The sequence below is a fragment of the Aquimarina sp. U1-2 genome (assembly GCF_017897595.1).
Classification (GTDB): Bacteria; Bacteroidota; Bacteroidia; order Flavobacteriales; family Flavobacteriaceae; genus Aquimarina.
Genome location: NZ_JAGKIK010000005.1, coordinates 115344 through 173014 on the forward strand (window position 1 = coordinate 115344; position 57671 = coordinate 173014).

General features: G+C 34.1%; 53 protein-coding genes (2 of these 53 cut by a window edge). 23 read left to right on the forward strand and 30 right to left on the reverse strand.

The annotated features are described in order from the left end of the window. From J8281_RS08560 to J8281_RS08585, 6 genes are all read left to right on the forward strand, one after another. Positions 1-1099, forward strand: the final stretch of a protein-coding gene (locus J8281_RS08560; protein WP_210197197.1) for a hypothetical protein. It extends 2132 nt beyond the left edge of the window; 1099 of the gene's 3231 nt are visible here — the last part of the coding sequence; the start codon falls outside the window, past its left edge; it ends in the stop codon at positions 1097-1099. Between the two features lie 63 nt (positions 1100-1162). Beyond that, positions 1163-2119, forward strand: coding sequence for a type IX secretion system membrane protein PorP/SprF (locus tag J8281_RS08565; RefSeq protein WP_210197198.1), 957 nt, complete (start codon positions 1163-1165; stop codon positions 2117-2119). A gap of 703 nt (positions 2120-2822) precedes the next feature. Beyond that, positions 2823-3344, forward strand: coding sequence for an isopentenyl-diphosphate Delta-isomerase (idi, locus tag J8281_RS08570; RefSeq protein WP_210197199.1), 522 nt, complete (start codon positions 2823-2825; stop codon positions 3342-3344). Then, positions 3341-3751 (forward strand): 6-carboxytetrahydropterin synthase, encoded by a 411-nt coding sequence (locus J8281_RS08575; RefSeq protein WP_210197200.1) that lies wholly within the window; start codon positions 3341-3343, stop codon positions 3749-3751. The genes idi and J8281_RS08575 overlap by 4 nt, the downstream gene beginning before the upstream one ends. A gap of 2 nt (positions 3752-3753) precedes the next feature. Continuing rightward, the gene (locus tag J8281_RS08580; RefSeq protein ID WP_210197201.1) at positions 3754-4212 is read left to right on the forward strand and encodes a peroxiredoxin; all 459 of its coding nucleotides are present in this window, start codon (positions 3754-3756) and stop codon (positions 4210-4212) included. 34 nt (positions 4213-4246) lie between these two features. Then, on the forward strand, positions 4247-4513 hold the full coding sequence (locus J8281_RS08585; protein ID WP_210197202.1) for a hypothetical protein: 267 nt from the start codon (positions 4247-4249) through the stop codon (positions 4511-4513). Positions 4514-4759: 246 nt separating this feature from the next. On the opposite strand, the gene J8281_RS08590 is transcribed toward J8281_RS08585, so the two are convergent. The 5 genes from J8281_RS08590 to J8281_RS08610 form a co-directional block, all read right to left on the reverse strand. Continuing rightward, complete coding sequence (locus J8281_RS08590) at positions 4760-5521, reverse strand: DUF4369 domain-containing protein (protein WP_210197203.1); 762 nt, start codon at positions 5519-5521, stop codon at positions 4760-4762. 56 nt (positions 5522-5577) lie between these two features. Next, positions 5578-6882, reverse strand: a complete 1305-nt coding sequence (locus J8281_RS08595; RefSeq protein ID WP_210197361.1) for a DUF819 family protein — start codon at positions 6880-6882, stop codon at positions 5578-5580. Positions 6883-7054: 172 nt separating this feature from the next. Next, positions 7055-8953 (reverse strand): peptidase M61, encoded by a 1899-nt coding sequence (locus tag J8281_RS08600; RefSeq protein ID WP_210197204.1) that lies wholly within the window; start codon positions 8951-8953, stop codon positions 7055-7057. Further along, complete coding sequence (locus J8281_RS08605; protein ID WP_210197205.1) at positions 8947-9762, reverse strand: Cof-type HAD-IIB family hydrolase; 816 nt, start codon at positions 9760-9762, stop codon at positions 8947-8949. The genes J8281_RS08600 and J8281_RS08605 overlap by 7 nt, the downstream gene beginning before the upstream one ends. Before the next feature lie 40 nt (positions 9763-9802). Next, entirely contained in the window at positions 9803-10729 is a 927-nt protein-coding gene (locus J8281_RS08610; RefSeq protein ID WP_210197206.1) for an alpha/beta hydrolase, read from the reverse strand. Between the two features lie 437 nt (positions 10730-11166). On the opposite strand from J8281_RS08610, the gene J8281_RS08615 reads away from it, so the two are divergent. Beyond that, complete coding sequence (locus J8281_RS08615; RefSeq protein WP_210197207.1) at positions 11167-11949, forward strand: S1/P1 nuclease; 783 nt, start codon at positions 11167-11169, stop codon at positions 11947-11949. Between the two features lie 12 nt (positions 11950-11961). Here the strand turns inward: J8281_RS08615 and J8281_RS08620 are convergent, their stop codons facing one another. Further along, entirely contained in the window at positions 11962-12819 is an 858-nt protein-coding gene (locus tag J8281_RS08620) for an AraC family transcriptional regulator (RefSeq protein WP_210197208.1), read from the reverse strand. 209 nt (positions 12820-13028) lie between these two features. On the opposite strand from J8281_RS08620, the gene J8281_RS08625 reads away from it, so the two are divergent. Continuing rightward, entirely contained in the window at positions 13029-13424 is a 396-nt protein-coding gene (locus J8281_RS08625; protein ID WP_210197209.1) for a MauE/DoxX family redox-associated membrane protein, read from the forward strand. 33 nt (positions 13425-13457) lie between these two features. Here J8281_RS08625 and J8281_RS08630 read toward each other — a convergent pair whose 3' ends face one another. From J8281_RS08630 to htpG, 7 genes are all read right to left on the reverse strand, one after another. After that, entirely contained in the window at positions 13458-14069 is a 612-nt protein-coding gene (locus J8281_RS08630) for an alpha-ketoglutarate-dependent dioxygenase AlkB (RefSeq protein ID WP_210197210.1), read from the reverse strand. Between the two features lie 17 nt (positions 14070-14086). Next, the gene (locus J8281_RS08635) at positions 14087-14434 is read right to left on the reverse strand and encodes a MauE/DoxX family redox-associated membrane protein (RefSeq protein WP_210197211.1); all 348 of its coding nucleotides are present in this window, start codon (positions 14432-14434) and stop codon (positions 14087-14089) included. After that, a complete protein-coding gene (locus tag J8281_RS08640; protein ID WP_210197212.1) occupies positions 14431-14895 on the reverse strand; it encodes a hypothetical protein in 465 nt (154 codons plus the stop codon). The genes J8281_RS08635 and J8281_RS08640 overlap by 4 nt, the downstream gene beginning before the upstream one ends. A gap of 116 nt (positions 14896-15011) precedes the next feature. Continuing rightward, entirely contained in the window at positions 15012-15857 is an 846-nt protein-coding gene (locus J8281_RS08645) for a hypothetical protein (protein WP_210197213.1), read from the reverse strand. 258 nt (positions 15858-16115) lie between these two features. Further along, positions 16116-19325 (reverse strand): DUF2723 domain-containing protein, encoded by a 3210-nt coding sequence (locus J8281_RS08650; RefSeq protein WP_210197214.1) that lies wholly within the window; start codon positions 19323-19325, stop codon positions 16116-16118. A gap of 215 nt (positions 19326-19540) precedes the next feature. Further along, the gene (locus tag J8281_RS08655; protein WP_210197215.1) at positions 19541-20533 is read right to left on the reverse strand and encodes a LuxR C-terminal-related transcriptional regulator; all 993 of its coding nucleotides are present in this window, start codon (positions 20531-20533) and stop codon (positions 19541-19543) included. A 140-nt stretch (positions 20534-20673) separates the two neighbouring features. Next, positions 20674-22563, reverse strand: a complete 1890-nt coding sequence (htpG, locus tag J8281_RS08660; protein WP_210197216.1) for a molecular chaperone HtpG — start codon at positions 22561-22563, stop codon at positions 20674-20676. Positions 22564-22832: 269 nt separating this feature from the next. Between htpG and J8281_RS08665 the strand changes: the two genes are divergently transcribed. The 3 genes from J8281_RS08665 to J8281_RS08675 all read left to right on the forward strand — a co-directional run bounded on the left by J8281_RS08665 (position 22833) and on the right by J8281_RS08675 (position 26175). Then, a complete protein-coding gene (locus tag J8281_RS08665) occupies positions 22833-23498 on the forward strand; it encodes a TetR family transcriptional regulator C-terminal domain-containing protein (protein ID WP_210197217.1) in 666 nt (221 codons plus the stop codon). Positions 23499-23547: 49 nt separating this feature from the next. Then, complete coding sequence (locus tag J8281_RS08670) at positions 23548-24855, forward strand: AarF/ABC1/UbiB kinase family protein (protein WP_210197218.1); 1308 nt, start codon at positions 23548-23550, stop codon at positions 24853-24855. 480 nt (positions 24856-25335) lie between these two features. Then, positions 25336-26175 (forward strand): hypothetical protein, encoded by an 840-nt coding sequence (locus J8281_RS08675; RefSeq protein ID WP_210197219.1) that lies wholly within the window; start codon positions 25336-25338, stop codon positions 26173-26175. Positions 26176-26400: 225 nt separating this feature from the next. Here the strand turns inward: J8281_RS08675 and J8281_RS08680 are convergent, their stop codons facing one another. After that, the gene (locus J8281_RS08680; RefSeq protein WP_210197220.1) at positions 26401-26607 is read right to left on the reverse strand and encodes a hypothetical protein; all 207 of its coding nucleotides are present in this window, start codon (positions 26605-26607) and stop codon (positions 26401-26403) included. 524 nt (positions 26608-27131) lie between these two features. Between J8281_RS08680 and J8281_RS08685 the strand changes: the two genes are divergently transcribed. The 3 genes from J8281_RS08685 (at position 27132) to J8281_RS08695 (ending at position 31738) form a co-directional block, all read left to right on the forward strand. Next, the gene (locus tag J8281_RS08685; RefSeq protein ID WP_210197221.1) at positions 27132-28775 is read left to right on the forward strand and encodes a helix-turn-helix domain-containing protein; all 1644 of its coding nucleotides are present in this window, start codon (positions 27132-27134) and stop codon (positions 28773-28775) included. 486 nt (positions 28776-29261) lie between these two features. Continuing rightward, on the forward strand, positions 29262-30269 hold the full coding sequence (locus tag J8281_RS08690) for a 3-oxoacyl-ACP synthase III family protein (protein WP_210197222.1): 1008 nt from the start codon (positions 29262-29264) through the stop codon (positions 30267-30269). 1106 nt (positions 30270-31375) lie between these two features. Then, positions 31376-31738 (forward strand): CoA-binding protein, encoded by a 363-nt coding sequence (locus J8281_RS08695; protein WP_210197223.1) that lies wholly within the window; start codon positions 31376-31378, stop codon positions 31736-31738. On the opposite strand, the gene J8281_RS08700 is transcribed toward J8281_RS08695, so the two are convergent. The 6 genes from J8281_RS08700 to lnt all read right to left on the reverse strand — a co-directional run bounded on the left by J8281_RS08700 (position 31715) and on the right by lnt (position 38724). Beyond that, positions 31715-33172 carry a sodium:solute symporter gene (locus tag J8281_RS08700; protein ID WP_210197224.1) on the reverse strand — a complete coding sequence of 486 codons (1458 nt, stop codon included), beginning with the start codon at positions 33170-33172 and terminating at the stop codon, positions 31715-31717. The two genes, J8281_RS08695 and J8281_RS08700, sit on opposite strands and share 24 nt — an antisense overlap. A gap of 85 nt (positions 33173-33257) precedes the next feature. After that, on the reverse strand, positions 33258-33950 hold the full coding sequence (locus J8281_RS08705) for an ABC transporter ATP-binding protein (RefSeq protein WP_210197225.1): 693 nt from the start codon (positions 33948-33950) through the stop codon (positions 33258-33260). Positions 33951-33962: 12 nt separating this feature from the next. Then, positions 33963-34562, reverse strand: coding sequence for a hypothetical protein (locus J8281_RS08710; protein ID WP_210197226.1), 600 nt, complete (start codon positions 34560-34562; stop codon positions 33963-33965). Between the two features lie 61 nt (positions 34563-34623). Then, entirely contained in the window at positions 34624-35127 is a 504-nt protein-coding gene (locus J8281_RS08715) for a hypothetical protein (protein ID WP_210197227.1), read from the reverse strand. A gap of 80 nt (positions 35128-35207) precedes the next feature. After that, on the reverse strand, positions 35208-37073 hold the full coding sequence (locus J8281_RS08720; RefSeq protein WP_210197228.1) for an ABC-F family ATP-binding cassette domain-containing protein: 1866 nt from the start codon (positions 37071-37073) through the stop codon (positions 35208-35210). A gap of 70 nt (positions 37074-37143) precedes the next feature. After that, positions 37144-38724, reverse strand: coding sequence for an apolipoprotein N-acyltransferase (lnt, locus tag J8281_RS08725; protein ID WP_210197229.1), 1581 nt, complete (start codon positions 38722-38724; stop codon positions 37144-37146). A 130-nt stretch (positions 38725-38854) separates the two neighbouring features. On the opposite strand from lnt, the gene J8281_RS08730 reads away from it, so the two are divergent. Further along, positions 38855-39619, forward strand: coding sequence for a phosphatidylcholine/phosphatidylserine synthase (locus J8281_RS08730; RefSeq protein ID WP_210197230.1), 765 nt, complete (start codon positions 38855-38857; stop codon positions 39617-39619). Between the two features lies 1 nt (position 39620). Here J8281_RS08730 and lptB read toward each other — a convergent pair whose 3' ends face one another. From lptB to J8281_RS08750, 4 genes are all read right to left on the reverse strand, one after another. Further along, positions 39621-40364 carry an LPS export ABC transporter ATP-binding protein gene (lptB, locus tag J8281_RS08735; protein ID WP_210197231.1) on the reverse strand — a complete coding sequence of 248 codons (744 nt, stop codon included), beginning with the start codon at positions 40362-40364 and terminating at the stop codon, positions 39621-39623. Positions 40365-40479: 115 nt separating this feature from the next. Beyond that, entirely contained in the window at positions 40480-40830 is a 351-nt protein-coding gene (locus tag J8281_RS08740) for a carboxymuconolactone decarboxylase family protein (protein WP_210197232.1), read from the reverse strand. Further along, complete coding sequence (tatC, locus tag J8281_RS08745; RefSeq protein WP_210197233.1) at positions 40830-41663, reverse strand: twin-arginine translocase subunit TatC; 834 nt, start codon at positions 41661-41663, stop codon at positions 40830-40832. Before tatC ends, J8281_RS08740 begins: the two co-directional genes overlap by 1 nt. Continuing rightward, the gene (locus J8281_RS08750; protein WP_210197234.1) at positions 41663-42628 is read right to left on the reverse strand and encodes an SIS domain-containing protein; all 966 of its coding nucleotides are present in this window, start codon (positions 42626-42628) and stop codon (positions 41663-41665) included. Before J8281_RS08750 ends, tatC begins: the two co-directional genes overlap by 1 nt. A gap of 234 nt (positions 42629-42862) precedes the next feature. Between J8281_RS08750 and recQ the strand changes: the two genes are divergently transcribed. The 4 genes from recQ (at position 42863) to J8281_RS08770 (ending at position 48004) form a co-directional block, all read left to right on the forward strand. Next, positions 42863-45064 (forward strand): DNA helicase RecQ, encoded by a 2202-nt coding sequence (gene recQ, locus J8281_RS08755; RefSeq protein ID WP_210197235.1) that lies wholly within the window; start codon positions 42863-42865, stop codon positions 45062-45064. Between the two features lie 405 nt (positions 45065-45469). Continuing rightward, positions 45470-46402, forward strand: coding sequence for a peptidylprolyl isomerase (locus J8281_RS08760; protein ID WP_210197236.1), 933 nt, complete (start codon positions 45470-45472; stop codon positions 46400-46402). Positions 46403-46688: 286 nt separating this feature from the next. Next, positions 46689-47477, forward strand: a complete 789-nt coding sequence (locus J8281_RS08765; protein ID WP_210197237.1) for a hypothetical protein — start codon at positions 46689-46691, stop codon at positions 47475-47477. Positions 47478-47485: 8 nt separating this feature from the next. Further along, positions 47486-48004 carry a YfiT family bacillithiol transferase gene (locus J8281_RS08770; RefSeq protein WP_210197238.1) on the forward strand — a complete coding sequence of 173 codons (519 nt, stop codon included), beginning with the start codon at positions 47486-47488 and terminating at the stop codon, positions 48002-48004. Position 48005: 1 nt separating this feature from the next. On the opposite strand, the gene J8281_RS08775 is transcribed toward J8281_RS08770, so the two are convergent. From J8281_RS08775 to J8281_RS08795, 5 genes are all read right to left on the reverse strand, one after another. Next, on the reverse strand, positions 48006-48548 hold the full coding sequence (locus J8281_RS08775; protein WP_210197239.1) for a GNAT family N-acetyltransferase: 543 nt from the start codon (positions 48546-48548) through the stop codon (positions 48006-48008). Beyond that, positions 48536-49093 (reverse strand): thioredoxin family protein, encoded by a 558-nt coding sequence (locus J8281_RS08780; RefSeq protein WP_210197240.1) that lies wholly within the window; start codon positions 49091-49093, stop codon positions 48536-48538. Before J8281_RS08780 ends, J8281_RS08775 begins: the two co-directional genes overlap by 13 nt. A 247-nt stretch (positions 49094-49340) precedes the next feature. Beyond that, a complete protein-coding gene (locus tag J8281_RS08785) occupies positions 49341-51854 on the reverse strand; it encodes a M14 family metallopeptidase (RefSeq protein WP_210197241.1) in 2514 nt (837 codons plus the stop codon). A 153-nt stretch (positions 51855-52007) separates the two neighbouring features. After that, the gene (locus J8281_RS08790; RefSeq protein ID WP_210197242.1) at positions 52008-52391 is read right to left on the reverse strand and encodes a PUR family DNA/RNA-binding protein; all 384 of its coding nucleotides are present in this window, start codon (positions 52389-52391) and stop codon (positions 52008-52010) included. A gap of 78 nt (positions 52392-52469) precedes the next feature. Beyond that, positions 52470-54227 (reverse strand): ABC transporter ATP-binding protein, encoded by a 1758-nt coding sequence (locus J8281_RS08795; protein WP_210197243.1) that lies wholly within the window; start codon positions 54225-54227, stop codon positions 52470-52472. Between the two features lie 138 nt (positions 54228-54365). Here J8281_RS08795 and J8281_RS08800 point away from each other — a divergent pair, with 138 nt between their 5' ends. The 4 genes from J8281_RS08800 to yajC all read left to right on the forward strand — a co-directional run bounded on the left by J8281_RS08800 (position 54366) and on the right by yajC (position 57453). Then, positions 54366-55472: a Glu/Leu/Phe/Val dehydrogenase gene (locus J8281_RS08800; protein WP_210197244.1), complete on the forward strand. Its 1107-nt coding sequence runs from the start codon at positions 54366-54368 to the stop codon at positions 55470-55472. A gap of 236 nt (positions 55473-55708) precedes the next feature. Continuing rightward, the gene (nusB, locus tag J8281_RS08805) at positions 55709-56620 is read left to right on the forward strand and encodes a transcription antitermination factor NusB (protein WP_246849044.1); all 912 of its coding nucleotides are present in this window, start codon (positions 55709-55711) and stop codon (positions 56618-56620) included. A 48-nt stretch (positions 56621-56668) separates the two neighbouring features. After that, a complete protein-coding gene (locus J8281_RS08810; RefSeq protein WP_210197246.1) occupies positions 56669-57148 on the forward strand; it encodes a DUF1573 domain-containing protein in 480 nt (159 codons plus the stop codon). Positions 57149-57153: 5 nt separating this feature from the next. Next, positions 57154-57453 carry a preprotein translocase subunit YajC gene (gene yajC, locus J8281_RS08815; protein ID WP_210197247.1) on the forward strand — a complete coding sequence of 100 codons (300 nt, stop codon included), beginning with the start codon at positions 57154-57156 and terminating at the stop codon, positions 57451-57453. A gap of 84 nt (positions 57454-57537) precedes the next feature. Here the strand turns inward: yajC and pepT are convergent, their stop codons facing one another. After that, positions 57538-57671, reverse strand: partial view of a peptidase T gene (gene pepT / locus J8281_RS08820; RefSeq protein WP_210197248.1) — the 3' portion only. 1126 nt of this gene lie beyond the right edge of the window; the window shows 134 of its 1260 coding nt (coding positions 1127-1260); its start codon lies off the right edge, out of view — the gene reads right to left on this strand; the stop codon is at positions 57538-57540.

Genomic DNA, 57671 nt, shown 5'->3' on the forward strand with positions numbered 1-57671 from the left:
AAATCAACAAAACACATTTACGGTACCCGATCCTTTACCCGATCAATTATTCAATAATGATAATACCCGAGCCTATTACTACAATAGGTCTACCGGCGAAATTACTTTGGTAAATGGGATTAATGGTAATGTAATCGGTTCTTTTAATGCTATTAGTGGCGGAACCAGTTTTGCAACCGAAGATAATTTTGCTGTTATTTACGATGGTACTACCGGTGATGTTGGTGTGTATAGTTTATCGGGCACCACAGCACCTTACGGAACTTTATTCGATTCTTTTACTACTAGCCTAGGCTCTTTGGCTGGGATTGAAGATAATAACGGGACACCTCGAATAACGTTATATGACGGGATTTCTGGAAATTTATCATTGTTTGAGACCAATGGGACTACCGTAACTCAAATAGGAACAGTGGTATCGAGAGCACCGGGATTTGATCAAATTTCATCAGAAGGAAATACTACGGTATTGTACAATAGCAATAATGGTACGACTGAAGTCTGGGAAACAGGGAATGCTGCTCTCAATTTGAGAAACACCCCTTTTGTTGGGCCCCGTAATAGAAGTGTGGCCGTCGACTCTGGTAGGGTAATATACTACAGTCCTTTTACAGGAGATACAGAAATTAGAATAGCAGATGGGTCACCCGATGGAAACCAAGTGGATTCATTTACTTTAAATTCTGGCGGAAGAACCATATTTTTTGAAGATAATGTAATTTTCATTAACTGTAATAGACAATTCTTTAGAAATCTAGATGCTGTTGATGATAATTTTGCTGCAGCGCCAGTAAATGCAGTTGCGGGAGGAACAACAGCTAGGATTTTCGACAATGATACCTTTAATGGAGTACCTTTTTCGGATACCGCAGTGAATGCTTCAATTTTAGATAACGATGGTGTTACAGGCCTTGTACTAAACGCCGATGGAACGCTTTCTATCCCTGCAAACACTACTCCTGGAACTTATGAAATAGTATATCAAATATGTGAATCTGCCAATCCCGGAAATTGTGATTCGGCTATAGTGAATCTAGTGATTAGAAAATATACCGTTGTCACAAATAGACGACAAACATACAGAGTGAGAAGAAATTGAAATTATAACAAATAAAACCTAAACTATCATAGGTATTTAGTAACCCCAAATCTAAATAACAATATGAATAAACTATTACGTAAACTTATGTTTGGTATCTTCGGTTTTCTTGGTTTTTGTGCTAGCGCGCAACAAGATGCTCAATATACCCAATATATGTACAATACTATTAGCATTAATCCTGCTTATGCTGGTAGCCGTGGTGTCATGAGTATCACTGGACTACATCGAAGCCAGTGGGTAGGCATAGAGGGAGCACCTCGAACACAAACCTTGACGCTTAATACTCCTTTAGGCAACACTGAGCGCGTAGGATTAGGAGTGTCTATAGTAAATGATCAGATCGGCCCTACTGCCGAAACGTATTTGGATATTGACTTTTCATATACGATACCCATTTCAGATAGTGGAGAGCTTAGTTTTGGATTAAAAGCAGGTGGTCATTTATTAAATGTAGACTTTCAACGTTTAAGACAGTTCAATTCAAATGATAACTTATTTGAAAATAATATTGATAATAAATTTAGTCCTAATGTAGGAGTGGGTATCTATTATCATGCCGAAAGATTTTACATGGGATTAAGTGCTCCAAATATTTTGGAAACAAGTCACTTTGATGAAAGTGCTACGAATAGCAATAGCAATGCCGTAAGTTTTCTTGCCGAAGAGCGTATTAATTATTATGTAATTGCAGGGCATGTTTTTGACCTCAGTACCGAGGTTAAGTTTAAACCTGCTGTATTGAGTAAAGTGGTATTTGGAGCACCATTACAAGTCGACGTTTCGGCTAATTTTTTGCTGTATGATCGACTTACCTTAGGTGTCGCATATCGATGGAGTGCTGCGGTAAGTGCACTGGCAGGATTTCAAATTTCTGATTCGATGATGATTGGTTTTGCTTATGACCGGGAAACTACAGCATTGGGTCAGACTCAATTTAATGACGGAAGTTACGAAGTACTATTACGCTTCGAACTTTTTAAGAAGTACAATAGAATGTTAACACCTCGCTTCTTTTAATGGCATATGAGTTAAGGTAAGAGTTTAACCCGCTTTATGCATTAGAAAATCTATTACGGCTTTAAACTGCTGCAAAACCAAACACTACGTTGTATTTTTAAGTTTCACCATAGCGATGCTATGCTGAAACTTAGAAAACACTTGGTTTTATGGCATTTTCAACCCTCATAACGAAATTCTAATGTATAAAGAGGGTTTAATTATAAAAATTAATGAATATCCGTAATCAATTATATCGCTCTGTCTCCTCGAGCGTAGTCGAGAGGTTAGTAAATCCAAAGAGCTCTAAATCAGGTCTCGACTGCGCTCGACCAGACATTAAAGTTAATTTTATGAAGTATAGTGGATATTCAAATAAAAATTTGTTAAGACTACCGTTCTTGCCTTCTATACCCTTTCAGGTTACCCATGATACTATCTAATTTTTGTATCGAAGCTAAGGTGCTAACCAGTAAAATTTTACTTCATTACATTACAAAACAACATTTTTTTAGCAAATTGAAAAAAGTTTACATCAGTTCTAGATGTAACAGACTTCTTTTGTTTATGAGTAGCCACAATAGATTTAATTTTGCTGGGTTATTATATGAGATGATAAGGATGCCAATTTGAAAATACTACGATTTTTGCGCGCAATTTTTAGTTAGAAATGGTATTAGATTATGATTTGCTTATATGATTTTGTAATTTTGAGGTATATACTATGAAAGAAGAAGAAAAAGTAATTCTAGTTAATGAAAAGGACGAACAAATAGGTCTAATGCCCAAACTAGAAGCACATCAAAAAGCAGTATTACATCGTGCATTTTCTGTTTTTGTGATCAATCACAAGAACGAATTAATGTTGCAGCAAAGAGCTTATCATAAATATCATTCTCCAGGTTTATGGACGAATACTTGTTGCAGTCATCAGCGAGATGGAGAAAGTAATATTGAAGCGGGTATTCGCAGATTACAAGAAGAAATGGGGTTCGTCACTTCACTCAAGGATTCGATTTCATTTATCTACAAAGCGCCATTTGATAATGGATTAACAGAACATGAATTTGATCATGTGCTTATCGGAAGCTATGAAAAAGATCCCATAATTAATCCTGACGAAGTCGCTGATTGGAAATGGATGCCTGTAGAAAAAGTAAAACAAGATATCCTGAAACAACCTGATATCTATACAGAATGGTTCAAGATTATTTTTAAAAAATTTTATTCACACATAACATTATGAGGATTAAAGCTTGTAGAAAGGCACATTTTAATGCTGCTCATCGATTATATAGAAAAGATTGGAGTCATCAAAAGAATGAAGAAGTATTCGGGAAATGTAATAATCCTAAATATCACGGTCACAATTATGAACTTATTGTAGGTGTAATTGGTGAAATCGACGAGGAAACGGGATACCTGATAGATTTAAAAATCTTAAAAGATTATATTAAAACTGAGGTAGAAGAATATATGGATCACAAAAACTTAAATGAGGAAGTAAGTGAGTTCGCAACCCTTAATCCAACCGCAGAAAACATAGCGGTTGTCATATGGAATCGGTTACGAGCAAAGTTGGACAAGAAATATGATATTGAAATCACATTGTACGAAACACCTCGCAATTTTGTAATATATAACGGAGCTTAGACATGGCATTAGAAATTGGAGATCAAGTATCAAAATTTGAAGCTATCGATGATCAGGGAAACCCTTTTGTAAGCACTCAGATTATCGGAGAGAAACCGGTTGTTATCTATTTTTATCCCAAAAATTTCACACCTGGATGTACAAAAGAAGCTTGCGATTTTAGAGATAACTACGAAGAATTTAAGTCTTTGGGAGCTGAAGTAATTGCCATAAGTTCTGATACCTCTGCTTCACACTTTAAATTTAAGAACAGATATAGATTGCCCTTTATTTTCTTGTCTGATCATAAAGGAAAATTGCGCAAACTTTTTGGAGTTAAGCCTGAATTATTTGGGTTATTGCCGGGTAGAGAAACTTTTGTAATTGATAAAGAAGGCATTGTTCAGCTAAAATTTAATAGTATCAATGCTTCAAAACACTTGCACAAAGCTTTGGCCAAAGTAAAACAATTAGCTATCTAACTGTAAAAACAATTAATTTTAAAACAAATTTGATATGGCAAATAAGAGAGATCTTAAAAAAGATATAAACTACGTATTAGGAGATATTATAGAAGAGGTGTATGTTTGGGAACTTCATAACCCTAAAAAAGATACTAAAGCCGGAGAAGCAATCATAGATGAAGCAATCCAATCATTTGATGAGCTTATTGAAAGAGTTAATGCTCGACAGGTAGAAAATCCGTCGACACACTTTAAAGCAATTCGTAAAGACTTAGAAAAAACGGCTGAATCTTTGGTGGCTAAAGTAAATGCATTATAGTTTTTATACACTTTTCATATACAATTAGTCATACCGTACATGATACGGCATTCATAATTATCTTTGGATTCCTGCCTTCGCAGGAATGAGAGATTGGATTCCTAATTCATAAAGAATTTCATTCTTTTAGAAAACTATGGATTTTAAATCCATAATGGTTTATTTTATATTAGTTTTCCGATTCTGGTCAAAAGTAAAAGTTAAGGTTGGTTGTATTTCAGATTAGAAATACCATACATACTATCGTTATTCCTTAGGAAGATTTCGAATAGAATCATTTTGTTTTATGATGATAGCTTCTTTAGTTTTTCGATCTTTTATATAGCTAATCAGCTGTTTTCCGTAAAGCGATTTTCTAACTTTTGGGCTGAGTGACTTGGCAACAGTATCTAATAATTTAATATTTGCATCAAATACTTCGTTTAGCGTAACATAAGGTGCAACCTCTAGTTTTCTATTGAAAATAGCAAAATTGATAGTGTAGAGATATTTTTGTCGTGTAAGATTTTTATACGCCTGGTCATTTTCTATCAATTTTTCTTCATCCTTCTGTTTGGTAGCCTCAAAATCTTCTTTTATTAATCTTAAATTTCTTTCGTTAAATCGTTTGAGCATCTTTTTGTATTCCTGGTACTTCACCTCGTTTTCACCACCAGTAATTTTTATATCTTTCTCAAAATCTGTTAACGTAGTAGCAATTGAAATTTCTCCGGGTTCAGCAAAAAAATCGATACGATCATTATATTGTGTACCATCTTTTTTATCAAGATAGAGATAATGAATTTCTGGTTCGGTGACATTAGACCTCATTACAAATTCAGAATTTCCATCTATTTGCACAGAGTCTACATTAATCAATACTGTATCCTGCACGCGTTGTAAATATAAGGTTCCTTTTTTGAGACCATCGATAGTACCTGAAATAATCACGTTTCCTTCGGTCACCGGAGGAGAACAAGATGTTGTAAGTAAAGTGATTACTATGAATATGATTACAAGATTTCTCATCAATACTATTCTATTTAAAAAACGATTACAAATATGCCATAAAATAGAGTGAAATACTAACTTCCTGAAGCAATTTGCATTAAAATTGTACATAAGATTGCCCCATAGGTTCCTACTACATATCCTAGAACGGCAAGTAAAACTCCCACGGTTGCCAGTGAAGGATGAAAGGCAGCAGCTACGACCGGTGCAGAGGCTGCACCACCAATATTGGCTTTGCTACCTACCGCCAGAAAAAAATAAGGTGCTTTAATGAGCTTTGCTACACCAATTAGAAGTACTACATGTATGGCCATCCAGACCAAACCAATCGCTATGAGTCCGGGATTTTCGAAAATCATACCCAAATCCATTTTCATTCCAATGGTAGCGACAAGAATGTAGATAAAAATACTTCCCAATTTACTGGCGCCAGCTCCTTCATACTGCTTCATTTTTGTATACGATAAAGCTATACCAATAGCGGTTGCTATCGTAATCATCCAAAAGAATTTTGAAGTAAATGAAGATAAGGCAGAACTTTTATCATTAAATATTTCGAAATTATTCGATAATAATCCAGAAATTTCTTCTGCGCCCCAGTGTGCTAATCCAACGGTTACAAAAGCAATAGAAAGCATCACCATATAATCGGTTAAAGAAGGATTACGTGTAATACTATCGGCATAATCGGCTACTTTTTTCTTAAGTGACGTTATAGCACTATTATCGGCTTGCAACCAGGCGTCAATTTTTTCACTTTTTCCTATACCGATGAGTAAAATAGCCATCCAAATATTAGCAACCACAATATCAACAAGTACCATTCCGCCATATTTATCGGGATTATATTGATAGATTTCTAGCATAGCTGCTTGATTGGCACCTCCACCTATCCAGCTTCCTGCCAGAGTAGACAGTCCTCTCCAAACAGCATCAAAACCTACACCACCTAAGGTTTCAGGAGATACAAAAGAGATAAGTAAAATAGCAATTGGGCCACCAAAAATTATTCCTAATGTTCCAGTAAAAAACATGATTAATGCCTTGGGTCCCAGGTTAAAAATACCTTTAAGATCTATACTCAATGTCATTAATACTAAAGAGGCTGGCAGCAAATACCTACTGGCAATATAATACACATTAGACGATTTCTCTATGACTTCTCCATTCTCGCCAAGTTCATTCCAATTGGGTGCTATAACACCTAGTGAGTTAAATAAAGCAGGTAAAAGGTAGCATAATAATATAGCAGGAACGAATTTGTAAAACGTTTTCCAGAATTTGGATTGTAAAGAAGAAGTGTAAAATACTGCTCCTAAACATAGCATTAAAATACCAAAGACTACAGTGTCGTTGGTAAAATAAGGTGTAGTATCGATCATATATTTTCAATAATTTAAAAATGAGCACTGCAAATTAAAATTTTTATTGGCACCACCAAAGGGTTTATTATCTCGAGGCTTGCTTCAAAATTGAAAAATTATTTTCCTCGAATGCTTCGTAAGCAAGCCCCGAGGTAGTTTATTAATAGCAACGAGTACACGAATACACTTAATCGTTGATCCATTTTTTAAATAGATCCTTCGTTTTGGGCCGAACTTCAGTTTTTTGCTTTAGGATCATTTTTTGTACCGTAGGTTTTACAATGGTAGACTGTAATGTAATTTCTTTACCATTTCGTTTAACGCGGAACGTAATTTTATCACCAACTTTCCACGCATTCGAATCCCCGAAAAGATCGTAAATATTTTTGATAGTATACGCTTTGTCGTTGATACTACTTAATATGTCACCTCCTTTGACGCCTATATTTTTTAAAAAACTGTTTAGTGGAATAGTAGTGACAAAGACAATCTGATTAGACGACTCTAACCCTTTTACAAACGGTTGTTGTTCATGAATGAAGTACGATGAAGCGACTTCTTTGCTATCCAAAGCTACTCCGACTTTATCTAGATAGAAGTTGTAATCTATAGGCTGATTACCTATAACATGAGCTTTTAAAAAATTGCTAACCTCTGGATACGAAACCTCTTCGATAACAGCAATCAGCTCATCATCTTTAAACGGAGTATTTTGACCAAAACGCGTCGATAGATTCTTGATAAGATCTAATATGCCATAAATACCATCACTATTTTCTCTCATCATGATATCGATACACATTGAAATTAGTGCTCCTTTTTCATAAACATTGCGATAGTTCTCGCGAAAGGGAGCTTTCAAAATATTTTCACTCATCAATGCAAAAGACATGTGATCATCAAAACGTTTAGAAGTTTCTATTTTGTCTAGAATTCGCTCTAAAAACTGTTCTTTGGTGATAAGCCCTTGTGTAATTTGAAATAAAAGTGAAAAGTATTCTGTGGTACCTTCGTACAACCATAAATGTTGCGACATTTTTGGATTGTTATAATCGAAATTGTGAATTTCTTCTGAATGAATGTTGATCGGTGTAAGGATATGAAAAAATTCGTGAGAAATTACATCGGTAAGTGCGGCATTTAATTTTTTAAGTGAAAGTGATTCGGGCAATACAGCTACGGTTGAAGAACTATGTTCTAATGCTCCAAAACCTTTTGCATCATCTTGCCTGGTCGTTGAAAGATACAATAGAATACTATAATTTTTAGTCGTTTCAATATTATTTCCTATAAAGTTACTTTGTGCTCTAATCATACGTTCCATTTCTGGTTTCAGTCGTTCGGCTGTATGTGTATGATTGGGAGAGTATACACTTAACAATATCTCGATACCATTGATGGTAAATGTTACTTGGTTCGGACTAGAATACATTAGGGGAGAGTCAACAACATCGGCATAGCGCCTGTACACAAAATAGTCAACATCATAATTTGGATTGTCAATAGGTTTGTCGGGTAGTATCTCTTTTGATGAAGCTGAAACTGCTAGGTTTTTAGGGTGTTTTATAAAGAGCTTGTATTTTACCTCTTTTAATGCAGTAAAGTAGCCTACAAATGCGTAGAGATTTAAAACAAAGTTAGTATTCTTCGAAATATTGCTTCCTGTAGGTGAAAATATGTCGTGTGAATCTTCAGTATCAAAAGTGTCATTAACCCAATAACTTAGTTTATGAATTTGTGTTGCATTGTTGATTTTCCAACGGTTGTTTCCATATTTTTCAACAGGTAGTTGATTTCCAATCTTGTCAAATACTTTTAGATCTTCTATAAATTTTCCGTAGTCATTGTTTTGATAAGTTCCTGGCACAATTTTCGGTAGATAATAGCTTATGGTATCTTCATCAATATCGCTAACTTGTATCTCTACTTTCACTTTATCATCAACTACATTGACCAAATCGATAGATGCTATGATTGACGAAACATTATTAACTACAGCAGTTTGTGAAGGTTTACAACCTGCTAAAAAAGGGACGAGCAGCCAAGCAACGAAGAGGGATGTAACTATTCTTAGAACTTTTAGCACGATAGATCAATATTATTTTTAATGTATAAAGCTACACCGTCTTCTTTACCTGATAATGTAATGGCATTAGCAACAAGTTTGGTCTCTATTTTAGCATTGGCAACTGCTACCCCAGTGCCTACAGCTTTAAGCATTTCTATGTCGTTATAATTATCTCCGAATGCTAATGCTTTCGTAATAGGGATATTAAAATGAGTGTCTAACAATAGTTCTATAGCTGTTAATTTTGAAACACTTTTATGTGCAATTTCAATGTAAGTAGATTTAGAACGATATAAATGAAGGGTGTCACCAAATTTTTCGTCTAGAAAGGCGTACATATTGTCTATATAACGATCATCGCCCATACACATAATTTTGTGAGCTCCTTTATTTTGTTCTTTCCATTCATGAATTACTTCTTCTGTAGATTTTACCAAAGGGTTCACTTTTGTATTTCTCGATTCTCTCTTTGCCCAATAGTCTAATTCAGGAACATACCAATCGTTAGTATTGTAAAGGCTAAGATGCACTTTGTGATCATGATTGAAATGATAAAGAGCCTCTAAAACTTGCAAAGGTATTGCTGTAGAAGAAATCGGTGTGTTATCTACTAAAATTAAGGCACCGTTATAACATATTATGGGTTGATTTGTGATGTCTAACTCTTCTTGTAAATGCGTCATCGCACTTGGCATTCTCGAAGATATTAATACCATAGGAATGCTATCCTTTATTCTTCGAATCTGTGAAATGGTAAATGTAGAAAGTTCTCTTTCAGGATTCAGTAGCGTACCATCTATATCAGAAAAAATAATGCGATGTTGCATTTATCAATTTTTAGATTTGGGTTCATTTACAAGGTTCAAATTATTGAGTTACAAAGTTAGCAATACCAGAAAGAACTTCGGGCATAATTTTTCTCCATGACTCATTATATGATTTTTGATTTTCTAATCTACCTCCTTTTATTTCTTTGAGAATATGATTCATATTATTAATAATCAACAAATCGGCATTTGGGGTCGCTTCTTTTAATTTTTCTGCTTGTACCATTTCTACCTGGATATCTTTATCACCGTGTATAAGAAGTAAGGGCATCTCTAATGTCGAAATCTCTAAAGAAGGATCATATTTAATCCATGATTTCATGAAAGGTTGTAAATCATATCTAAAAATAGACTCCAGAGCAGGTTCGTAATTTGTCGCTCTTCCGTTATCTTTTAATTGTTGAAAAGCCACTGCGGCACTTTTATCCAAACCCGGGGCTTGTTTTGAAATTTGTTTCACTATTACTTGATCGATAGATTCGCCATTTCCGGCTATTGAAATTACACCATCGGCAAGATCTTTTGCAGCTAGCATACCGATTAAAGAGCCTTGTCCGTGACCAAGAATCATAATCTTAGTGTAGCTTTTATTTTTTCTGAAATACTTGACAATCGACCTGGCATCTTCTACGTAATGGTCAAAAGAAATTTCATGTTCCCGTATTCCGAGTCTGTCCATTTTAAATAATCTTTTGTCATATCTATACGAGGCCACACCCAACTTTGCCAATTCGATGGCTAACTTCTTAAAGGTATCGTTTTTTGACATTCGATCATTACCATCCCGATTAATGGCTCCAGCATCCATGATAAAGATAAGCAAGGGTACTTCGTTGTCAGAATATGGTGTAACCAGGGAACCTTCAATAAATTTATTGATTTTTACAATAGCCGAATTGTATTCTTTCTCTTGGCTAAAATTGCTGATACAAAGGGTTGCAAAAAACAAAGAAAGTATACATTTCATGATGGGATATATAATTTATGGTATTTGTCAAACGATAAAAACACAATCATATTTTGATAGCATTATAAGCAAAATCAGTTAAGGATTCGTGCTATTTATAACTTCAACCCTGATTACGAAATTCTAATGCATAATCCGGGTTCAAACTTCATCACAAAGTTCTCGGGCATAAATCCGGTTAAAAAGTTATAATTCTTATTTTTTCTTAACGTATGGCTAACATACCCTTTTTTATCTTTGCCTCAAAATATATAGTGATGAATCGAATAGTATTAAAATTTTAAAAATTACTTCACAGGGTGGAGTGTTAAAAAATGTTTGGTAAACATTTTTAGCGCACATGCCAGGTGGCGCTGTCTCAAAGTAGTTCGTTAGTCAAAATAGTTCACACTATGTATTATATGTATTCAATTCTTTACTTAAAACAATAGCGTAGTATGAAATTTAAAAAGGGAGCCGTATGGATTATAATGCTTATTTCGGTAACAGGATTTGCATTGGATTATGATTGGGGTAAAACGGGTCATCGAGTTACTGGTCAAATAGCTGAAGCGCACCTTAGTGGTAAAGCTAAAAGAAATTTGGCAGCATTACTTGAAGGGCAAAGTCTAGCTATGGTATCAACCTTTGCAGACGAGATCAAAAGTGACAAAAAGTATAAAAAGTATCATCCCTGGCATTATGTTAATTTTCCATTCGATAAAAAATATGGTGAAACATCACCTAGTGCATCAGGTGATTTAGTACAAGGAATAGATAAGTGTATAGCAATTCTTAAAGACGAGCAAGCATCAACGTATGATAAACAATTTCACCTTAAACTATTAGTTCATTTTATTGGGGATTTACACCAACCCTTGCATGTTGGGAGGGCAGAAGATAAAGGAGGCAACGATATTCAAGTACGATGGTTTAAAGATGGCTCTAATCTTCATAGAGTATGGGATAGTGATATGATAGATCATTATGGAATGAGCTATACAGAACTATCTTTGAATAGAGCAGCACTAACCAAAACAGAAATTGAGGATATTCAAAAAGGGAGTGTGATAGATTGGGTTCATGAATCACAAAATCTGGCAGCGCAAGTATACCAGTCTGCTGCCATAGGCGAAAAATTAGGGTATGCCTATATGTATCGTAATTTTACCATGGTTCGCACTCAACTGCAAAAAGGAGGTCTACGTTTGGCAAAAGTTTTAAACGATATTTTTGGTTGATTTTGTCATAAATTACTCGACAATTAATTCTTTTCTATACTGCTTTGGTGACATCGAATAGTATTTCTTGAATGTTTTAGTGAGGTGACTCTCATCGGTATATCCCATTTGATATGCAATTTCAGCAATTGTAAACTCGGTGTGTTGCAACCTGTATTCTACGAGTTTCATTTTGTATTTTGTCACATATTGATGAATGGATTCACCCGTTTTTCTTTTAAAATAGGTACTAATAGAACTTTGGGACATGCCAAACTTATTCGCTAGAAAATTAATTTTGGTAAGATCATTATCATATACATTTTGTCGAATATGGCTTAATATCTGATCTATTTTAGAATGCCCGACAAAAACTTCATTTTGATTTGATTTATATTTTTCAGAAATATTACGCATAATAATGCTTAAGATTGTACTGATAGCATTCGAAATAATTTCTTGATAATATACTTTTTCATTTTTAAACTCATCAAGAACTACCTTATGAATATCCCAAATAATAGTTCTGTCCTCTTCATGAGAAATTACATCTCCGGGAATGATGTTGGGGTGGTGCAAGAGTTGTTCTATTCTTTGTAACCAATATTTCCTATCGGGTAAGTTCACTTTGCTAGAAAATAATAGTTCTGTGAATTTGAAATAGGTAAATTTTGAATGCTTTTCAATTTCAAAATGATGGGTGTCTTCTGGTGCCATCAAAAATATATTGTTCTCCTGGTATGGAAATCGTACTCCGTTAATAGTATGATATCCTTTTCCCTGCTCAATAAAAATAATTTCAAAGTAATTATGATTGTGTGGTTCTGCTTCCCATTCGTCGGTTTCATATTGATGTACCACAAAGGTTTCGTGCAGTGTATAGCGGTTCATAAGCAATTTTTTTCTATTGAAAGTTACAAAATAAAATTAATAATTTAACATTTTTTTTGCATAACTAGTACTGGTCTATTAGATTCATAGTTATTGAAAACGAAATAGTTATGGTTTTTCCGTACTAATTTTATGTTGAAATATACAAGTAGTGTATTTCAATTCATATTTATATTTGCACGCTAAAAACTAGGATTTATAATCGGTATATGAAGTTAAAAATATTGCTGTTTAATTTGTTACGTTTATGTTTGGGTATTTTTTTGGTGACAACCAGTATAAATGATGTTTTAAATTATACTGACTTTTTGGGGAGATTATATCAATATTTTGCGTCGGTTTCTATTCTTGATATTTATGTTGTTGAAGCACTAGCACCTTTGGTTCCTTTTGAAAAATTCATGATAGGTTTGTTCTTAATTCTTGGGATGTCTGAACACATTATGTTAAGAATTGCTATATTTTTATTTAGTTTTTTTACAGTTTATTTAATAGATGCCTCTCAGTGGTATTGTGCTGGCATCCACTTTTTACTTGTGGTAAGTGCTATTGTATTGATAAAAATACGCCCAGATCATTTTACTACCGCTGTACGTCTTGATTGACCTAGATTATTTCAATCTGTTTTAAAAAGGTTGCTATCGAATGATTCTAAATGTAAGATTGATTCGTGGTCCTACTTTTTTTTTGGTCTTTGGGATTTGGTGTAACCAACATTCCTGTGTTTTACCACGCATTAGTAAAAGGCTACCGTGTTGAAGCAAAATTTTTTGTTTTAATGCCTTGTTGGTTTTATGTTTAAAATGAAACCAGCGATCTTCTCCAAAACTTACCGAAGCTATGATAGGTTGAGTTCCTAATTCTTTCTCGTTGTCTGCATGCCAACCGTTACTGTCATTTCCATCCCGATATAAATTTAATAGGCAGGACGTAAAAGTAACAGCAGATGCATTTTGAATAGCATTTTTTATATAAAGTAACTCTTCGGTAAAAGTTTTAGGGTACATTGTAATATTTGAGTAGCGGTATGTATTGCTATTATTTGCATAAAGAGCAGTTAAACGGGGTTGGGGATAAGTTTTACCAAATATGGTGATATCATCCTGCTGCCAAGCTATAGAGCTTTGTAACGCCTCAAAAAGTTGAGTAGCCGTTGTATGATCAAAAAACTGAGGAAAATACGTTACTTCCGCATCGATCATAGGTAAAGTAATAGGGCTGTCATGTGAAGGAAAGAGATCAAGATTCATAAAGGTGCATAGATAGTTTAAAGGTATTGATACGCCCAATAGATTAAGCCAAATTGCAAAAATAATCTTAGTACAAGAACAGTTTTGGGCAAATTGAGACCTGCTTTTTTATTGATTAACATATGAAGGTGTACCGGGAAAAATAAAATTAGCATGATAATTATTCCCCAAAGCGATACCATTCTGGTGGTTTGAAATAATATCCCTATACCTGCTAAAATTTCGGCGATACCGCTTACATATACCAAAAACTTATGAGCGGGAAGGTACAAAGGCATAATACGAACAAAGGCCTTTGGACGAATACAATGAAAGACACCTGCGATAACAAAAATTAGTGATAAAAGATATAGGTGCCAACTCATTTCATTGCAGAAGTTTTTTGTCTATTTGCGGTATTAGGTATATAATTTTTGTTTCGTATACTATTTCTGATATATCCAACCTTTCTAAACTGCAGTGCTGTCCAATCTGCATCAATAGAAACTTGCCTTACAGGTTCCAGGTTGTAATCCCCAAGAACACCCCAACCATAATCTCTTGTAATCTCTGTATGATATGTTCTAGAACTTTTTTTGGGATAGGCAAACCACAAAATTGCATCGCCAATTAACTTTGGATATAAGGTTTCAATACGATTTTCGATTTGCTTCTTTTCTTTAACAAAAACAATCGCAAAATCTACCTCTGATACCTGAATTAGAGATTCTTTTATAACCACATCGCTAAGGCAATCCAATTCTTTGTAAAATCCTTCGGGTTCATTAAGAATTAGAATTTCATCCAGAGTAGGGGGAAGACGTAGTGTTTTAAATAGCGGAGTCATAGGAGTTCTGATTTCGTGTTTCTTAAAGATAAGAAAAAACAAACAAAAACCCATACCTGTTATCAGTTCTGCTAAAGAAACTCATAACCACTATTTAAAAACCCTAAAAAATAATATTAAAGTGTTATCTCCTTAGCATTATCCGGAGTTTCAAAGAGTGCACCTTCTTCCTGTAAAAATGTGATATCGGTAATTGTAGCTTCACCAATTTTATCGGTTAACCCCTTTTCTTCAGTCCATCCATAAAACACCCATTTTGTTGCAAATGGAATTCCTTCAATAGTTTCAAAATTTGTATAATAAATCGCATGTGGATTTGCTTCCGCTTTAGAAGTATCACCTTGACTGCCAAAGGTTACAATGTAAGCTGCTGCTTTAAGTATATTTTGATCTGGATCTGTATAAATAATATACCAATCATCGGGAGCATCACCTGTTCCCGGTTCAAAGGTAAGTTTAGCGGTTTGATGATCGATACTATGTAGAGGTTTGCTGTCTCCTAATTCCCATTTTGTTCCTGGATCATTTAATTTGTATGGCATACCGAAGAAATACGTCCAGGTAAACATGTCAAAACGGGCTCCTTTTTCACTGGCGTCTTTCGGGCATAAATATGCTTTCTCACCCGTATAGATCAATTTACTTCCGTCTTTTTTATCAATTCTAATCTTTGCTGAATTGGTAAGCATCGTAACTTTACCATCTAGGCGCTGTTTTCCTCGAAAACGTATATTGATTTTGAAACTGATCATCTTATGATTCAAAAACGCTTCTTTATGATGAGCTTTTTCAATATTTGTAATGTATTGATCCACAATAGAAAGCGCACCATCTCCAATACCGCCATCAGGTTCGACAGGCATTACTTCTTTATCTTCATTGTTGTTTACAGTACTATCCTTTTTAGCCTGGGTACAACTTATTAAAAGGAATAGGGTTGCTAAGATCCAGTAGTTTTTCATAACATAAGGTTTAGTTTGTGTTATCGTATGTATTTGAATTTTGAAGTGTTGTTCCACCTTTTAATAAGGCGAAAAGCTTAAAAATTCAATAAGCTTCGCGTTAAAATTAACAATTCTGTAGTCAGTTTATTGCTCTTTATGATAATTGTAACACTACTTTTTTACAGAATTAGGATTAAAGATATCCATAATTCGCGCAATTTGTGATAGATGTAACTGTAAAGGTTTGTAGTACGAATACCAGAATATTGCTGATTCTTATTCATAATAAAGTCTTTTAAATAGCTGTAAAAACTTTTCAAACTCTGTAGTTTTAATTTCAGCGATTTCCTTCTGACTATTTTTTGAAAGTAGTTCGACTAGATCTTTGTAGTACTCAATAGTCGTGATGATTTCTTCGATGTATTGCAATTGCTCCTTTAAGGGTAGATTTCCATAATACATAAGTTGTTGTTGATACTTATTTGCAATCTGCTCCCATAATTGAAGTGCTTTTTCATTTTCATTAATCCTAAAATACCCTTCTATAAAACGTCGCAATGTCGTATAATACTCATAAAGATCTACGGGAAGCTTCTCTATTCCTAAATCAAGTATGTTCTTAGCTTTTTGTATTTCACCTTCATTAATGAGCTGCTCGGCTAATCTGCCCAAACTTATTCTATAAGAGATGGCGTTTCTTCGGGTCACTGGGTCATGATAAACATTAGAGTTATTACTGTGATCCCATTTCCAGTTCATAACGGTTTGGTACATACGCTCGGTATCAATTCGTCCGTATTCGTAAGGGTTTTTTGGATCAACTTTTGTTTTTATAGGAACAAGTTTATAGGTTAAGCCATCTAGTTGAAGATAATCTTTCATCCAGATATAATCATCATCACCAAAACTTCCGCCAGAAAAATAAATAGGGCGTTTCCAATTAGTATTAGCTACAATATCGAGCATGACCAATCTATGTTTTAGCAAGTAATCGCCAGAAAGTTGAATATCAATATAGGGCACAATTTTATCGGCATCTTTTTGGGCTACTATACCATTGCGTAATACTGCATCTTTATCTACAGGAATTCGAATGTTTTTTGAAGGAAATGAATTTACTATAGCACCACTTTGCAAATGCCCTTTGGTTCTTGGGTCGTTAGAAGTAATCCAACGCAACCAATCTTTGATTAACATAGTATCTTCGGTAACAGATTGATAGTAGATGACATCATTATTTCCATAAGCATAAAACTCATGAGTCAAACTTATAGATAAAGGATCACTGTGATAGGCTTTCTTTTTCATTTGATCTACATACCAATCGGTAGCCAAATATCCTGCGACTATGGTTCTAATATCGGTCCTATAACCTTCAATGTCCTGTGCATACCACAATGAAAATGTATCATTATCGCCAATAGTAAACAAAATTGCATTTTCCTGACACGATGAGAGATAGTTTTTGGGGAGCGTACTTGCGGTATACTGATGAGATCGATCGTGATCATCCCAGTTTTTGGCAACTAGAACTCCCGGAACTGCACATACGCATATTACGGTAATGAATACGGGTAAAAATTTTATATTGAGTTTATTTTGAAGTAGTGTGTAGAGCCCAAGAACTCCCAAACCTATCCAAATCGCAAAAACATAAAATGAGCCTACCAGGGCATAATCCCGCTCTCTTACTTCAAAAGGTTTTTCATTTAAATAGACTTTAAGTGCAATACCTGTGAACAGAAAAAACACAAATACAGCCCAAAACCTTTGTTTATCACTTCGAAAATGAAAAAGAAAGCCTATAATACCTAAAAGTAGTGGTAAGAAGTAGTACGTGTTTCTGGCTTTATGATGTACAACAGAATCAGGAAGATTGTTTTGAGATCCTAGATGCCATTCATCTACAACTGGTATTCCGCTTAACCAGTTTCCATTAAGGTTATCCAACTCACCTTGTATATCGTTTTGTCTTCCTACAAAATTCCACATAAAATAACGCCAATACATATACCCTATTTGATAGCGAAATAGATAGTTGAGGTTATCGACAAATGAAGGTTTTTCTACATCGAGATAATTTCCAAAGTCCTGTAAAAATTTATGATATCCATTATGATCTATTTTACCCAGTGCATCGTTTTTTCTGAAGGTAGCGACAGCAGACAATACTTCTTTTTGATCACTATATTTTGCTTTGATTTTGAAGGATATGGGTGCGGTAAACCTCATATAGTTCGTGCTGTGTTCTGTACTCCACATTCTCGGAAAGAGCGATTTATGACCATCATCCAGATTTTGTTTGGCGTCTTTCCAATCATTTACAACAACATATTTTCGAGTATGATGATCTTTCTTATATTTGGGTTGGTCATCTTCATAAGGATTTTTAGGATCGAGATAGCTGTATGTTTCAGTAAATTGAGGACCGTATAGAAGCGGTATACTAGGATATTGTTCTAAATTGTAATACGCAAGAAGCTCATGAATCGTACTCGGATTATCTTCATTTATAACCGTTCCTGCAGTTGCTCTTATGGGAAGCATTACCCAACTAGAAAATCCAATTAGAATAAAAACAATACCGAGCAATGCTGTATTCAATCGTTGCAGTCGCCTTTTTCTTGTGTAAGACAACCCGATATAGCAAAGAATGAGTAACGACAGCAAAGCAATACTGATTCCTGAATTAAATGGGAATCTTAATATGTTAACACAAAAAAGTTCTGCTGCGGCAAAAAATTTGAGTGTGTAGGGGATAAGTATTATAAATATGAATAGCAACACCAATATAGCTGTGCTATTGGCTATGATAGAATTAAGAATACTGCTTTTTTTGGTATATTGAAAGTAGCATAGCAGTACGATAGCGGGAATAGCTAATATAGCCATAAAATGGACACCAAAGGCCAAGCCTATAATCAGGGCTATTAAAATCCCCCATCGATTGCCTCTTTTTGTATGCAGATCGCGTTCCCAAAGTAAGCCCAAGTAAAACGTTAACGAAAGCATCATAGTGGCCATCGCATAAACTTCTGCCTCTACAGCATTAAACCAAAAACTGTCGGTAAAAGCAAACGCCAGGCTACCGGTAAGACTACTCCCTAGAATTGCAATTTGTTGTTTTTTCGAAACTTGACCTGGGTTTTTGACGGTTTTTTTTGCTAAAAGCGTGATAGACCAGAATAAGAATGCTATGGTAAAAGCACTCGATATCACTGAAATCATATTCACAGTAAAGGCTATTTGGTCGTTATGTAGTGCAAAAATAGATATAAAAGCACCCATCATTTGGAATAAGGGCGCCCCTGGCGGATGACCAACCTGCAATTTTGAAGCTGTAGCAATGTATTCGCCTACATCCCAAAAGCTATTGGTAGGGGCTACAGTAAGTGTGTAGGTAACTACTGCAATTGTAAATACTGTCCATCCTAATATCTTGTTCCATTTATAGAACTGCCTAAGTACATTTTTATCTTTTATCACTACTCTAACATTTAATAGATCAAAAAAATGCAAAAGAATAGAGGTGAGCTTTATAAAACCAGGTTGAATAAGGTACTAGTACGGGGGTGATTTTGCTTGTTTATAGCATATTTATATAGTTTTACGTAACTATTAAGATTTCATATTGCGAAGCGGGCTGCTTTAAAAATTTGGTTTCCAGTCCATACCGATGGACTTGCCCTCCTAAGGATACTTCACTTTTTGAATAAAAGTTCTTTTCTGCTATTAATATTTAATTTACTATAAATATTAGTAATGTGTGTTTTTACCGTATTCAGACTTATAAATAGTTCGTTGGCAATCTCTTTATTGGTTTTTCCAGACATCATGAGTTCTTTAATAACTGTTTCCTGTTTACTTAACGTATGTGCAAGGTTAGTTTTTGAACGTTTTCGATATCGTATCATAAAAAAACACAAAATACCTATAACTCCTAGTGTAATCCCATTAATTATGATACTCAACTTGTAATTGTGAGTTGTTTTCTTTTGATGTGCCAGAGTAAGTTTGTTCTTTAAATATTGATAGGTCGCAGGATCCAGGTCGCTAGATTGTAGCTCTTTTAAAAGACCTGAATAGTAGGGTAGATTTGCTTCAATATCTTTTTCTAGTAACTGTTGCTCATCTAGTTTCTTGATGCTCATTAGTTTTACTAAAAGTATATGAAGGGAGTCTTTTACATATCCCCTGGTTTCTAATAAGTATTGTTTTGGATCGAAGTTTTTTGAAGCTATGTCATATCGTGCTTCAAACCTTTTGAGCTTTTGCCATTCTTTCTCTGCCTTATTACTAGTTACATATTCTGAAAATAGAGCAGTCCCTTTTTTAAAAAACAAAGAATCCTTTTTAGACAAGATGAACAGTTTATAGTTTTGGATAGATTTTGAAAGTAATTTTTTCTGGTAAGCTGATTTTGGATTAACATGCAATTTGTAAACTCTATCCTGTGCTGCAAACACCTCTTTACCAAAAGAAAAAAAACCGTCTTGGGTAAGCGTACTGGTGGCAATTATTTTAGTATGATCTTTTCCTGTTTTTTGATCAAAATCAACGGTACTTAAATAAACTTTCCGCTCCCAGGCGTCTGGAAAATCCATAGTAAGGTATCCCGAAACTGAATGCTGCCCCTTTACGCTTGTTAAAGTAAGTAACAGTACTATTATATGAAGTATAGGATTCGAATTCATCTTGAATCTTTAATTTTTCACTAAAATAAACGTATCGTTGCTCAAATCAAAAATTGACATAAAAAAACCGCTTTGCCTACATAAATTAGCAAAGCGGTATACATTGATTCGGTATGGTAATAAAGCCGATAAGGCTTAATCTACTTTATCATTTCGAAACTACGACTAATAAAAGCTGTGAGTTCTTCTCCTTTTAAAAGGTTTTGTGAAAGTCTAGCTAAGTCTAGAGACTGTTTGATTAAACGTTCTTTTTTCTTATCCGTTTTTGTATTTGCAATTTGACCAATTAATTCATGATTGGTATTCACGATAAGGTTATACATCTCTGGCATATTTCCCATGCCAAACATTCCGCCGCCACCGCCAGTTTGTTGCATTTCTTTCATACGACGCATAAACTCTGGTTGCGTAATCATAAATGGAGAAGCACCGCTATCCATAGCTTCTAGCTGTACCGTATACTTTTCTTTTGGAATTACTTTCTCGAGATCTGTTTTAAGACTTTCTTTTTCTTCGTCAGATAGTTTGGATATAGTTTCTTCATCCTTTTTGATCAAATTATCAACGTGATCGGCATCTACCCGAGCAAAAGTTACATTTTCTTTACTAGTTTCTAATTTCTGAATTAAATGAGAAACAATAGGAGAATCTAATAATAGCACCTCATATTCTTTATCTTTGGCAGCTTGGATATAGGCATGTTGCTCATCTTTATTAGAAGCATAAAGAATTACTAACTTATCGTCTTTATCGGTTTGACTATCCTTTATTTTATCCTGAAGCTCTTCAAAAGTTAAAAAGGTTTGATCAACTGTTGGGTATAGTGCGAATTTGTCTGCTTTTTCAAAGAATTTTTCCTCAGATAGCATTCCGTATTCGATTACTATTTTAATATCGTTCCACTTTTGCTCAAAATCTTCTCTGTTATTTTTGAACATTGAATTCAATTTATCAGCAACTTTTCGGGTAATATAGCTTGATATTTTCTTTACATTACCATCAGCTTGCAAGTAAGATCTTGAAACATTTAACGGGATATCGGGAGAATCAATGACACCTCGAAGCATCGTTAAAAACTCTGGTACTATGCCTTCTACGTTATCAGTAACAAATACTTGGTTTTGATACAATTGAATTCTATCTTTTTGAAGATTCATATCCTGACCCAACTTCGGAAAATAAAGAATACCCGTAAGATTAAAAGGGTAGTCTACGTTTAAATGGATATTAAACAAAGGCTCTTCAAACTGCATAGGGTACAATTCGCGATAGAAACTTTTGTAATCTTCCTCTTTTAAATCTGCCGGCTGTTTGGTCCAGGCCGGATTGGGATTATTAATAATATTATCAACCTCTTGCGTAGGGGCAGGATCCTCTTCTTTAGCATCTTCTGGCTTAGGTAGTGTTTCTGTTTTTGTTCCAAATTTGATTGGTACCGGCATAAACTTATTATATTTTACCAATAACTCTCTAATTCGGCTTTCTTCAAGAAATTCAACATCCTCTTCACCTATATGAAGAATAACTTCTGTTCCTCTTTCCGTTTTTTCGTGTTTATCCAGGCTGTAGGTGGGAGAACCATCACAAATCCAATGTGCGGCAGGTTCGTCTTTATACGACTTGGTTATAATTTCAACTTTACTGGCTACCATAAAGGCAGAATAGAATCCTAAACCAAAATGCCCTATAATACCAGAATCTTTGGCACTATCTTTATATTTTTCAAGAAATTCTTCAGCACCAGAAAAAGCTACTTCATTAATGTATTTCTCAACTTCTTCAGCAGTCATACCAATACCTTGATCGATGATATGCAGCTTTTTATTGTCTTTATCAATTTTTACTTCAATTAAAGGATTTCCGTAGGTTACCTTCGCCTCACCAATACTCGTAAGGTGCTTTAATTTTAATGTTGCATCTGTTGCGTTTGATATCAATTCACGCAAAAATATCTCGTGATCAGAATACAAAAATTTCTTGATTAGTGGGAAAATGTTTTCTACAGATACATTTATATTTCCTGTTGCCATCGTTCTTAGTTTTAATTTAATGTAATTTTTAACATGAGGTCAAAAAAAATACCAATGTGATTCATATGACAAAGTGACATTGAAACAGCTTTTTTTAGTTTTTTGTGATTGTAATACGTAACTTTAAAAGGGAATTTAAAATACCAAGTAGTACGTTGGAGAACGGGGAGTTACTTTCAAATTTTTTGAAACAACTTTAACATATTTTTTGTTCAACTTTTTCATTTAAACATTAAACAATTATTATATTTACACTAAATATTAAGGATATGGCAGCACCGAAGAAAAAGCAAGTAGTTGACCGAAATTATATTTTGTCTGAATTTATGACTTATGTTTTAGAACATGAGCGGTATCCTGTATCTGTGTACAAATTTTGTAAGGTTGCAAAATTAAAAGAGGAAGAATTTTACAAATTTTTTGGTAATCTAGAAAGTATCAGAAAAAGCATATGGTCTACATTTTTTGAAGCTACTGTAGAGGCCATGAAAAAGAATAAAGAGTACGCGAGTTTTAGTAGTAGAGAAAAGATGTTGACTTTGTTCTACAGTCTTTTTGAAACAATGACACTTAATAGAAGTTATATATTATTTGTATTAAAATATCATGACCAGCCGATGAAAAATCTAAAGCAATTGAAAGGATTGAGATTGCATATAAAAGATTTTGCTGCTGATTTAATAGAAGAAGATAATGATGAAAAGAAATATAAATTAGCAAAGAATCCAGTACCTATTTTTTCTGAAGGTGCATGGCTGCAATTTTTATTTCTATTGAATTTCTGGGTAGGAGACGAATCCTCTAGTTTCGAAAAAACAGATATTGCTATTGAAAAGTCGGTGAATACCATCTTTGATCTTTTTGACAATACGCCGCTTACTAATGTATTGGATTTTGGAAAATTTCTGTGGAATGAAAAGGTAATGTGGAATTAGTGTAAGCAAAAGCTTAGGATATAGACAAACTATAAAATATATTGATTGAATGAAAACTATAGATAAAATACCAACAACCAAATTAGGAAGAACCACAGAGTTGGTGAAGACTGGTGTAAAGGTAGGAGGTAATTATCTTAAATATTATGGTAAAAAGGCAGTAAACCCTAGCTTAACCAAGGACCAATTAAATGAAGATAATGCAGCTGATATTTATGATGGTTTGAAAAGTTTGAAAGGAAGCGCTTTAAAGGTTGCACAAATGCTGTCTATGGAGAAAAATTTACTACCTAATGCGTATGTAGAAAAATTTTCTCTTTCTCAATTTAGTGTGCCCCCATTATCGGCACCATTAGTGAGAAAAACCTTTAAAAAGTATCACGGAAAATATCCAGAAGAATTATATGATACGTTTGCAACTCAATCTGTTAATGCTGCGAGTATCGGTCAGGTACATAAGGCGATTAAAGATGGGAAAAAACTTGCTGTGAAAATTCAATATCCTGGAGTTGCAAACAGTATAAGTTCTGACTTGGCGATGGTCAAACCCATCGCCATCAGAATGTTTAATTTGAAAGGAAAAGATTCTGAGAAGTATTTTAAAGAGCTAGAGGGTAAATTATTAGAAGAGACAGATTATATTCTCGAAGTACAGCAGAGTAAAGAAATAACCAAGGCGTGTTCTGCCATTCCTAATTTAAAGTTTCCTCGTTATTACGAAGAATTGTCTAGCGAGCGAATCATTACTATGGATTGGATGGATGGTCTGCATCTTAGCGAGTTCGCAAAACAAAATAGCGATCAAGATAAAGCAGATCGTATTGGTCAGGCGCTTTGGGATTTTTATATGTATCAAATGCATATACTAAAAGCTGTACACGCCGATCCACACCCCGGTAATTTTTTGGTAGATAAAAATGATTGCCTAATTGCTATAGATTTTGGATGTGTAAAAAAAATACCTTTAGAATTTTATACGCCTTATTTTGAATTAGCAGATAAAGAAAACATTGATAATCCCCGTTTTTTTGCCCAAAAGATGTTTCAATTGGAAATACTCCGAGAAGATGATACAGAAGAAGAGCAAAAATTCTTCTCGGAGTTGTTCCATGAGATGTTAAGTCTATTTACAAAACCCTTTAATGAAGAGGTATTTGATTTTGCAAATGAAAGCTTTTGGGGACAAATTACTGAATTAAGTGAAAAATATTCTAAAAATACAGAGCTAAGAAAAATGAATGGTAATAGAGGAAGTAAACATTTCTTGTATATCAATCGAACGTTTTTTGGCTTATACAACTTGTTACACGACTTGAGAGCTAAAGTACGTGTTAACAATTTTGAAAAGTACCTTTAGTCAATCGCCCGATTGACTTGGTTTGTTTATTTATTGGTTAGGTTGTTAGAAAGATGCGCTGTGGTTGGCGCATCTTTCGCTTTTTACATCAAAATCTGCTTTTCTTTTTTAACCTAGTTTATATATTAAAATTTCGTTATAAGATTTTAAAATGGAATAGGACCAAGTGTTTTCTAAGTTTCAGCATAGTAGTTTACCCTAGCAGAGTCGAAGGGCTACGGTGATATTTAAAAATATAACGTAGTGCTTGGTTTTGTAGTAGCTTCAAACCGTAATACCTGCTCGCCTTTTTCTAAATAAGATGGCAGGTGGGGATCTTCTGATGCATAAAGCTGTTTACTATATTTTGTGTAGTCAAATACACAAACTCTCATGTTTACATAAGATTTTTGTTAAATAGAGTCCCACATTATGATTTGAGACTTCTGTTCCAAAAAATATTCCAAAATTCGAACCTAATTAACTCTTAATCTTACCTTTATGAAAACACTAAAAACGAATATGATAATGTTCACTATTGCTGCCCTACTATGTTCCTGCAGTAGTGACGACAACAATAATCCAGAAACCGGAGACGAAATTGAAATCCGCCCTATTAGCGAACTGGCAGAAGATCCGGATTTCATCAAATTTATGGAGCTGTATTATTTTCCAGAAACTGAAATACCTGATTTAAGAGTTGCTTATGAGACCTTAAAAGAATTTGAAGGTCAGAATTTGTTTAACGAAAGGAATGAAGAACAATTAGCAAGACTTGCAGTAGCCTTTGGTTATGCCAATGCTGAAGATATGGAAATATATCTAAAAGAATTGTACAAAAGGCAAAAACTATTAGAAAATAATTACAAATTGAGTCAGGTCGACGCTAGTATTTTAAATAATATTCAAAGAGCAGCTTATGATCAACTTGTTTTAAAAAAGGTGAATTTTATTGTAGAAGATAAACAGTACGCACCTAAAGATACACGCGAAGTTTTTAATAAACTTCTAAAAGAGTGTCAGGAAAAGGATCGAGAAGAATCGCTAAATGGTAATGAAGATGCTTGCTACTCAGTTCAGAAGGTAAGATTAGGTGAGCTATATGATATTTACGGTATAGATTACTGGGAAGTACCTAGTCAGTGTCTTTTAGCATTCGAAGATTGGTTTGATTACTGCACAAAAAAACGTTTTTTTGAATACATGTTCTACGTCGATATTTCCATATTTGATTTAAATTGTTGTATTGTGCATAGTTGTTTTGACGTAGGTGAGGATTTTGCTGAATTTTCTGAGGAATATGCAGAAGATAACTGTGATGTAGATATCCCAGTCTCTTGACTTATTATTGGTGCACTATACAATCGCAACATTATTAATTTTAAAGATAAAGGGGAAAGCATAACCTCTAGAGGCTTCGATACTTGATAATACTATTAGAAAATTTACGTATCGAAATATGATATCGCAGTAAATTCGAAATAAAAACACCTAATTATTTTTGTAATCAGGTGTTTTTTGTGTCATCTTTTTAAAGACTATTAGGTATTCTTTTGTTGATCGCTATCATTGCGAACTACTCTTTTTTAGCATAGAGAAAATTACTTCAACTCTGTTATTTTCGGTAAAACCAAGTTTGCCTGCTGTTCTGCCAAACGGTGAATACGTATAATCGATGGCAGCGTTATCATAATTATCAATTATCCTAAAATAAGTCGATTGAGGGTAATACCTTGTTAAGTCTAATTTCAAATCTACTTTTGATTGTGCCAAATGCTATTAAAGAAACGATAGATAAGTTATGATTCTCGAATGATCAAAATGATAGCCTAGCTATTTTCGAAAATTCTACCTACTCTTGTGCAAAATTTTCTGTCATGATAATGAAAGACAACTCTTATGTCAGCATTTAAAGTAAGGATAACCACCAAATAACCAATTATGTATAGTTAATTGGATTCATGGGGTTCTTCAGTACTTACTACAGTTAAATTAAGTCATTTTCAATTGCTACTCTTAAGTTTTCACTTCCTATAAAAACTAAGCGTCTTTACGAATTTTCAATTTTTTTTATAGCTTTAAGGATAACGGATCAAGAAAAATTGTAAATATGAGAGTTTCATTCGTATAATATGACACTCAATTTTAGAAAAACTTTCTCGTTTCTAAGAAATTCTATCAGCAGTTTATTGTTTTACTATTTATTTTGATATTCTTAGGTAATCATAATTTTAATTCGTGACTTTAAAGTTTTATTATTGTAAAGAAGATTGCAATATTAACCTCTCTGTTTTTTTATGAAACGCCTCATTTACCAATTTATATTAATCATAGTTTTTACATTCTTTAATGTTTCTAACGGAAGATCCCAGGTTTTTGTAAGTGATACTTTAAACATAAATACTGAAGATAAGGATAAGCTTAACAACCTTATTTCTAATGCTCTAGAGGTTTTTAATCGGGGTGATTATAAAAATTACAATAAATACCTTGACACAATTTACAGTTTATGTGAAAAAAATGAACTGTATCAGTTAAAAAATAGGGTTTTGATTCAACAAGCCGTTGTTTTAGATAAGACTGGTCTGTATGAAGATGCCATTATCAAATTTCAGCAGGTACTTGATTTGTCAGAAAATAGTGGATTGAGTGAATTAGAGATGGCTGTTCTTCTAATGAATCTTTGCAATACCTACGAAAATATAGTTGAATATGATAAAGTTGCCAAACTAGCGCATGAAGTTATTAATCTACAAGAAAATCAACAACTTCCTTTGGTATTAAAAGCATCTGCCTTTAGTGCGCTAGGAGCTGTTAGTAGCCATCATAAGCAATACAAGAACGCTTTGGAATATCATAAAAAAACAGAGCAGATAGGAATCAAAATTAAAAATAAACCTCAAAGTTTGAATGTTATAGGCTATGCCAAAATAAACCTCGCAGAGTCTTACTTATTTTTGAAACGATATAACGAAGCTTTGTCTACAGCTAAAGAGTCATTACAAATTGCCGAAGAAATTAAATCCTCAGAATATCAAGCGCTAAGTTTACATCATATATCCAATGCGTTAAAAAAACTCAATCAATTTGATGAGTCTTTGAAAGTAGCAAACAAATCAAATAAAATTGCTCTAGAACAAGGATATAGGGAATTGGTAATGAATAATTATCTTCTTTCAGCTGAAATTAACGAAGAGTTACAAGCGTACGAAGCTTCAAGTACGAACTATAAAAAATACCTTAAAGCAAAAGATGATTTTTTAATTACGCTTACCAAAGCCAAGCGTTTGGATGTTGAAAAAGAGCTCGCCGAAAAGGAAAAAGTAATAATTGAGCAAAAAGAATCTATTGACCAATTATATGTATATAGCATACCCACTATATTAATTCTTTTAATGATTCTATTTTTTTACGTAAGAAAGAAAAAGCTGCTAGAGAAAGAGAAACAACAGATGCTACAAAATCGTACGATTTTGGAAAACGAAAACTTGTCTTTAAAAAGTAAATTAAAGGCTTTAGCTATTTCACCGTTTGCAAATAATAATTCTGAACCTAGGAAAAAACATAAAAAATCTTCTTTAAGTGATCGAGACAAAACAACGTATACTACCCTAATATTAGAGTACATGGAAAACGAAAAACCTTATCTCAATCCAGGTTTAAAACAATCTGATGTTGCAAAACAATTATCAATTAGTGTACATCTCTTGTCCAAGATTTTGAATGATTGCTTTCAAAGAAATTTTAATGGATTTATAAATCTATATAGGGTTAATGAAGCAAAAAAGCGTTTAAAAAATCCAGAGTTCATCCATAATAAGATCATTGCGATCGGGTACGAGGTAGGTTTTTCAAGTAAAACATCATTTTATCGTGTCTTTAAAAATACGGTTGGTAAAACTCCTACAGATTATAGAAGTTTAATAAAAAATACTTCATAGGATTGAGTAGATGCGCACTTGGCTACTATTTATATTTCATTCTCTCGAATAATAGGGCTTGACACAGTAACATAGATTTCTACAAAAGTATTGTAGATAGAGAAATAAAAGAGCATCAATCATATTAATAAAAATTATATTTAAAATAGGATTGTCCGTTTAAGTACCTAATGCATGTTTTTGTCATCCTGCACCGAGTAGAAGGGTTGATAAACACATCTTGACTACGCTTGATGTGACATTTTATTATTAATTTTTGACACTATGGTAATTTTACAAACATTCAATTTATTAATTATTATTATGCGTGCATACAATATGATATAGGTTTCTTTTACTAAAATGTTAAGAATACATATATTGTCTGTCGGTACCATTTCTCTATAATGTTGTATATGATAAAGGTGCCTCTTGCTATTTTATTTTATGCTACACCAGTATATTTTAATTAGTTTCCAAAAAATATAAGACACAATACTCAATACAATGTATACTTCAAAAATATCAGGATTAGGATCCTATGTTCCAGAAAACGTAGTCACCAACGATGACCTATCTAAAATTATGGATACTAATGACGCGTGGATACAAGAACGTACCGGGATTAAGGAAAGACGCCATATAAAAAAAGGAGATGGTAATAGTACCTCTACAATGGGAGTAAAAGCAGCAAAAATTGCTTTAGAAAGAGCTGGATTAACGACTGATGAAGTTGATCTTATCATTTTTGCCACTTTGAGTCCGGATATGTATTTCCCTGGTGGCGGAGTTCGAGTTCAGCATATGATGAACATGAATACGATTCCGGCATTAGATATTCGTAATCAATGTAGTGGTTTTATTTATGCGCTATCTGTAGCAGATCAATTTATAAAAACAGGAATGTATAAAAATGTTCTGGTGATAGGAAGTGAAAATCACAGCGGTGGTTTAGATATGACGACTCGGGGCAGGGGGGTATCCGTAATTTTTGGTGATGGTGCCGGAGCCGCCGTAGTAACCAGAAGCGAAAAAGAGAATGTTGGTATTTTATCTACGCATCTTCACAGCGAAGGAGCACATGCCAAAGAATTATCACTCGAAGGACCAAGTACCGAACATTGGGTTCCCGAAATTATTGCTGAAAATCCTCAAGAAGACATTCCTTATTATCCTTACATGAACGGACAGTTTGTGTTTAAGAATGCTGTGGTTCGTTTTTCTGAAGTTATCAATGAAGGGCTACAACAAAATAAGCTTCAAGCCGAAGATATTGATATGTTAATACCGCACCAGGCAAATCTTAGAATTTCTCAATTTGTACAGAAGCAATTTAAACTTAATGATGATCAGGTATATAATAATATTCAAAAATATGGTAATACAACAGCTGCATCTATACCTATAGCTCTTACCGAAGCCTGGGAAAATGGAAAAATTAAAGAGGGAGATTTAGTAGTTTTGGCAGCTTTTGGCAGTGGTTTTACATGGGGTAGCGCCATAATAAGGTGGTAATGATTAAGGTGCAAAGAAAAAACAAAAATTAAAAACGCAAAGCGAAAAAGCTTTGCGTTTTTTATGTAATAACTCGGTTATTATTTTTTAAAGGCTAATTCAAATAAATCATAACCATATCTTATATAATAAACGCGGCAAATCGTGTTCTGTTACAGATTTAATTGCTTTTTGCAATTATTTAACGTTATACTCGCGTTATATTAATAAATATAAATTTAACTAAATCAATTAGTATAGTTTATTATATTAACATTTTTTTCATTAAAAATTTAGTTAAACAGTGATTATTTTGATGTTATGTTATCAAGCTAGGTATGCGTTACCATTAATTCATAGTGAAAATTTTAAAGGTTGATGCTTCAGATTTTTGTTTTGAATTTTGATTTTATGAATATCCGTAATTTAACCTAAACGGTTTGCGTCAAGCTGAATACTGAAACGAGTTCAGCACAGGCTTGTTTCAGCTTCTCATCTCAATGTACTGAAAATAAACGTAATGAGATCCTGAAATGAATTCAGGATGACTTCTCAGTTAAATTTTAGGCATAATAATGTATAATCAATTGATTTTTATCTTTAAACCCTTATGCATTAGAAAATCTATTACGGCTTTAAACTACTGCAAAACCAAGCACTACGTTGTATTTTTATGTGTCGCCGTAGTCCTTTGACTCCGCTTAGGGTAAACTGCTATGCTTAAACATAGAAAACACTCCCAACGCTACATCTCGCTCAAAGCAATGCTTTGTCAAAGTATTTTCAAACCTCATAATGAAAGTCTAATGTATAAAGTAGGTTTAAAAATAATTGATATAGAATCCTATCTTCACTTGCTATAATGTACAACAAATAAAAACCGCCCTAGAATAAGAGCGGTTTTTCTATAATAACCAAATCATAACACTAACCATCAACTATGAATAAGATTTGATTATTATCAAGTAACTAACTAACTAAATTTATGAAAAATCATATCTTTATTAGTAAGACTAAGAGCTGGCGGTAGTGTTACAGGCTTAGACAGTTTTTAACACTATTGCTGCGTATTTTAACTTTTGAACCCTTATTTTAGAGGTTCATTTTAGCGATTTTCAAAAAATGATATGGGGAAAAAAACATTAGTATTAGGAGCTTCATTGAAATCTAACCGATATTCAAATTATGCCATTCAAAAACTAGTTAAGTATGATCATGAAGTAGTAGCTATTGGTCAGAAAGAAGGTATGGTTGACGGTGTTCATATTCATACGAGAAAACTACAATTTGATGCTATTCATACTGTGACACTTTATCTCAATCCTTCACGTCAAACTTCGTATTATGAATATATCATTGGTCTTGCACCCAAAAGAGTAATTTTTAATCCCGGTACAGAGAATCAGGAATTTTACGAATTGTTAGATCAAGCTAATATTGAAGTTGAGGTAGCTTGTACCCTGGTATTACTTTCTACGAATCAATATTAATCCGATAAAAGTGAGCAGTCCATTTAAGGGTAGTAGTTCATACCCCATTTGGTATCCTCCTATAAACTCTTTTGGAATATTAGAAATTCCTATGATAATGAGTACAGCACTCAAAGCAACCAACCAGGTGTATTGATCATATATAGTATATTTTGTAAAGATTCCAAAGGCAAATAATCCTAGCAAAGGGCCATAAGTATATGTTGCCACAGTAAGTAAATTACTAATTACGTTTTCTGTTAGCACATGCTTAAATAAAATGATAACTAAAATTAATAAAATACTCATGCCTACATGTGTATATTTTCGAACCTTAGTTTGATCTTTCGAATCTCTTTTCTCGATTTTCAAAAAGTCAATACAAAATGAAGTGGTAAGTGAAGTTAAAGCACTATCGGCACTACTGTAAGCTGCTGCGATCAGCCCAAGAATAAACGATATAGCTAATACGATACCGAGCTCTCCTTGTATTGCTATTTCAGGAAACAAAAGATCGGTTTTAGTTTTACCGTCCATTACCGGAATGGCGATATTGAATTTTTCGGCATAAATAAACAAGAGCGCCCCCAATAATAGAAATACGAAATTTACGATGACCAAAACTAAGCTAAACGAAATCATATTTTTTTGAGCTTCTTTCAAATTACGACAAGTAAGATTTTTTTGCATCATATCCTGATCCAGTCCGGTCATGCATATGGCTATGAACATTCCGCCAATAAAGGATTTAAAAAAATGATTCTTAGATAAGAAATCGTCAAAGAAAAAACTCTTTTGATATGTATTTAATTCATCAGAAGCCATAAATTCTGAAAGTGTCCATCCGATTTTATCATTGATATAGTATATGGCCATACCTACTGCCAACAGCATGAATAACGTTTGCAACGTATCTGTCCATACAATAGTTTTAATACCACCTCTGAAGGTGTATATCCAGATCAAGATAATTGAAAGTATTACGGTAATTTCGAAAGGTATGTTCCATTGATTAAAAATATAATGTTGTAAAACAATAGCGACCAGATACAATCGAAACGATGCGCCTAATACCCTGGAGATAAAAAAGAAAAAAGCACCGGTTTTATAGCTTACGGTGCCAAATCTTTGTTCTAAATATTGATATATCGAAGTGACATTAAGGCGATAGTATATAGGCATTAGTAAATACGCAATTACGAAATACCCTATCAAATACCCTAGCACGACCTGCATGTAACTAAATTGCGATGCTTCTACCCACCCCGGAACTGAAATAAAAGTAACACCGCTTAGGGATGCGCCGATCATTCCGAAAGCCACTACATACCAGGGTGATTGTCGATTTGCTTTAAAAAAAGTATCATTTCCGGCGTTTTTCCCAGTTAGATATGAAATGAGAAGAAGAATTCCAAAATATGCCGCAATAAGAAGCAGAATATGAATAGGCTGCATAAATTCTAGTTAAATAGATGACCAAAATACAAATTAACTCGAAAACCCAAAACTATACTTAGATAACTATTACATATGATACCTATTAGCTAAAATTATTTTTGATGTCACTTTCTATCATCCCATCTCTTAGCCGAATGACTCGATGTGCATGTGCGGCAACTTCCTCTTCGTGGGTAACAATGATAACTGTATTGCCGGCTTTATGAATCTCGTCAAAAAGATTCATGATTTCTATAGAGGTTTTAGAATCCAAATTACCTGTGGGTTCATCTGCCAAAATAATAGAGGGTTTATTTACAAGCGCACGCCCTACGGCAACACGCTGTCTTTGTCCGCCAGAAAGTTGATTGGGCTTATGATCCATTCGATCCTCTAGGCCTACATCGATCAATACTTCTTCTGCACGTGCAGTTCTATCTTTCTTAGAAGTACCGGCATAAACCATAGGTAATGCAACATTGTCTAACGCCGTAGTTCTTGGTAATAAATTAAAGGTTTGAAACACAAAACCAATTTCTTTATTTCGAATATCTGCCAGTTCATTATCGGTCATTTGACTAACATCATTACCATTTAAAATGTAAGTACCGCTGGTAGGCGTGTCCAGACACCCCAAAAGGTTCATTAACGTAGATTTACCAGATCCCGAGGGTCCCATAATAGCAACATATTCCCCTCGAGGGATATCAAGATCGATTCCTTTAAGCACATACACAGTTTCCTGACCAAGTTGAAAGTTTCTAATAATGTTTCGAATTTCTATAACATTTTCCATAAGATATTCTTTCTATTGCAAAGAGATTGTAACCTTGGTTAGGTCTTCTTTGTTGATGATCCCATCAAGGTTTCTATCGATGAATATAGCCAGGTAAAGTGTTTTTACTTTGGATGATTTTATAGGTGCTTCTGAATATTTATCATCAATAGCCTTAACGCTAAATGCTAATTGGTGCAATCCATTTTTTTCTCCTACTTTTTTTACTCGGTTGATTGCATCTGGAGTATACTTTAGGTAATGATGTCCTTCGGCATTAATAACTAATGCAGTATACCCATTTTCTTTAGCTGCCATGCCGGTACCTGGAATAAAGCAAGTGGTTTCAGTTTTCTGCATACCAACTTTTATGGCATCTAGTTCATCTTTTGAGGGTAAGGCGGCTATTTGCGCTGCATACAAAAGTTGTTTTTCTCTAATATATTCTTTATTGAAAAAATGGATTTCAAATTCATCTCTGTTTAATTGTATGTTATATACAACTCCTGAGCCAGACTGTATGGTGTTGTTTTGAACGAAATAAATTTTATTGGTATCTACACTCATTTTTTCATTACAGGAGATGAATACGGTGCTTAATAAGAGAAGGAATACTATGGTTAGTGTTTTCATATTGAACTAGTTGAAAAAACATGTTTTTATTGCAAGATATGACGCATCACTTAAAAACTTGTTACAACCTGATCATAAAATGTTCTTTTGCCTGCTCTTTTCTTATAAATACAAAACAAAAGTAAAAAGTATCTACAGTTACTTTTATTTTGGGATGCTCTTTAATGTTATCCCAAATGGTCTTAGTTTCTTTAGAAGCATAGACAGAGTATAGCACAAAAATACTGTCGTTATGTGCAATAGATCGTAGTGACTGATTGTTAATATATGCTTGTAATTGATAAACTGTACAGTAAATCAAATCATAAGATCTATTGGGTTGCTTTTGAAAATTAACGGTAAGATTAGTGTTCAAAGTTAATAGTTTGAATATATCAGGCTTGGCTTCTTCAAAAACAAGAGCATTTTCACATTTAAAATAATTAGGAATACGATTAATGAGTTTGCCTGCCTTTAATGGAATGTTAAACTCTTTACACCATGTTTTTAGAGTTGCATTAGACGCCTTTTTTTCCTGGTTATAAAAACATCGAGTCACCAAATGATACACAAAAGGTGAATGCACACCGTGCTGATTGGTGGACTTCGATAAAAAAATGAAATACTGAAGCGTTTTAAAAAACATACGATAGCTTAAAAAATAAATTATTCTAATAGCTCAGATAATTCTAACCAACGCATTTCTTTTTCTTCAATTTGTTGAATAATATGTTGAAGTTTTTGTGATTCTTCATTGATTTTATTAGCGTCTAGAGTACCTTTTTCAAATATAAGTTCAATTTCTTTTTTCCGAAGTTCAAGTTTTTTTAATTCTCTTTCAATGCGATTAAATTCTTTTTGTTCGTTATATGATAGTCCGGCTTTGTTGTCTTTTTTCCATGTTTTTTTAGGTTTTGAGTCCTCTTCTTTCAATGTTGAAGTTTCAGGTGTTTTACTACCTTCATATACCCTGTAATCGGTGTAATTTCCGGGAAAATCTTGAATAATACCGTCACCCTTAAACACGAATAGGTGATCTACAATTTTATCCATAAAATAACGATCGTGAGATACTACAAGCAAACAACCCGGAAAATCCAATAAGAAGTTTTCGAGTACGTTAAGAGTAACGATATCGAGATCATTGGTTGGTTCATCTAGAATTAAAAAATTCGGATTTTGGATAAGTACGGTACATAAATACAATCGTTTTCGTTCCCCACCGCTCAGTTTTTCTACGAAGTCGTATTGCTTTTTACGATCAAATAAAAAACGTTCCAGTAATTGCTGAGCAGAAATTTGCCGCCCTTTTTTTAATGGGATATAATCTCCAAATTCTCTAATGACATCAATTACCTTTTGTCCTTCTTTCACGGTGATGCCGCTTTGTGTATAATATCCAAACTTAATAGTTTCACCAATTACAACCTTACCTTGATCTGGTGCGAGGTTACCTGTTATCATATTTAAAAATGTAGACTTTCCTGTACCATTTTTACCTATGATGCCAATACGTTCTCCTTTTTTAAATACGTATTCAAATGAATCTAATATAACGAGATCTTCAAATCTTTTTGATACTTTATGAAGCTCAAGAATTTTACTTCCCATACGTTCCATATTGATCTCGAGCTGTACTTCATGATCATTACGGCGTTTGTGTGCTCGTTCTTTGATTTCGTAAAAATCATCTATTCTGGATTTGGATTTAGTAGTTCGGGCTTTGGGTTGCCTGCGCATCCAATCCAGCTCCTTTTTATACAATTGTTTTGCCTTATTCGTTGCCGTTAGTTCGTTAGACATTCTTGCCTCTTTGTTGTCTAAATAGTAGGCATAATTCCCTTTGTAGCTATATAATTTCCCATCTTCAAGCTCCACTATTTCGTTACATACATTTTCAAGAAAATAGCGATCGTGCGTCACCATAAACAATGTGAAATTCTCTTTAGCAAAATATTCTTCGAGCCATTCTATCATTTCGAGATCCAAATGATTAGTAGGTTCGTCTAAGTATAATAAGTCGGGTTTGCTTAATAAAATATTGGCGAGGGCGAGTCGTTTCTTTTGTCCTCCTGATAAGTCGCTCACTTTTTTACTAAGATCTTCTAATTTGAGTTTAAATAGAATCTGTTTATATTGCGTTTCGAAATCCCAGGCACCTGTAGCTTCCATCTTTTCGAATGCATGCTGGTATGCTTCGGTATCATTAGGGTTCTGTAACGCTTTCTCGTAATTATTAATAATTTGCAATGTTTCATTATCTGATGCAAAGATGGTCTGCTCAATAGTCAAAGCTGGATCGAGATTAGGTTCTTGAGGCAGAAAAGAAACTTTTAAATTTTTACGATATACTACTTGTCCTTCATCGGGTTCTTCATCGCCGGCAATAATATCGAGTAAAGAGGTTTTTCCTGTTCCGTTTTTAGCAACAAACCCTATTTTTTGTCCTTCGTTAATTCCAAAAGAAATGTTTTTGAAGAGTACGCGTTCTCCAAAAGCTTTGGCAATATTTTCTACAGATACGTAATTCACGATGTTTATTTAAAGCGATAAAGGTACAAGGTTTATTGATGAGTTCAATATAAGAAAGCAATGTTTGAATTTACATTTTATCTTTACGACGGGTAACTGCATATAAAAATATGAATACAGCCAGAAAAATCGCAATTCTCGCGATGTAATCTCCCATTTTTACATAAAATGTAATTTTCGAATTCGTTGTAAGCGTACCTTTTAGTGCGCCTTGCTGTTCATAGCCAAGTTGTTTTATGATAGCTCCTGTTTGGTCTATAATGGCAGAAATACCTGTGTTTGCACTACGGGCAATACTCCTTCGGGTCTCAATAGCTCTTAATTTGGCATAAGCCAGATGTTGTTGATGTCCCTGAGTATTACCCCACCAGGCATCATTGGTAATTACGGCTAAAAAATCTGCTCCGTTCCTTACATATCCTGTAGCAAATTCGCCATATATACTTTCATAACAAATCATAGTACCTACACCAACATTGTTAGTTGTCATAAATACTTCACGATCATCCTGGGTAGTTTTTTTTGCAACCGTACCTCCCAAATCAATCATAACATCACCCAAAATAGGTTTCAAAATACTTTGATAGGGGAAATTCTCTATACCTACCACCAATTTACTTTTATGATATAATTCATAACTCTTATCAGGACGAACGAAGAAAGCAGAGTTGTAATCGTCATAGAATACATTCTCTTTGTAGATATTAGTTTGAGGTCGAATTCTACTGCGATCACTAAAAACATCAACCATAGAAATGCCTGATAAGAAATGAGCTTTAGGATAGGTTTGTAGTATATGTTGAGCCGTTTTTTTAGCAATCGAAGAGGGAAAACCCGATAATCGGTTTTGATCTGCAAAAACAGTTTCTGGTGCTATAATAAAATCGGTAGCAGTACTAATTTCAGTATTTGTTAATTGGGTAAGCAGAGTTCCCACGCGCTTATCAGAAGTATTGTATTTTTCGAAATAAGGGTTGATATTGGGTTGTAATAAGATGACTTCTAGTTTTTTACCATCTTCTGTATAGGTTTTTAAAATAATGATAGATAGTAGAATTGGGGTTATAATTAGAAGCACGCATCCCCTTAAAGTTTTATAAAGAATAGCTTTGGTTTTTTGTTCGTAGTATATCAGGATGTTTCTAAAAATGAAAACGTTAACCGCCCAAACCCAAAGTGTACCACCAAAAGTACCCGTATATTCATACCATTGAATCCATGAGGTGAAACTTGCGAAGCCGTTACCCAGGTTAAGCCATGGCCAAGATACTTGCCATTGCAAATGAAAATATTCAAAACCAATCCAGAAACAAATGAGAAACAAAGTGCTTATCGCTGGTTTGATTTTTTTGGCAACAATGTGATACATCAAAAATACTATGGTCATTAATAGACTATTCACAAGTACAGCTACAGCTACTCCTATGCCAGATGAGTTGTATATCCACCATGTGGTAATCGAATTCCAAACAAAAAAAGTGATGTAAGAGAGTCCCCAGACTTTGAAGAAACTGTATTTCTGATGGCGTACCGTATGCTCTGCTAACAAGAGCGGAATAAAACCAAAAAACAGGAATAAAGGAAAACCATAGGTGGGCCAACTTATGGCTAATAATAGTCCAGAAGTAATAGATAATAGTACGTTTTTCATAAGGAGGTCAAGTTACATTCGAAATCAAAAGTATTTGTTTACAAATTAACACAATTGAATCCTTCTTTTCGCCAAATTGGATTACAATAGTTTAAATCACTTCATTATTTTTACATAAAATTAAACGGTTATGTGGATCAAAAAACAAATTCCAAATATAATTACTTTGCTTAATCTTTTTTGCGGATGTATTGCTGTGATTTTTGCAGTTCAGGGGCATTTGGAGTTTGCCGCTCTTTTTGTGCTATTAGGAATAGGGTTTGATTTTTTTGATGGGCTCGCGGCCAGAGTTTTACATGCGCAAAGTGAATTAGGTTTACAATTGGATTCGTTGGCCGATATGGTTACTAGCGGAGTGGTGCCGGGTGTAGTTCTTTATCAGTTACTATCTCAAGTATTTGGGAAACCTTTTTATGTATTTCCAAATTCTTGGAATTCTCAAGAGGTTTTAGCAAGTCTGGATGGATCTTATATATCGTTACTGGGTTTATTTGTTACCTTGGCTTCGGCTTATCGACTTGCAAATTTCAATGTAGACACCCGACAAACCACTTCATTCATTGGCTTGCCAACGCCTGCTAATGCTTTATTGATTATAAGTCTTCCATTAATTCTTAAATTTCAGCAAGAAACATGGATAGTAGAAATCATCCTGAATAAATGGTTTTTGGTGGGATTAACTTTATTGAGCTGTTTTTTATTAAATGCTGAAATACCACTCTTTGCATTAAAATTTAAAACCTGGAATTTTTCAGCAAATAAAATAAGATACTTTTTTTTGCTATTGGCTGTACTTTTGATGATTTTTCTGAAATTTATTTCAATACCCATAATCATCATCCTGTATATTTTACTATCTATTTTTTTCGGTAGTAAGTCAAAGGGTGAAGCTTAGGTTAATTAAAATCCAATTTCTTTTTACGTAGCTCAAAGTTTTGACCCAAATATACTTTTCGTACCATTTCATCTTCTGCCAGTTCCTCGGGGATACCAGCTTTAAGTATACTTCCTTCAAACATCAAATAGGTTCTATCTGTTATAGCCAAAGTTTCTTGTACGTTATGATCGGTAATTAAGATCCCTATGTTTTTATTTTTGAGTTGTGCAACGATACGCTGAATGTCTTCTACAGCTACGGGATCTACACCGGCAAAAGGTTCATCTAGTAATATGAAATTAGGATCGGTAGCCAGCGCTCTCGCAATTTCGGTACGTCGGCGCTCACCACCGCTCAGTAAGTCTCCGCGATTTTTGCGTATATGTCCTAAACTAAATTCTTCTATCAAAGCTTCCATTTTGAGGTGTTGTTCCTTCTTAGAGAGTTTTGTAAGTTGTAGCACACTTAAGATATTATCTTCTATACTCAGTTTTCTAAATACTGATGCTTCCTGAGCGAGATATCCAATTCCATTTTGGGCTCTTTTGTACATTGGATATTTAGTAATGTCAATATTTTCGAGTGTAATTTTGCCACTGTTAGGCCTTACCAGGCCAACTATCATATAAAAAGAAGTGGTTTTACCGGCTCCATTAGGACCAAGTAGCCCTACAATTTCTCCTTGATTTACTTCTAAAGAAATGCCTTTTACAACTTTACGCCCTTTATAGGACTTTACCAAATTATCTGCTTTTAACTTCATATTAGAATGACTTCTTACTCGTTGAGGTGTTGCTAAAACAAACGTTTACATTTATAGTATTCTTGTGTATGATCAAATTTTAACCCGTAATAGATTTTATGATGCATAATCGGATTTACATTTCATTTGCTTCTAATGCATCCCAAAACTCATAAGCTTTGCGCAAATGAGGGATCACGATTGTACCTCCCACTAGTGTAGCAATGCCCAGCGCTTCGACCACTTCATCTTTTGTGATTTTTTCTTTGTAACACGTCTCAAGGTGATATCGAACACAATCATCACATCGCAATACAGCAGAAGCGACCAAGCCTAGTAGTTCTTTGGTCTTTACAGGCAAAGCCCCTTCCATATAAGCATTGGTATCGAGATTAAAGATTCGTTTTATAATTTTATTGTTATCCTCAAGAATTCTTGAGTTCATTTTTTCTCTATAGGCATTAAACTCTTCAACTATGTTACTCATTAAGATTGTTTTTGTAGTTTTTTGTTTTCTTTTTTGATGACCATTTTAGAAATAAAAATACTTACTTCATACAATATCAAAATCGGTATAGCTACGATGACCTGGCTGGCGATATCAGGTGGTGTAATCACTGCAGAAAGTATGAGCACAATAACCAGTGCGAATTTTCTGTATTTTTTCAAAAATTCTGGAGTGACTAGTCCTACTTTAGTCAGAAAAAACATGATAACCGGGAGTTCAAAAATCAAACCACATGCAATAACCGAAGCTCTTAGTAGTCCAATATAACTATCAATATCAAACTCATTTAAAACTTCTTTACTTACCTGATACCCACCTAAAAAATTAATCGATAGCGGGGTGATTACATAATATCCAAAAAGTACTCCCAAAAAAAACAAGCAAGAACAAATAATAATAAATCCTTTTGAATATTTCTTTTCCTGATCATACATGGCAGGTGCTATAAATTTCCAGAATTCATATAATACGTAGGGAAATGCTAAAATGAAACCTGCGGTGATTGATGTCCAAATATGAACTGAAAATTGTCCGGCCACTTTTCTACTTTGTACACTAAACGGCAGTTCCTGAAAACATAAGCTTTCATCAAGACCCATAAGTTTAGATAAATTGCATAATCCTTTATACGTAGGAAAATCTGGCTTTTTCGGACCAAAAATAATAACATCAAAAATAAATTCTTTAGCAATAAACGCTGCTACTCCAGCAATTAGTACAGCTAGAGTTGCTCTAATAAGATGCCACCTAAGTTCTTCTAGGTGGTCTAAAAAAGACATAGCCTGGGGATTTTTTTTTGCACGTGTTGCCATTATAAAATACCTTCTCGCATTAGATCATGAATATGAATTAAACCGCTATATCGCCCTTCTTTTTCTGCTAATAATTGCGAAATAGAGTTTTCTTCTAATTTTTCCAAAGCATCTACCGCCATAGCATCATCATCAATACGTTTAGGATTTGGTGACATAATGTCTTTTGCAGTTAATCCTTCAAAAGAGGTATTTGTAGTAAGCATACGTCGCAGGTCACCATCAGTAATAATCCCGAGAATATTACCATCATCTGTTACAGCAGTAGCACCAAGCCTTTTTTCTGTCATTTCAACAATTACAGCATTAATGGTAGCGTTTGGCGGCACTTCTGGTTTTTCGTTACGTGATGTAATATCGCTTACACGCAAATATAGTTTTTTCCCCAAAGCGCCTCCGGGATGATATTTTGCAAAATCTCTGCTAGAAAATCCTTGAAGGTGTAATAAGCAAACTGCCAAAGCATCACCTATGACCATTTGAGCTGTCGTACTAGTAGTTGGCGCCAGGTTGTTAGGGCAAGCTTCTTTTTCTACATAAGCATGTAACACATAGTTAGCTTCTTGACCCAAAAAAGATTCTTTATTGGCAGTAATACCAATTATTGTATTTTTAAAACTCTTTATTAGCGGAACCAAAACTTTTATCTCTGGAGTATTGCCACTTTTAGAAATACAAATCACGATATCATCTTCGAGAATATTTCCCAGATCGCCATGAATAGCATCTGCAGCATGCATAAATACGGCAGGAGTGCCAGTAGAGTTCATAGTGGCTACAATTTTAGTAGCAATTATTGCACTTTTGCCAATCCCGGTAATAATTACTCTTCCTTTTGAATGATGAATCGTTTCTACTGCATCAGAAAATTCTTTATCGATAAGCTCTTCAAGATAAGCGATGGCTTTTGCTTCTTCATGAATAGTTTTTTTGGCGTAAGAGATTATGGTATCCTGAGTATTCAAAATTTGAGAAATTTGCTTATTATAACTAAAGATTTTAGTATCTTTAATTTACGCAAAGGTATGCAATACCTTATTAATTTTAAATATTGTCAAAAAAAAGCATATTAATTTTTGCTTTATTATCTTTGTCAGGCTTACATCGAAACTGAAAACTACCATGTAACTTGTATAGGGGAAACAAGTTAGAGAAATGGTAGATATTTATTTAATTGGTATATAAAAGTTAAATATTTAATGGGTTTGAAAGAAACTGACTTACAAAATGCGTTAAAAAAACATTTTGGATTTAGTCAATTTAGAGGACTACAAGAAAAGGTGATACAAAGTGTTCTTGAAAAACAGAATACCTTTGTAATAATGCCAACCGGCGGAGGAAAATCATTATGCTATCAACTACCTGCTTTGATGTGCGAAGGAACTGCGATCGTAGTTTCTCCCTTAATAGCACTTATGAAAAATCAAGTTGATGCTATTCGTAGTATTTCTTCGGAAGAGGGTATTGCACACGTATTAAACTCATCGTTAAATAAGTCTGAAGTAAAAAAAGTTAAAGGCGATATTATTAGTGGTGTAACCAAATTGTTATATGTTGCTCCAGAATCTCTTACCAAGGAAGAGTATGTAGAGTTTCTAAAATCACAGAAAATATCCTTTCTTGCCGTAGACGAAGCGCATTGTATTAGTGAATGGGGTCATGATTTCAGACCCGAATATCGCAATCTTCGAAATATAATTAAAAGAATAGGCGAAGATATCCCCATTATTGGCCTTACAGCTACAGCAACTCCTAAAGTACAAGAAGATATCCTTAAAAATTTAGGAATGAACGACGCCAATACTTTTAAAGCGTCCTTTAATCGGCCTAATTTATTCTATGAGATACGACCGAAAACCAAAAATGTAGATGCCGATATTACACGCTTCGTCAAACAAAATAGTGGTAAAAGTGGGATTATTTACTGTTTAAGTAGAAAAAGAGTTGAAGAACTTGCTCAAACCCTTGAAGTAAATGGAGTAAAGGCAGTTCCTTACCACGCCGGACTTGATGCTAAGACCCGCGCAAAACATCAAGATATGTTTTTGATGGAAGATGTCGATGTAGTAGTAGCAACAATCGCTTTTGGAATGGGTATCGATAAACCCGACGTACGTTTTGTAATCCATCACGATATGCCCAAAAGTATCGAGAGTTACTATCAAGAAACCGGTCGTGCCGGACGTGATGGGGGAGAGGGGCATTGTCTCGCCTATTACGCATATAAAGACATCGAAAAGCTTGAAAAATTTATGAGCGGCAAACCTGTCGCAGAACAAGAGATTGGGCACGCGCTGTTGCAAGAAATTGTTGCCTTTGCAGAGACTTCTATATCTCGACGTAAATTTATTTTGCATTACTTTGGGGAAGAATTTGATGAGGTTAATGGCGAAGGAGCCGATATGGATGATAATGTTCGTAATCCAAAGAAAAAGCACGAGGCCAAAGAAGAAGTGAAACTTTTACTTGAGGTGGTTAGCAAAACAGGCGAAATCTATAAATCAAAGGACCTGGTAAATGCTTTAATCGGTAAAAGTAATGCCCTTATTATCTCACATAAAACACATGAACAACCATTTTTTGGTAGTGGTAAATCCAAAGATGCAAAATATTGGATGGCGTTGGTACGACAAGTTTTGGTAGCCGGATACCTTCGTAAGGATATTGAAACGTACGGAGTGATCAGAATTACAGAGCAGGGAAAGAAATTTATCCAAAACCCTTCGAGTTTCATGATGACCGAAGATCATATTTATGATGAGACTAATGATGATGCTATCATAACAGCTACAAAATCAGGAGCTAGGGGAGCAGATGATAAACTGGCAGCAATGCTAAAGGATTTACGAAAAAAGGTTGCAAAAAAATTAGAGGTTCCTCCTTTTGTGGTATTTCAGGATCCTTCGTTAGACGATATGGCCTTGAAATATCCTGTCACTATCGAAGAGCTAGGAAATGTTCATGGAGTCGGCGAAGGAAAAGCAAAAAAATACGGTAAAGAATTCGTAGCACTTATTTCCAAATATGTAGATGAAAACGACATCTTACGTCCAGATGATTTCGTAGTAAAAAGTACCGGAGCCAATAGTGGGTTAAAACTGTATATCATTCAAAACGTGGACCGCAAATTACCGCTAGACGATATTGCAGCTGCCAAAGGAATGGACATGACTTCATTTATTAAAGAAATGGAAGCTATCGTCTATAGTGGTACCAAACTTAATATTACGTACTGGATCGATGAAATTCTAGATGAAGATCAACAAGAAGAGATTCATGAGTACTTTTTGGAAGCAGAAAGTGATAAAATTGATGACGCCATAGAAGAATTTGACGGTGATTATGATGATGAAGAACTTCGTTTATATCGCATAAAATTCATCAGTGACGTGGCAAATTAGAAACGTCTCTTAAAAGTAAGACTCCGAATAAATTTTCGGAGTCTTAATCTATAAATATTGATGTTTTACAACCTGGCGAGCTTGGATCTGGAAAACACTTACCTCCAGGTCCCGAAGGACCGTTACCGCCCTCAATACATTTCTTTTGTTCAGTTTTTAACTTTTTGATGCCTTGTAATTTTAACCCGGTTTAAAATTTTTTCCAACATAATGTATAAGTTTTGAAATTTGTTTACTTAAAAATAAACCATCTTTCTAAAAGGAATAGTTTACAAAAGGTTAATTTTCCGATACTTAAGGTTGAAAAAAATCAGAATTTGGATAATAGGATACTTTTATGATAGTAGCAAATACCAATTGCCTATCTTTGCAATTCGAAAATATTGAATGCTAAATAGTAAAGCGATGCAAGACGGATTATATGCCAAATTAAATACAAATAAAGGAGAAATTTTAATCAATCTAGAATATCAAAAAACGCCCGGTACAGTGGGTAATTTTGTTGGATTGGCTGAAGGAAATTTAGAGAATAAGGCTAAGCCACAAGGTGAGCCCTATTACGACGGACTTAAATTTCATAGAGTAATTGCCGATTTTATGATTCAAGGGGGAGATCCACAAGGAACCGGAGTAGGGGGCCCAGGCTACCAATTCGACGACGAGATACATCCTGATCTTAAACATAACAGTCCTGGTATAGTATCTATGGCAAATGCAGGTCCGGGAACCAACGGAAGTCAGTTTTTTATAACACATGTAGAGACTTCATGGCTAGATGGAAATCATACTGTTTTTGGACAAGTAGTTGAAGGTCAAGATGTAGTCAACAAAATAGCCCAAGGAGACAGTATAGATCAGGTTGAAATCGTAAGAGTAGGGGAAAAGGCCAAAAATTTTAATGCTGTTGAAAGTTTTAGACAGTTTAATGGCGCTCAGGAAGAGCGAGAAGCTGCAGCAAAAAAGAAGTCTGAAGAACTATTAGAAGAGCTCGCTGCAGGATTCGAGAAGACAGATAGTGGTTTGCGCTATAAAATTATCCAAAAAGGTGATGGAGCAAAAGCCGAAAAGGGAAAAACAGTTTCTGTACATTACAAAGGAAGTTTACCCGATGGCACGGTGTTTGATTCTTCTTTTAAACGAAATCAACCCATAGATTTTCCATTAGGCATGGGGCAAGTAATTTCTGGATGGGATGAGGGAATTGCATTGCTGCAAGTGGGTGATAAGGCTCGTTTTGTCATTCCGCCATACTTAGGATATGGTGAAAGAGGAGCAGGCGGGGTTATCCCCCCAAACGCAACATTAATTTTTGATGTTGAGTTGATGGATATTAAATAATAATAAAAATATAAGTATAGCTATTGTTTAATCCCTAATTTTTGCATTAGGGATTTTTTAGGTTTAATCAATAGAGTTTCCCAGAACCTCTGCCTTGGGAGGGGTTCATTAACATAATTTAGAACGATTGTTTTTGATAAGTTTTTGGTTGATATTTTTGTTTTTGATAATTTAAATTTATTTTAACGACAATTTTATATATCATTGTATATCATAAAATTAGAAAAGTAATAGATGTATATTACTTTTATTAACTTTTTAACCCAAAATAATAGTACCCCTAGATATGAAAAGACTGTTACTTTTTATTTGTATTTTCTATCACGTCTCTAATGCGCAAAGCGAAGAAGATGTTTTAACGAATATTAATGACCAGATCGAAATTATCGATGGTTATATAGAATTTGATACTTTTTACCTCGATCCAGAAGAGTTTTTGGACAAAATGGCTGATCACGGAGCAGAACTGAATGGGTATTATGAACATGATCGCTTAAAAAAAATGCTAAAAAAAGTGGGTACTCGCAAGGCTGATATAGTTACCACTTTTTATTTCTGGAATGATCAACTAATTCATGTGCACTATAAACAACGCCCTTATCTTATGACTAAGAATGCTCGCGGTCAAAACGTTCCTGATCATACCAAGGCATTTACAAAATATGAATCTAAACATTTTTTTAAAGACGGTGAAGAGATTAAAAGGAAAGAGACCGGCTCACCTATGAGTGATATGGATCCGGATGTAGAGTTTTTAAACTATGCTAACAAAATGAAAGGTTTGTTAGATAATAAATTTTATAATAAGGATACGTACGAAGCACTTCAAGGAAAATGGCTTTTTATTGAAAATACCGAGGATTATATAATTTTTGAAGGAACCATACGCTTTAATTTTTATAATGGTAAGTTTGCGAATCGATTGAAAACCAGGATTGAAGATGGTGTTTTAGAATGTTTTTTTCCTATGGATGATCGGTTGTATAGATATAAGATTGTCGACTTAAATAATAATATTCTAACTCTGGTAGATCTTTTTTCTAAAGAAGAATTTGTATACGCAAAAGTTGATTAATATCAATAATGGAAAATTTAAGATATCCAATCGGGAAATTTGAATGCCCAGAACAAATAACATCGGCTCATATTGATCAGTGGATATCTGATATCGAGATGTTACCTATTAAGATTATCAACCTTGTTTCTGATTTTTCTGAAGAAAAACTCAAGACCACCTACAGGGATGGAGGTTGGACTGCAAGACAAGTAATACATCATATTCATGATAGCCATCATCACGGTTATATAAGGTTTAAATGGGCGCTTACAGAAGATGCTCCTATTATTAAACCTTATGTAGAACAATTATGGGCAGAATTATTTGATGCGAAATCAGCACCAATTCACCTTTCTTTAGATCTTTTAAAAGCACTACATGCAAAATGGGTATATTTTTTAAAAGGTTTGTCAGATGATGATTTAAAAAGAACATTTATTCATCCAGAAGGAGATGTTTCAATTTCATTGGCCGAAGATATAGGGATCTATGCCTGGCATGGTAACCATCATTTGGCTCACCTGAATATTATAGCAAATATTTGATTTAGATGGCTAATACCATACGCTGCATTTCTCTATAGCCATCTTTTAATCCAGGATAGTCCAAGTCATAAAAAGAAATAGTTTTAAAGCCATTTTTTTGATAGAAATTAAGTGCTGGACTGGTCGTCATAACATCCAACCAAATTACTTTTTTGTTTAAGCTTTTGCTGTATTCTTTTGTGAATTCTATTCCTTTTCTTCCTATTCCCAAACCAGTAGATTGTTTTAAAAGATAAATTTTTTCAAGTTGAAGAGCTTCATTTTTATTAAAATTAAGAAATTCTTGATCTCTTCTAATTTTCAATAACCCCAGAGGGTTGTTATCCTTTTCAATTAGAAAATAGATGATATTTGGTGTTTTAAAATCATTTATAAACGCCTCTGGAGTGAAACTTAAAATTATATAATAACTGGGGTCATTATTTTTCCAGATATGTGTATAATGTTCAGGATAGAACTGTTGGCTTATTCTAACCAAATTATCAATATCATTTTCAGAGCACTTCCTGAAAACTATTTCAGAATCCATATTTATTCTTTCCATTTGATATTACATCCGATACTAGGTTTTTGGTGATCTGATACTTTACTATTGCGTAAAACAGCATCTAGTGCTTGTCTTACATCTCGACCATTTACTGGGATTCCATTACCCGGCCTTGAGTCATCAAGTTGTCCTCTATAAATAAGTTTCAATTCAGCATCAAATAAGTAAAAATCTGGTGTACAAGCAGCATCATACGCTTTGGCTATTTCTTGTGTTTTATCATATAAATATGGGAAGGTATAATTGTTTTGTTGTGCTACTTTCCACATTTTTTCTGGAGAATCCTGAGGGTATTTTTCTACGTCATTACTACTAATAGCAGCAAAACCAAAACCTTGTGATCTATAGTCATTGGCCAATCTTACAAGTTCTTCATTTACATGAATTACAAAAGGACAATGATTGCATATAAACATAATTACAGTTCCTTTTTCACCCTTGATGTCTTGCAAGGATAATAAATCATTGGTACTAGTATCGATCAAAGTAAAATTTGGTGCGATGGTTCCTAACGGAAGCATGTTAGATGGTGTTCTAGCCATGTGAAGTCTGCTTAAAAGTTAAAATTCTATCTATTTTTAGGGAAAATTATAATACATCTTGTTTAAAAACAAAAATCGAATTTAAACCCGAAATGTATAAAATGATATACAGGCTTACAACTATATAGATGTGAAAATTAACTTATAATCTGATAGACATAAAAGCTATTACCGATTCCAAACCGTCATTAGCAACACCAAAAGGTATAATGCCCCCGGGGTAGTTTACGAAAAACAATAAGCAGCATTACATTTCATCACTAAAAAAGATGGCATTCATTAACAATTTATTGGTTCCATACCAAAAAGCCCTAAAATTTGTATTATCTGTAAATAAGATTACATTACCTCGACCTAAGTCGTTATGCCTAAAAGGCACAGTGCTCGAAAGCGAGTCTAAATTCTTTTTACTAATATATCCGCTCAACAATGGGTTTTTGGTGTATTGTATAGGATTGTTATAACTCTGATTGTCTGGTTTTACAAATAATGTGGTATTTCTAAACAAAGGAATTTTTTTATCCTTATAGCCAAAATTAATGGGGTGAGATCGATCTATAGCAGCTTCAAAAATGGCTCCTCCTACCACTTGTGCTCCAGTGAAATCTCGTTTTTGTTCAAATGTTATTGTCTTCGCAATATTTTCAGGTTTTGTAAACTCAATATTCATAAATTCGTTGTTTTTAAAGAACTGAGCCACATTTCTATAGCCAATAAGCGTGCCTCCGTTGCGAATCCATGTTTTAAGTTTTTCTACTTGATCGTTTCTTAGACTTTGACCTCTATGATTCGGTAGAATGATATGCGTATATCTCGATAGATCGAAACTGTTAAAATTCTCTGTATTTAATTTTGTAATAGGTATATCATAACGTTGATCCATGAGGTGCCAAACTTCACCGGCATCGTAGGGGGTGATTCCATTACCTGTAAACAAACCGATTTTTGGAAGCGACAACGCTCTAAACTGGTTACTGCCCAGATCAATACCTTGAGTTAGGCCTGTAGATACACCCGTGATATCAATATAATTTTCTTTAGACACCTGTTGAAGAAATGCATACAGGTCAGCGGTAGCCAGTTTTTGATTTTGAACCGGAATCAGAATTGTCCCGTAATCATATTGATGTTGTTCAATTGTAAATGGCTTCATCCCAACCTTTGCGCGTATTCCTTTTTTTAAAATTTGATATAACGCTTTTGGACTATAGTACTCATGCCATTGCATCAAATATGCATAGTTGCTTTGGGAAATTGGTTTGGGCGTTCTATGTTTCAAGTCAGAAACTTCGTTGCCTATGTTTGTAGTAGACACTCCGTCTTTATAATCCAGATTGAAAGCCAGGGGGAATGTCCATGCCGAAATATCATAAAACAAACTGTCCTGAAACGTAGTTCTTTTTTCAAAGATAGCAGTAATGAGTCTGCTTTGCTTTTGATTTTTAGGTACAATAAAACTATATCCTTTTTTATACGTGCGATTTTGTAGCGTTACATCGTTGGATAGTTCATGAAATTTTATTTTATGCCGGTTTAGTATTTCAGCAAAATGATAGGTAGACGCAGCATCTTTTTCATTTCCAAAGATAATAGCATCTTTTGAAGCTTCTTTTTTGGCATTACTATAAAAATTCTTTTTGTATTGTAACAATTCTTTGCGCATCGACGTAGCCGCCTTTAGTGTTGATAAAGCAGTAGTAAGCTGATTTCTGATAGTAAACGGAAAGGTAAGTATTCCGTTATCTGTCTCTTGAGCGTGACCTCGCGAACTACCTTGCTCAAACAAAATACCTATTCCTCCATTAATATCCGGAAAAGTAGAACCTTTTCCATAATAAAAGTCGTCGTAATTCTCTTCGGTATAATATAGAGATCCAATGTTGTCTAATGCTTTGGCGTGATAATTAGCAATCTTTTTGGTGAGTTTTTGGTTTACATCAGGTGTAAGAGGATGCGTTCTGGACGGAATTCCTGGTTGAAAAAAGAAAGTACTATTGGTTCCCATTTCATGGTGATCTGTTAGGATATTAGGATACCATTTATGATATGTGGCAATTCTTGCCCTAGATTCGGGTAGCTGTGCCGGTAGCCAATCGCGATTCATATCGAACCAATAGTGATTGGTTCGCCCTCCTGGCCAAACTTCACTATATTCTCTGTCTTGCGGATCGGTATTAATGTTTTTGCTTTTATTGGTGTTGACCCAATAGGCAAAACGTTGTAAGCCGTCTGGATTAAGTGACGGGTCAAATAAAATTACTGTAGTATTTAATAATTTTTCGATTTGCTCTCCTTGGGCAGCAGCGAGATAATAGGCTGCAATAAGCGCAGCATTGGATCCGCTTGGTTCATTACCATGTATAGAAAAACCTTGATAAACTACTACGGGAAGTGTTTCTATATCTACTGCTTCAGCGTTGGCTTCAGTAAGTTGAATGTGTTTGTTTTGTATGTTTTTGAGGTTTTTATGGTTTTTTTCTGAAGTTATTGTGAGCAGTAGTAAAGGACGATCTTCAAAAGTTTTACCTCTATCTTCAATTGTAATTCTCGGAGATGCATCAGCAAGAATCTTCATGTACGAAACTAATTTATCATGAGTAACATGCCATTTACCGGGCACAAATCCCAATACACTTTGGGGAGTAGGTATAGACGGATTATAGGTGCTATTTTCGGGGAGATAATAAGATAAAGAAATATCGTTTTGCGAATGGGAGACAAGACTGAAAACTCCTAAGATTATTGTAAAAATATATCTCATTGTAATTTGGTGGTTTTTTGAATGTAAAGTGAATGAATTGGTTTACGCTTTTTAAGCAAATGAAAAAGTCTAAACACCAGTTCAATATAAAAAAAACCGTTTCAGGCAATGAAACGGTTTACATAATTTTAACTTACGTTAAACTTGTTGCAATTATATATCGTCGAAACTTACGTCTGTAAAACTCTCTGCAGATACTTTTTCATTTTTTTCTACAGAAGTATCGTTATCATAAGATTTTTGATAATCTTTTTGATGTCTTTCACTTATTACCTCTTCACCTTTTTCTTCAACAATATAATTTGTCATTTCGTTTAAAATATCAGTGAATCCTGTAAAATCTTCTTTGTAAAGATAAATTTTGTGTTTTTTGTAGTGAAAAGAACCATCGTCGTTTGTAAACTTTTTACTTTCGGTAATAGTTAAATAATAGTCCCCGGCTTTAGTAGCTCTTACATCAAAGAAATATGTTCTTCTTCCTGCTCTTAAAACTTTTGAGAAAATCTCTTCTTTCTCTATCATTTCTTGGTCACTCATAATACGTATTTCTTAAATTAATTATAGGTTATGATGATCTCAAAAATCTAAAAAAATTGTTAATCGGACAAAAAAAACTCAAATTTCTTTTTCGCTAAGTTGCTTAGTATATAGTTCTTTATAATATCCTTTATTTCTTATTAGCTGATTATGAGTGCCTTGCTGAATAATCTTGCCATTTTCTAAAACAATAATTTTATCAGCATTTTTGATGGTAGAAACGCGATGACTTACTATTAAAGTCGTTTTATCATGAGATATTTTGTTAATATTATGTAAAATCTCTTCTTCCGTTTCTGTGTCAACCGCAGATAGGCAATCATCAAAAAGAAATATAGCTGGATTTTTGATTATAGCTCTGGCGATAGAAACTCGTTGCTTTTGCCCACCTGATAGGGTAATTCCTCGTTCTCCTAAGACCGTATCATATTGCTTTCCAAAATCCATAATATTATCATGCACAACCGCATTTTTTGCAGCGGTGTATACTTCTTCATTTGAAGCATTCTCTTTACCAAACTTAATGTTATTCTTAATACTATCACTAAATAAGAACGCATCCTGTGGCACATATCCGATACAGGTTCTCAACATGTCGAGGTTAAGCTCTTTAATAGGAACCCCATCAATACGTATTTCCCCATAAGTAACATCGTATAATCTCCCTATTAGATCCAGAATAGTTGATTTTCCTGAGCCTGTTTTACCAATGATACCTATAGTTTCACCATTTTTTACCGTAAAACTAATATTTTGTAAGGCAGTAATATTAGTATCTTCATAAGTAAAAGAAACGTCAGAGAAGGTTATATTACCATTGATTGGTGTTTTTTTGGTTACTGTGTTTATAATTTCAGGCTCCTGACTTAAAAACTCGTTAATTCTTGCTTGCGATGCTTCGGCTTGCTGAATGATAGAACTTACCCACCCTACAGTCGCGACAGGCCAAGTTAGCATATTTACATACAATATAAATTGAACTATAATACCCAGTTCTTCAATAGTGCCATTAAGAAATTGTTTCCCGCCAATATAAATAACTAAAATATTACTGCAGCCTATCAATAACACCATTAATGGGAAAAATAAAGCCTGAACTTTTGCCAGATCCAGATTTTTATCGCGACTGGTATTTGCTAATGCTGTAAAATTTTGGTGTGTTTGAGATTCTATTCCGTAAGCTTTAATTACTGTTATGCCACTAAATGATTCTTGAGTAAACGTAGTTAATTTGGATAGAAATTCCTGTACAACAGTACTTCTTTTATGAATAGCTACACTTAATTTATAAATAGAAATAGATAAGATAGGTAAAGGGGCAACAGTATATAAGGTAAGCTCTGGTGCAATACTTATCATATAGCCAATCACTACTATAAACATAGTAATGGTATTAACGCTATACATTAACGCCGGACCAACATACATTCTTACTTTCGTAACATCTTCACTAATCCGATTCATAAGATCACCTGTACGATTTTTCTTATAAAAATTTAAAGATAATCTTTGATAGTGTTGATACACTTCGTTTTTTAAATCAAATTCTATAAACCGAGATACGACAATAAAGGTCTGGCGCATCAAGAATGTGAATAGGGCCGAGATGAGAACGGCTCCCAAAATAAGTAAAATATTGATGATGAGGCCATTTCTAACTTGTGAGATACTGGTAATTTCATTATCGAGGTATTGTTGAACCACATCTACAGAGTCTCCAACAAATGAAGGAACTAATGTAGAAAATACCCTGGCTATTATGGTAATAATAAGGCCAACTAGAAGTCTGTATTTATAAGTTAAGAAGTATTTATTAAGATGGCGTAATGCACGCATAAAGGGCTTGTGTTTAGTATCTCTTATTATTAAATTCGCAAAATTTATAAGCTTTTAAGTCAAATTTCACAAAAATAGATTATTTTAGCTTCTTGATTTTGAGTATTATATAATTTAACTATTTTAATTTTCTATAACATGACTACCCAAGTGCTTACTGCAAATCAATTAAAAAAAGAAGCCCCTGTATTTGGACAACTTTCATTTGACAATCACGAACAAATTGTTTTCTGTCAAGACAAAGATACGGGATTGAAGGCAATAATTGGTGTGCATAACACAATTTTGGGTCCAGCCCTTGGCGGAACGAGAATGTATGATTATCAAACAGAGTGGGATGCCCTTAATGATGTGCTTAGATTGTCTAGAGGGATGACCTATAAAGCTGCGATTACCGGGCTTGACCTAGGTGGTGGTAAAGCAGTGATTATTGGTGATCCTAAGAAAATTAAAACTCCAGAACTGATGACTCGCTTTGGTAAGTTTGTACATACACTTGGAGGTAAATATTATACTGCAGAAGATGTAGGTATGGAAACTTCAGACATGGATATTGTTCGAGAAGTAACGCCTTATGTTACAGGGATTTCAGAATCTAAAGGAGGTGCAGGCAATCCTTCTCCTGTTACCGCCTATGGTGTATATATGGGAATGAAAGCTGCTACTAAATTTGCTTATGCTACCGATTCTTTAGAAGGAAAACGAATTTTGGTTGAGGGAATAGGTCATGTGGGTGAAGAACTTGTTCGATTGACTGCTGAAGAAGGTGCACATGTGATTATTAGCGATATTAATGAAGAAAGGTTAGAACAAGTACGTTTGAAACATGGAGTCGAGATCTTTAAAGGTGACGATCTGTATACTGAAAGTGCAGATATTTATGCTCCTTGTGCCTTGGGTGCTACCGTAAATGATCAAACGATTCGTAAACTTAAAGTAAAAGTAATTGCAGGTGCCGCCAACAACCAGTTAGCTAATGAAGAGGTTCACGGTCCTCTATTACAAGATAAAGGGATAGTGTATGCTCCTGATTTCTTAATCAATGCCGGAGGAATTATCAATGTTAATGCAGAGATTGCAGGATACTCCAGAGATGAGATCATGGTAAAGACAGAAAATATTTATAACACTACTTTAGACATTTTAAATAAGGCTAAGGCTACTAATACCAGCACTAATGTCGCAGCGTTAAGTATAGCTGAAGATAGAATTGCGGCTAAAAAAGAAAGTAATACCCAGAAATAATCCAACTTATGAGCTGTAGTAGTATCGCAAAAAGGATAAAGTGAATCTAAAATTCAACTTTTTTTAAGAACTGAAAATAGTTTAAATCAATTCAATAATAAAAGTAGATTTAGTCTAGACAGATTAAAAAAAAAAGTATTTTTGCAGGGTAAAAGTCAAATTGATTTTTACCCTTTTTATATAATTGTTCTTTGTAATTTTCTATGTTAACCAGACGACATATTAGAGTAAAAGTAATGCAGTCTCTATATTCTATACAGCAGACTCAAAGTGATAACCTTGATAAAGAAGAAAAATTTCTTCTTTACAGTATTAACCAGATGTATGATCTATTTCTGATTAATCTGCAATTGCTTATAGAAATAAAAAAGCACGCCACCGATTTTTTAACGAAAAGTCAAAAGAAATATCTTGCTACTTCAGAAGAAAAGAATCCCAATACCAAATTTATACATAACGAAGTATTATCAATGCTTCAAAAAAATAGGCAGCTTAAAGCCGAAGTTGAAAAGAAAAAACTCAATTGCTGGCAGTTAGATGATGAATATGTCAAAATATTATGGGCCGAGATTAAAAATAGTGAGCTGTACAACGATTATATGAGTACAACACTTAGTTCTTTTAAAGAGGATAAAGATTTTATAATTGATATTTTTAAAGAAGTCATTGCTCCCAACGATAAACTTTATGATTATATAGAAGATAAAAATTTAACCTGGATAGATGACTTACCCTTGATTAATACGGCAATAATTAAAATGTTGCGCAAGAGCAAGCCTTCTCATGATGAGAATAAACTACTACCTAAATTATATAAAGATATTGATGATAAAAAATTTGCTATAGATATTTTTAGAAAAACAGCACTTAACGGTAAAGAGTTTACTAAAGAAATCGATGGTAAAACGCCAAATTGGGATCAAGATCGTATTGCAGAATTAGATAAAGCGATCATTAAAATGGCGATTTGTGAATTCATAAAATTTCCGTCTATACCGATAAAAGTGACAATTAACGAATATTTAGAAATTGCAAAAGAGTATAGTACTCCTAAAAGTAGTATTTTTATTAATGGTATTTTGGATAAATTATCTAAAGAGTATCAGGAAAATGGCAAATTAAATAAAGTAGGCCGAGGGCTTATGTAGTTCAAAAAAAAACGTATTTTTACCCTCAAATAATTAAAAACCCAAGTAATGAAAAAAGGAATCTTAATTCTAGCTGGAATTTTTGCTATGACATTTGTGTCGTGTAAAGATGATGCTGCTAAAAAAGTTAAAGACGAAAATGTAGAAATTGCTTCAGAACGTGATGCAAAAAACACAGACTTTCCGGTAATGACTTTTTCTGAAACAGAGCATGATTTCGGGACTATCAATGAAGGAGATGTAGTAGAGCATAAATTTACATTTACCAATACTGGTAAAGCTCCTCTTGTAATAGTAAACGCTAAAGGAAGCTGTGGTTGTACTGTACCCGAGTGGACAAAAGAGCCTATAGCGCCAGGTGCATCCGGAGAAATGTTAGTAAAATTTAATTCTAACGGGAAACCAAACCAGCAAACCAAGCAAGTAACTATTACTACAAATACAGAAGCTGGTAAAGAAATCCTAAAAATAAAAGCATTGGTAACTCCAAAGGCTAAGCCTGCTAGCGGAACTCCAGTAAGCAAATAATTTTTATGGAAGGATTTGGAGGGCAACTACCTTTTATCCTATTGATATTTGTGGTGATGTATTTTTTTATGATACGACCACAAATGCAAAAGGCAAAAAAGGAGAAAAAATTTGCTGAAGAACTAAAAAAAGGCGATCGTGTAGTAACCAAAAGTGGTCTTCATGGTAAAGTTTTTGATTTCAGTGAAAAAAATAATGCAGTAGTTATTGAAACAGGTGCTGGTAAATTAACTTTTGATAAATCGGCTATTTCTTTAGAGATGAGTCAAAAATTAAATACGCCCCCTGCAGAAAAGAAAAAATAATACTAGCATTGATATGTATACAAAAAGCGCAATGATTTAAACTGTTGCGCTTTTTTAATTTTTAAGCGAGTTTTTTAAATCAGTTCACGATAAGGTACTCAAATCATCGCTTCTTTCTGCTGTCAATTCAGCGATTTTTACGATTACTTCTACCGCCTTGATCATGCTTTCTACAGGAACATATTCATATCGACCATGAAAATTATGTCCGCCGGCAA

Coding starts and splice junctions, on each gene's coding strand:
- J8281_RS08565 (WP_210197198.1), top strand. CDS start 1,163: ATGAATAAACTATTACGTAAACTTATGTTTGGTATCTTCGGTTTTCTT.
- idi (WP_210197199.1), top strand. CDS start 2,823: ATGAAAGAAGAAGAAAAAGTAATTCTAGTTAATGAAAAGGACGAACAA.
- J8281_RS08575 (WP_210197200.1), top strand. CDS start 3,341: ATGAGGATTAAAGCTTGTAGAAAGGCACATTTTAATGCTGCTCATCGA.
- J8281_RS08580 (WP_210197201.1), top strand. CDS start 3,754: ATGGCATTAGAAATTGGAGATCAAGTATCAAAATTTGAAGCTATCGAT.
- J8281_RS08585 (WP_210197202.1), top strand. CDS start 4,247: ATGGCAAATAAGAGAGATCTTAAAAAAGATATAAACTACGTATTAGGA.
- J8281_RS08590 (WP_210197203.1), bottom strand. CDS start 5,521: ATGAGAAATCTTGTAATCATATTCATAGTAATCACTTTACTTACAACA.
- J8281_RS08605 (WP_210197205.1), bottom strand. CDS start 9,762: ATGCAACATCGCATTATTTTTTCTGATATAGATGGTACGCTACTGAAT.
- J8281_RS08610 (WP_210197206.1), bottom strand. CDS start 10,729: ATGAAATGTATACTTTCTTTGTTTTTTGCAACCCTTTGTATCAGCAAT.
- J8281_RS08615 (WP_210197207.1), top strand. CDS start 11,167: ATGAAATTTAAAAAGGGAGCCGTATGGATTATAATGCTTATTTCGGTA.
- J8281_RS08620 (WP_210197208.1), bottom strand. CDS start 12,819: ATGAACCGCTATACACTGCACGAAACCTTTGTGGTACATCAATATGAA.
- J8281_RS08625 (WP_210197209.1), top strand. CDS start 13,029: ATGAAGTTAAAAATATTGCTGTTTAATTTGTTACGTTTATGTTTGGGT.
- J8281_RS08630 (WP_210197210.1), bottom strand. CDS start 14,069: ATGAATCTTGATCTCTTTCCTTCACATGACAGCCCTATTACTTTACCT.
- J8281_RS08635 (WP_210197211.1), bottom strand. CDS start 14,434: ATGAGTTGGCACCTATATCTTTTATCACTAATTTTTGTTATCGCAGGT.
- J8281_RS08640 (WP_210197212.1), bottom strand. CDS start 14,895: ATGACTCCGCTATTTAAAACACTACGTCTTCCCCCTACTCTGGATGAA.
- J8281_RS08645 (WP_210197213.1), bottom strand. CDS start 15,857: ATGAAAAACTACTGGATCTTAGCAACCCTATTCCTTTTAATAAGTTGT.
- J8281_RS08655 (WP_210197215.1), bottom strand. CDS start 20,533: ATGAATTCGAATCCTATACTTCATATAATAGTACTGTTACTTACTTTA.
- htpG (WP_210197216.1), bottom strand. CDS start 22,563: ATGGCAACAGGAAATATAAATGTATCTGTAGAAAACATTTTCCCACTA.
- J8281_RS08665 (WP_210197217.1), top strand. CDS start 22,833: ATGGCAGCACCGAAGAAAAAGCAAGTAGTTGACCGAAATTATATTTTG.
- J8281_RS08670 (WP_210197218.1), top strand. CDS start 23,548: ATGAAAACTATAGATAAAATACCAACAACCAAATTAGGAAGAACCACA.
- J8281_RS08675 (WP_210197219.1), top strand. CDS start 25,336: ATGAAAACACTAAAAACGAATATGATAATGTTCACTATTGCTGCCCTA.
- J8281_RS08685 (WP_210197221.1), top strand. CDS start 27,132: ATGAAACGCCTCATTTACCAATTTATATTAATCATAGTTTTTACATTC.
- J8281_RS08690 (WP_210197222.1), top strand. CDS start 29,262: ATGTATACTTCAAAAATATCAGGATTAGGATCCTATGTTCCAGAAAAC.
- J8281_RS08695 (WP_210197223.1), top strand. CDS start 31,376: ATGGGGAAAAAAACATTAGTATTAGGAGCTTCATTGAAATCTAACCGA.
- J8281_RS08700 (WP_210197224.1), bottom strand. CDS start 33,172: ATGCAGCCTATTCATATTCTGCTTCTTATTGCGGCATATTTTGGAATT.
- J8281_RS08705 (WP_210197225.1), bottom strand. CDS start 33,950: ATGGAAAATGTTATAGAAATTCGAAACATTATTAGAAACTTTCAACTT.
- J8281_RS08710 (WP_210197226.1), bottom strand. CDS start 34,562: ATGAAAACACTAACCATAGTATTCCTTCTCTTATTAAGCACCGTATTC.
- lnt (WP_210197229.1), bottom strand. CDS start 38,724: ATGAAAAACGTACTATTATCTATTACTTCTGGACTATTATTAGCCATA.
- J8281_RS08730 (WP_210197230.1), top strand. CDS start 38,855: ATGTGGATCAAAAAACAAATTCCAAATATAATTACTTTGCTTAATCTT.
- lptB (WP_210197231.1), bottom strand. CDS start 40,364: ATGAAGTTAAAAGCAGATAATTTGGTAAAGTCCTATAAAGGGCGTAAA.
- J8281_RS08740 (WP_210197232.1), bottom strand. CDS start 40,830: ATGAGTAACATAGTTGAAGAGTTTAATGCCTATAGAGAAAAAATGAAC.
- tatC (WP_210197233.1), bottom strand. CDS start 41,663: ATGGCAACACGTGCAAAAAAAAATCCCCAGGCTATGTCTTTTTTAGAC.
- recQ (WP_210197235.1), top strand. CDS start 42,863: ATGGGTTTGAAAGAAACTGACTTACAAAATGCGTTAAAAAAACATTTT.
- J8281_RS08760 (WP_210197236.1), top strand. CDS start 45,470: ATGCAAGACGGATTATATGCCAAATTAAATACAAATAAAGGAGAAATT.
- J8281_RS08765 (WP_210197237.1), top strand. CDS start 46,689: ATGAAAAGACTGTTACTTTTTATTTGTATTTTCTATCACGTCTCTAAT.
- J8281_RS08770 (WP_210197238.1), top strand. CDS start 47,486: ATGGAAAATTTAAGATATCCAATCGGGAAATTTGAATGCCCAGAACAA.
- J8281_RS08775 (WP_210197239.1), bottom strand. CDS start 48,548: ATGGAAAGAATAAATATGGATTCTGAAATAGTTTTCAGGAAGTGCTCT.
- J8281_RS08780 (WP_210197240.1), bottom strand. CDS start 49,093: ATGGCTAGAACACCATCTAACATGCTTCCGTTAGGAACCATCGCACCA.
- J8281_RS08785 (WP_210197241.1), bottom strand. CDS start 51,854: ATGAGATATATTTTTACAATAATCTTAGGAGTTTTCAGTCTTGTCTCC.
- J8281_RS08790 (WP_210197242.1), bottom strand. CDS start 52,391: ATGAGTGACCAAGAAATGATAGAGAAAGAAGAGATTTTCTCAAAAGTT.
- J8281_RS08795 (WP_210197243.1), bottom strand. CDS start 54,227: ATGCGTGCATTACGCCATCTTAATAAATACTTCTTAACTTATAAATAC.
- J8281_RS08800 (WP_210197244.1), top strand. CDS start 54,366: ATGACTACCCAAGTGCTTACTGCAAATCAATTAAAAAAAGAAGCCCCT.
- nusB (WP_246849044.1), top strand. CDS start 55,709: ATGCAGTCTCTATATTCTATACAGCAGACTCAAAGTGATAACCTTGAT.
- J8281_RS08810 (WP_210197246.1), top strand. CDS start 56,669: ATGAAAAAAGGAATCTTAATTCTAGCTGGAATTTTTGCTATGACATTT.
- yajC (WP_210197247.1), top strand. CDS start 57,154: ATGGAAGGATTTGGAGGGCAACTACCTTTTATCCTATTGATATTTGTG.